Consider the following 57,671-nt stretch of genomic DNA (forward strand, 5'->3'; position numbering starts at 1 on the left):
GGTTTACAGTATGTTAGCAAATCACTGACAACAGCAGCTAACACGGAACAGCTGCACCAACTCAACGCCTATTTCAGCGCCTGTGCGCACCTGATCCCTGCATTAATAGTAATCAGCGGAAACCCCATGTCATACGCAAGCCGTCTACAATCCAACCACAACGTTCTCGTTGAGTAATGCACAGCTAAAGTGTACATTTTAGATGTACATATCAGGAGAAACACGATGCGAATCTACACTTCTACTCAAGCCAGAGCCAACATTTCAGAAGTATTAGACGCTGCAACCCACGGCGAACCGGTCGAAATTACTCGTCGGGATGGAAGTTCCGCGGTGGTGATCAGCAAAGCGGAATTCGAAGCATACCAAAATGCCAAGTTGGACGCTGAGTTTGATCTCATTATGCAGCGCCACGGCCACACTATCGAAGCGCTGACTGACCGATGAACTGGGTTAGCGCACAAGAAGTGATCGCCTTTCATGATCGGATATTGCGACGTTTACCCGGCGTAACGGGAATGCCCGATCCGGGTCGAGCAGAAGCGATAATCTACCGAGTGCAGAACCGCACGCATTATGAAGGGATCACGGACATCTTCGAGCTGGCCGCCACTTACTGGGTGGCTGTTGCACGTGGCCATATTTTTAATGATGGCAATAAACGCACCGCATTTTTCGTCACGATGACGTTTTTATACCGTAACGGCGTGCTAGTTCGCGATAACGACAATACGTTGGAAAATCTGACGGTAGAGGCCGCAACGGGTGCAAAAAACGTTGACGAACTGGCACAGCAATTGAGAACACGGGTGCAACCTTTAGGCTGATTCCTGTAAACAGCACAGCTACAACAAAATAGGACTGTATTCCTATAATCCCATCAAAAATGGGAATATAGTCCCATCATCGCAGCGCAAATCGCTCCACCAAATCACCAGTACAATCTCAGGAACATCTTCACCCGCAACAATACAGGGAAAAACAACCGACATGCGTTATCTCGTCCTCCCCTTCATCCTTCTTGCCCTGACCGGCTGCCAGGCAATCACCACTTTCGATAAATACGCCACGATGCGCCTTTACGAAGTTTATGAAGCTGAGAACCTTTCTGCCTGCGACTACAAGCCTAAATTCCGCGACTGTACTGTGGGTAAGCGATCTTTTGACGTCAAGATATCCGATGATAAGAGCAAAATCGCATTAGTGGTCAGAAAGCGTTATGCCTATTTTGGCTTCACGCGTGATGATTTTGCCCTGCAGACACAGCCGCTGCGTGATTTCCTGATTTGGGCGCAAGATCCGGCCGCGAAGGATAAACAGATCACTCAGTTACGCAAAGCTGGAAACGTTGGCGGCAGCCTGTACGACAACAGCGAAGTGCAATATCAGTTCGATTATCTGCATACGCGTGCCGATGTTCAGCTACTCGTCGTTAAGCCCCATGAAAACGCCGACTCGTACGGCCTGACCGTGGATGAAGTGAAAAACCTGCTATCGGTGATGGATGAATGGTATGCCGGTACGTTTTCTGGAAAACAGCTAACGTAAGTTCGGTGAGACGGCCAGACAGCGTCACTGTCTGGCCAGGCATTAAAAATGCTGCATCCTGGAAGAAAATTGGCCGCAGTTTTTCAGCATCAAATCTTTGACCGGTCGGCGGTCGTAGTAGCCCTTCTCGGTTTTGAATACTTCGTAGACTTCGATGCGTCGTGGCGAATAAGCATCAACAAATTTACCAGTAACATAATAGTAATTCCCGACCACAGGTTTAAACGTGACGGTACTAAATCCACCATTGGCAGCAATCATTCTGACCGCAATATTGTGTTGCGCGCTGACCCAAAATTCACGAATCATCGTTGGCGTTTCTGGGATTTCAGGGAAGCCGAGTTCTTTATTATTGAGCTTAGTTTGGAACCCAAATGCATTATTGGTATAGCCATTTTCTGGTGCATCAATATTAATACATCTGTCGGTCGTCGGATAAACGCGAACATAATCGAGGTTGCGGTTATCGAACGTCATACCCACGCGTTCAGCACCCTGATAATCCTCCAGTTTATGACTATAAGTCGCAACCGAACATCCACTGACGAATACCACACTTATTCCTATCAGAAGCATTTTCCCAAACATAACCATCCCTTACCTTTATAAAATCAGAACATCCTGATTATTTTACGCCGCTTTTTATTCGAAAATTTACGTTGTATTACTTCACCTTAAAGCATTACCTCACCTTAAACACTAATGATAAACGAGGCAACGTGGCAATTTCTCTCTATTACACCGCACGACGTAAAAAATCCCTGAGCCCAAAAGAGATATCTGCCGTGAAGGAGATTGTCCAACGCCATTCCGTTAATGAACACATTGAGAAATATCTGACGACCGGCGACGGCATAAACTGGGAATCATTTAATTTCACCCTCAACGCGAAAATCGGTAACGTTTTCAGAAAAGGCATCGTGTTCTCAGGTTCGACCAAACTCCCCGATAGCAATGAAGAAGCCACCTGGATTGGCGTACAACACTGGTGCCAGTGTTTATCCGAAATCCGCGCTGCCCTGACACACTGTGAATGGCACGTCGCGGTCGACGATCACAGCATACCGTGGGACGCCGAGGCAAAGGCTTACGACCCAACGCGCTGAGCCAGCGAACATGCTGAAGAGAGAAGCGCATATGGACGATAACGACATCCACGATGCTGTCGAAAGGAGCGCATACGGGCTGTCGATGGGCGCGATATGGCAACATATTGCGGTTGAGTGTCGGGTCAATCCCAGAACCTACGCACAGCGTCAGGCGCTGTTTTTTACGTTGCTGGAGCGGCTCATCGCGGAAGGCAGAATCAGGCTTGCCAGTCAGGGAGACTATCTGCAAGGCGATCCGAAGCATCAGGTCGACCCACTCCGCCATGCCTTTCCACCTGAAATGTCCGATGATGAATTGGATGATGTCGACGAATTTGGCCTGTGGTTCTTCGCCAAAGCGCCCGCAGGCGTCGTGTGGATCACGCCGGAGGGGCAAGAGATTTGGACGTAAGAGGAATCAGCCAAACCAGCGCCAATTCCTCTCACTCATGACCGGATATCATGACTCGCAGCGAACTTACTCCGTGGTCTTACGTTCAGCCTCCTGACCCTCTAGCTCCTCACTCTCGTCCGGCTTCGCCACACTCGGATGCTGGCGACCTTCCTCGATAAAATCTTCGTCGATGCCTTCAATATTCTCCTGATTATCGCGACCAGAGAGAATGTTCCAACAGGCGATGAACAGCGCAGCAATCAGCGGACCAATCACAAAACCATTAATACCGTAGATTTCCATACCGCCCAGCGTGGCGATCAGAATCAGGTAATCCGGCATTTTGGTGTCTTTCCCCACCAGCAGCGGACGCAGGATGTTATCCACCAGCCCAATCACCAGCACGAAGAACGCGACAATGAAGATGGCCTGCCAAAGCATGTCCGTCGCGAACAGGAAGATGGCCGCAGGCACCCAGATAATTGCCGAACCCACCGCGGGGATCAGCGACAGGAACGCCATCAGCGAGCCCCACAGCAGGCTGCCTTCTATCCCTGCGATGGAGAACGCAATACCACCCAATGTCCCCTGCACAATCGCCACCACCACGGTGCCTTTCACCGTCGCCCGCGATACGGCGGCAAACTTCACCAGCAGGTGATGTTTAACATGAGTGGAAAGCGGCAGCGATTCCAGAATCAGGTTGACCAGATAAGCACCATCCTTCAGGAGGAAGAAAAGCAGGTAGAGCATCACCCCGAAACCGATGAAGAAGGTGAATGTCCCTTTGCCGATCAGCAGCACGCTTCCCGCCAGATATTGCCCACCTTTCAGCACAACCTGAGAAAGCTCTTGCTGTATTTTGGCGGCGTTATCCAGATTGTGTTCCGCGAGGAAATGTCGCGCCCACCTCGGCAGATGCTGAATCAGCTCCGCCAGCACCACCGGGAATTGCGTATTGCTGTCCTGCAATCGGGTGTAAACCCCGTTAATTTCAACCACCAGCGAGGAAACAATGATCCCCAACGGAATGAAGACGAGCAGGAAGATGATCAGGACTGTGAGCAATGAAGCAACACCGTTGCGATCGTTTAATTTTTGCCGAATTTTGCTTTTCAGCGGATGGAAGATAATGGCCAGCACCGCCGCCCATAATATGGCGGAATAATACGGTGCCAGGATGTCAAAAAACGCCAGCGTGACGATAAATAAGATAAGGATGAAGAATCCCTTCGTAAGCCCTTTAATATTCACAACGATTTCCCCTTCGTTCAATCTGCTCTCGAAATATAGAACGAAGTGGGGCGTTTGCAATACCGGAAAAAGCGCATAGTGCTGAGGAAATGGCTAGGCGAGCGCCTCATGAGTGGCAATAAAGTCGTTTTTTAACTGGCTATACACGGCGGCATCGTTGTCACACGCCAGTGCAGCGGCACGTTTTATTGCCGCGTACTCGGCACATACGGCTGGGTTTGCCCGCAGATAATCACGGAAAGCCAGGTGCCGCTGGATAGTCTCGTCACCCACCACAAAAGCGTGAAGATGGTGCGTGCGCGCATCGCGGCCTTTGGTGTAGTAACGACGTCCTGCTATCCCGTTTTCGCCACGAGGACAGTAGCCCAGATCGACCATGACATGATCGAACCTGTCCAAAGCGGATAACGAAACTACTTCCAGCAGCATATCAATCACCGGCTTAGCGGGGAGCCCCGGCACGGCCGTGCTGCCGATGTGATGTATATTCGCCGCCACTTCACCGAGCGCCTGCATGAGTTCCCTCGCCGCCGTTGCATAATTCGTTGCCCACTGTGGATCGTAATCCACCACGGTAATTGTCCGTCCACCCATTCACTGATCCCCCAACACGGTCTTATCGCGTAAAGGGTATCAACGTTCAGGGGACGATTCAAAAGCCATCAGAAAGCGCGGCAAGGAGACGGTAAATGCCTCTCGCCGCATCATCCGTGCTTACAGGCCATCCAACCGCCGCTGGGTCGCCTGCACCAGTGAGTCCGTGGTGATGTCGGCAATGGATTTGGCACCCGTGAGCGTCATCGCCACACGCATCTCTTTTTCGATCAGGTTCAGCAGGTTAACCACGCCCGCTTCGCCCGCCGCCGCTAGCGCGTAGACAAACGCGCGCCCGAGCATCACGCCGTCCGCGCCCAGCGCAATCATGCGCACCACGTCCAGCCCGGTACGAATGCCGGAATCTGCCAGAATAGTGATATCGCCTTTCACCGCATCGGCGATAGCAGGCAGCGCATGTGCCGTTGATAGCACGCCGTCCAGTTGTCGCCCGCCGTGATTGGAGACCACAATGCCGTCCGCGCCGAACCGGACCGCCTCTTTGGCATCTTCCGGGTCGAGGATGCCTTTGATGATCATCGGCCCTTTCCACATCTCGCGGATCCACGCCAAGTCCTGCCACGAAATAGAAGGATCGAAATTCGCCGCCAGCCAGCCAATGTAGTCTTCCAGCGTCGTGGGTTTGCCACGATAGGCGGAGACATTCCCCAAATCGTGTGGCTTACCGTTCAGGCCAACATCCCACGCCCATTGTGGATGAGTAACGGCCTGTAAAAGACGACGCGCCGCCGCATTCGGTCCGCTCATACCAGAGTGTGCATCGCGATATCGCGCACCCGGCGTCGGCATATCCACGGTAAACACCAACGTCTTCACCCCTGCCGCCTGGGCACGCTCCAGCGCATTACGCATAAAACCACGATCTTTCAACACATAGAGCTGGAACCACATCGGACGATTGATGGCAGGTGCCACTTCCTCAATCGGGCAGACTGAAACCGTGGATAAGGTAAACGGTATCCCTTTGTGTGCCGCCGCACGGGCAGCCTGGACTTCGCCACGTCGGGCGTACATCCCAGTCAGGCCAACGGGAGCCAGCACCACCGGCATTGCCAGTTTTTCGCCGAACAACTGCGTTTCCAGACTCAGGTCGGACATATTTTTCAGGATGCGCTGACGCAGTGCGATATCCGCCAGATCGGCGGTATTACGCCTGAGCGTGTGCTCGCCATAGGCACCGCCGTCAATATAGTGAAAAAGGAACGGCGGAAGCTTACGCTGCGCCGCCGCCCGGTAGTCCGTTGAAGCAGAGATGATCATCGTCCTTTCCCATCCTTCTTCTTGTTTGTGCCATTCTTGCGGTCAATAGAATGACCGCGCATGAAATGACCTTTCTAGTGAAGCCACTTTTAGTGAAATTGTCTGTTAGTGAAACTGATTTTAGTGAAATTGAAGGTACGCGACGTGCGTTTGCAGGTATTCCTGCAAGCCGTGCTTGCCGTCCGCGCCACCCACACCGGATTTACGCCAGCCCGCATGGAAGCCCTGCATCGCCTCGAAGTTTTCACGGTTGATGTAGGTTTCGCCGAATTTCAGCCCTTTCAACGCCTTCATCGCGGTGTTGATATTTTGAGTATAGATCGACGACGTCAGACCATATTCGCTGTCGTTCGCCATCCTAATCGCCTCTTCCAACGTGTCGAAGGTCGCGACAGGCAGCACTGGGCCAAACACCTCTTCGTGCATGATCGGCATGTCCTGTTTGACATCCACCAACAGCGTAGGCGGATAGAAATAGCCCGTACCGCTTTCACGCTGGCCGCCGAGCAGCACTTTCGCGCCCTGCGATACCGCTTTCGCCACTTTGTCTTCCACACGCTGTAACGCCGCTGCACTGATCAGCGGCCCCATATCCAACGCTTTTTTCTCCGCCGTATTGCCGAAAGTCACCTGCTCCATCGCGGCTTTAATACGCGCGATAAACTCATCGTAAATGCCTTTCTGCACGTAAACGCGCTCGGCGCAGTTACACACCTGCCCGCTGTTGATGACGCGGGAACTGACAATCGCTTTCACCGCCAGATCGAGATCTGCATCGTCCATTACGATAGCTGGGGCTTTGCCGCCCAGTTCCAGCGATACCTTCGTCACGTTCTGCGCCGCCGCCGTCATGGTCGCAATGCCCGCCGCCACGCTGCCGGTAAGGCTGACCATGCCAACTTTCGGGTTAGCAGCCAGCTCTTGCCCGACCGTCGGGCCGTAGCCGGTAACAAAATTGATGACGCCTTTCGGCAAACCGATTTTGTGAATGATTTCAGCGAAAATAACCGCATTATTCGGTGTGATCTCGCTCGGTTTGATGACAATGGTATTGCCGGTAATCAACGCCGGCGCCGCTTTGCGTGCAATCAGGAAGAAGGGGAAGTTCCACGGCAGAATACCGGTCGTGACGCCAATCGCTTTACGAAAAACGAAGATGTTTTCATTCGGACGGTCGCTCTGAATGATCTCACCTTCGTAACGGCGCGCCCACTCTGCCATGTAGTCGAGATAGTCAGCGGTGAACAGCACTTCCGTCTGCGCCAGACCGTGCGTTTTACCGCCTTCCGCAATGATGGTGTCGGTCAGTTCGGCTTCGCGCTCGCGGATACCGTCGGCAATCTTGTGCAGCCAAACGCCGCGTTCAACCGCAGGCAGCGCTTCCCAGCCCGGCTGTGCGGCTTCTGCCGCATCAATCGCTCTCTTCGCATCGTCAGCGGAGCCTTCCGGAATCTGTGAAATAACCTGCTCTGTGGCCGGGTTCACCACATCAATCCACTTCCCGCTTCTGTTTTCAACAAACTCACCGTTGATGTACATACGTTTCTGGGTGATGCTCATGTCAGGCGTCTCCAAAGTAGGATAAGGGAATACAACGCATAAACGAGTTGTTAACGAAACACGTTTTTTTTGTGAAGTTTTGCCATGCTGCGCGTTCTGCGCGGCATTTACCTTTTCATGACTGCCATCTCAGTCTGGCACATGGCAAAAAAGTCATGCTGAGCACGCCTGACGTAACACTTTTGCAAAGTATCGGAAACGGTGGGGGAATAACGAGAGTGTGATGCAAGTGAGGTGGTGACAGACGCCAGCCGACAGCGTCTGTCTTTTGAGCAGGGGAATTTTACGGTTCGTCGGTTTTCGCGATTTCTTCTTTTACCTTCCACTTGCCGCCCACCAGCTCACGGGTGGTGGCGACCATCGCCTGCTTCTCTTCGGAGTAGGCTTCCGTGGTTTCGACAATCAGGACAGGCTTATTATTCGCTATCTGATAGGTAGACCATTGGTGCCAGCAGCAGCCGCTTTTGGTAAACGTCGTGATGGTCTTACTCTTCTCATCAATCTCGAACAGGCCGAGGTTGGAACTGGCTAACTCGGTCAGCGGCGCGTTCTGGGTAAACTGCTGCTTTTCCACATCAAACAGGTACACATCGTAAGACGGCCCGCCGTAAGCGCCGTTGTTACCATTACGCAGCATGATATCCGCGTGGTGATCGAAGTTAGCGTCATCAATCACCAGCCCGCTGTTGTTCTCACCGTAGACTTCAACCAGATTCGCTGTCACTTCGCCCTTATTGTTCAGCTCGATGAACATATTTTCCATCGTGATACGCTGGAACAGGTCACCACGCCCTTTCTTAAAAATATCCAGCGTGCCGGGGCCTTCGCAGGTTGAGTAAGAAGGGTCGAGCGTGCACGTCGCCACGCTGAGAACGAAGTCCCACTGGTCTGATGCCTGGGTAATCAGGGAGATATTTTCACTGCCGGACAGCGCCTGAATACGGGAAACCATCTCATTTCCCAGACAAACATCATCCTTACAGCGATCACGTTCGGCCAGCCACGCGCGCTGCGCCTGAAGCGCCTGCGCTTTGTCCTCTTTTTTCGCGTACCCCTGATAGGCCTTATTTAATACCGTATCAAGCTGCTGTAAACGGCTGCTGGCACAAATCATTTTCTCGGTGTCTGCGCTGGCCTTGCTGCAATCTATTGCCCAGACGGACGAGGTACAAAAGAGCAGCAGGGACGAAGCGGCCAGAGATAAATAACGCATGAAGTATCGCTCCTTGAAAAACAGATGAAACCTAACTGATTGATAAAATGGATAACGGGCTAGTTCTTGCTGCCATTTCCCATCTTTTTAAGAAACCGCTGCTGCTCAGCCAAAATCGCTTTCAACGTAATGCATTGATAATCAATGCCATAACGCGGGGCGACGTCCGCAATAATTTTGGATAGCGCAGGATAGTGCCGATGATTCCAGTTGGGGAAAATATGGTGGGTCAGGTGCATATTGAGCTGCCCTAGCCAATAACCAAGCCAAGCGGGACGAGTAGACCAATCCACCGTGGTGGAAAAGACGTGCTGATAGCGACCATGCCGAAATAACCCATCTTCCGGTGCCTGATAGAACGTGCCTTTTGCCCAGTGCGACCCCAGAATCAGGACGACAAAAATCAGCGATGACAGCATTTGGCTCAGCAAATAAACCAGCAATAGCGCACCGACGCTCACAGGTGTTGGTGACAACAGCCAATAGGGGATCGCCAGCGCCAGCAGGGCATGCAGCGCTTTTGATAACAGGAAAATACCCCAGCCTTTACCGCCCTGAAGCGTCATATTGCGCGTCACCTGCGTTTTCCCCGCCCGATCGAGCCAGTCAAAAAACCAGATGATGCAGGGGAAGGTCAGCGACGCCACCATCGGCCAGTAGTAACGCTGGGCGCGCATAAAAAAGCGAAACCGATGATAGGGCGATTGCCGTAAAACGCCGTTCTCTTCGATATCCAAATCGTAGTGCTGCACGTTGACGTGCGCATGATGAAAAATCACATGCCGCACCCGCCAGCAGTCGGAATCCATGCCGAGCGGAATGCTGACGACGATATTGAGCAGGCGATTCGCCCACGGCCGCCGGAAAAAAACGTTGTGCGAGGCGTCATGCACCACGTTCACTGCCAGAAACATGGCGGTAAAAATAAAGCCAAAGTAGCAACTCGCAAAACCCCACAGCGTCGTCTGCCGGAGGCTGAAACCATAAAACGTCAGACACAGCGCCACCAGCAACAGCATCTTGCCGATAAACCCGGCATTGGCGAAACGGTGGTCACCCGTTTCTGCCAGATAGTCATTCGCGGCCTTCATCAACGCCCGATGCAACGCCAGATCGCGACTTTGTTCATAGCGGAGCGGCTTTAGCGGTGCGAGCGTCATTCTTCCTCCGCTCCCGCTTTCACGACACGTTGCGCAGTCCGCCGATCGTTACCCTCGCCCATCAATTTTAAAAACCGGCGCTGACTGGCCAGTAGCTCACGATAGGTAATACAGCGATAGTTCATGCCATGCTCGGCGGCCACGCGCCGTAAGATATCGGCTAACGCAGGATAATGACGATGATGCCATCCCGGAAAAAGATGATGCGTCAGATGTAAGTGCAGCCCTCCCGTCCAGCGCTCAAGCCAGCGCGGCGTCGGCAACCAGTCACAGGCGGTTGCAAAGTTGTGCTGATACCAGCCCTGAGGCATCGTCTCCGTATCGGTAACGGCATAGAACTCAGCCTCCGCCCAGTGCGTGCCCAGCAGCAAAAATACCACCAGCAACGAGGCCAACATCTGCCCCAACAAATAGCTTAACAGCACGATGCCTGGGCTAATGCCGTGTGCCGCTCCTACCATAATGGGAATCACCAATAACAGCAGGACATGGCCGACTTTACTGCCGATAAAAATCATCCATCCGCGGTAGCCTAACTGTACTGAACGGGCATTGACGGGCGTTTTACCCAAGCGATCGGCCCAGTCAAAAATCCAGGCGATATAGGGGAGCGAGAACGCGGCCACCAGCGGCCAGTAAAGATGCTGATAACGCATGTAGGGACGGTGGCGCTGAAAAGGCGTTTGGCGGAACACCCCATTCTCTTCCGTATCCAGATCGTAATGTTCCACATTCGGATAGATGTGGTGGAAGTCCACATGACGCAAGCGCCAGTAGTCAGGATCGATGCCTAACGGCAACGTGACGATGCGCCCGACTATGCGGTTGAGCGTTCGATTACGGAAAAACGTATTATGAGAGGCGTCATGATTCACGATGATATTCAATAACATCGACAGCATGATGAAAGAAAAATAGCTCAGGAAGAACGCCCATGCCGTCTGCTGCATCAAGCTCAGAGCATAACAGGCGAGGCAGCCTAAAAAGAGTAATCCGGCCTTAATGAACTGCCCGCTATCGGCAAAACGATGATCGTGATTAGCGCGGAGATAGGCCGACGTTTCCCGCTGTAATGCCCGATGGAAAGCCTGTTCGCCCTTGGCAGGATACGGTTTAGCGGGAAGCACACTAGACATTTTCAGGCTCCTCAATCAGAGGGCGTTGGCCCCAGCCGACCGCCATCGCCAGCCCGTGCAGCGCCAGCATCAGCATCGCAATCTTCCAGTAAAGCGCTTCCCAACCCAGATAGACAAGAAACACGGCAGGGAATAGCAGTACCACCGCTAGCCAAACATAAATACCCCAGCGTCTTCCTTCGGAAATCCCGCCCAGTGCAACCGCACCCGCCACCAGCAGCAGGAAGAGCGCCGCCTGCGACAGATCGGCGGCGTCATAGCCGTAGCCATACAGGTAGACGTAGCCCACCACCAGCGCAAACAGCAGCATTGCCCCGGCAATCAACGCCATCGGCGTACAGTGAAACGTCGCCTGACGCGTACGACGCACCGACAGTTTCAGATACGACAGAAAAGGCAGGTTACTGGCCCAAAATGGGTTGTTCGATGGCGTTTCTCTGCCTGCACCGTAGCGGAAAGGCGTGTCGGGCAGTTGCGGACAAAAGCTACCAAACAGTTTGTCCCAAAAAATGAAGGTACCGCCGAAGTTCTTATCGGCGTACGCACGGTCGTTCACGTGATGTACGCGATGGTGTGCTGGCGTCACCAGCACCTTTTCCAGCCAGCCCAGTTTGGGCGTCATCGCATTATGGTTAAAGAGCTGAACGCTGTAATGCAGGATGGAAACGGTGACGAACACATACAGCGGAACGCCGAGCAGCGCCAGAATCAGGAAGAACGGAATCGAGGTCAGCGAGGAATACCAGGAGTTACGCACGCCCAGCGACAGATTAAAATGTTCACCCTGATGGTGAACCACATGCACCGCCCACAGTACGCCGAAAGTATGGTGCAGGCGATGTAGCCAATAGAAACCGAAATCCCAGGCGAGCAGTGCAAATAGCCACATCAGCACCGGCGGCCAGGTTTCCACCCAGCCAAAACTGAAATGCACCGCGACATAGCCATAGCAAAAAATTTCCACGCTGCGAAAGAGCCACAGCATGATGTGCCCTGAATTCAGGTTGAATACCACGTCATGCCAGTTCACTTTCTCGCGCTGCATCCACTGTAAAACCAGCGCTTCGCCAATCACCACAACCAGCATGAAGACAATGGGTAATGCTAAATCGATCATAATGTCATTCCTGCTGGCGCTTATCGTTAGGCAGCGGAGTCGCTGGGGAAATAGCCTTCACCGCCTCCCGGCTGCGCAGAAAAATCCACCCGGCGATCCCCGCCAGTATCGCGCCTGTCACCAGATCGATGAACAGATGGCGGCGCAGTTGCAGGATAGAAAGGGCAATCGCCGCACCCCACAGCAGGTACAAGCCCGTTTTCACCTTCTGCTGGCTATCGCTCATCGCCCACACTGCCAGCACCGTTAGTGCAATATGCAGCGACGGCAGACAGTTTTGCGGTGAGTCGATACGCTGCAAAAGCTGTAGCACACGCGTGGAGAGATCGTCCCCGACGACCTGCGGGTACACCATCGTGGTCGGAAAAATCAGGTACACCGCGCCCGCGATCAGCGCGGTAAGCTGTGTTGCCCGGCGTAGCCCCGCCAGACGCGTAATCGGGCAGGATAAATAAGACAGCGGCACGATGATGAAAAACGAGAGATACAGCCAGATCGCCGAAGCGCTAAAAGGAATCCACTCATCAACGAACGACGTCGGCAGCACCGTTCCCTGCCCCTGAAACTGCGCGCTCAGTTGATACACCACCCCGACCGTTCCCCAGCCGAAGAGCAGCGCTTTCAGTCGCAATAGCATCGCTTTTTGCGGAAATAGCCTCATGCACTCTCCTTCAGACGGGTAATCCGTCTGCGCTTTTGCGTAAACTCCGGCGCAATCTCACCGGCGCTTAACTGCCACCGTAGCCGCGACGTATCAACCCCCTGTAACGCAAACTGCTGCGACAGGCTGTCCCGACAGGCTTCCAGCTCCGGCAGGCTGCACGCGGCGGATAAATGCAGCGTCGCATCGCCCTGCTGCACCAGCCGGTAGTCGGCATGCAGCGGCAGCGCATTGGCGATAATCCGGCTACAGAGATCCGCGAACACGGTCTGAGATTCGCCGCTGCTGTTCGGCAGCCGCAGGCTGTCATCGCTGCGCCCTTCAATGCGGGCAATCGCCATCGTCACTCGGCCACACGCGCAGGGCGTTTTTTGCCTCACCAACACATCATCCAGCCGATAGCGCACAATCGGCTGCGTGCTGCGGGTGAAATCGGTAATGATGGGCGTAAAGCGCTCGTCATCCAGCCACTGCGGTTCGATGTGAATAAACTCTTCGTTGAGATGCAGCGTGCCGTGCTCGCAGGTCGATGCCAGAAAGCCTTCTGTCGCCTGATACACTTCCCCCACCTGCCCGAAAACCTGCTGGAGCAATTGCTTATCCTGCGGTTCCAGCACCTCGGCCACGGAAATCACCTTTTTGACCGACAGGTGCAACTCACCGCGCTGTACCGCCAGCGCCAGCTCGCGCAGCACCTGCGCGGGAGCGACGATAATAGACGGCGACCACGCTTCCAGTCGCGAAACATGCTCGGAAAACGGCGCAAAGAGATCGTAAAACGACAGGCTGAGCCAGCAGTTATCCACGCTGTGATACAGGTTGTTATCCGCCCGCAGGAACAGCGCCACCCGCTCACCGGCTCGTAAGCCGTCCGGCAGCATTTTCGCCAGCATGCCTCCCGCCCACACCTGCTGTTCGCGTGGGCTGACGACAAATAACCCACGCTGCCCAGAGGTGCCGGACGACAGCCCGACGCTGAATCCACTCACATTCGGCGTGAAGTCGCGATCTTCCTCACTGCGGCGCGCGCAGGCGAGCAGTTCATCCCGCTTAAGCCCGGCGGTGTTCATCCGATCGAATTCGGCCATCATCACGGCTTTATCCATCATCGGCCAGGATGTCATGGGAAGCTGGCAGTAAGGCTGAAAATAGGGGCTACGTGCCAGCACCCGCCGTGCGAAACGAGAAAGTTGGCGCTGCTGATGGCGTTCAAGCGCCTGACGGGTAGCAAAGGTGAGGCGTCTGGCGCGGAAATAATGCCAGATCGTCATCAGCGGAATCATAGATCGCCCTCGTGACACAGCCGAATCTCGACTTGCCCGTTCAGGTGCAACTGGTGCAGTTGATCCAGCGTGTGGTAATAGGCTTTTGGATCGTCCATCACCAGATTCGCCAAGCGCGACGGCCCACGACCTTCGCGATAACTGTGCGGCGACCAGGCAGCATCGCTTGCCAGCAGCACCCAGCCGTTTTCCGTCAGCACAAACGCGCCGAGGTGTCCGGCGGCATGGCCGGGCAGCGGCACCAGCACGATCTCTTTATCGCTACCCGGCAGTGCATGGCCTTGCGTAAACGGTGCCAGCTCCGCAGGCAGGTCGGTAAGCGGGAAGTTTTCGACAAACTGAAGCGCCTGCTCAAAATGTTCAGGGATCAGCGCGGGCACAAACGCCCGTTTCAGGGCCGCAAAACCGCGCAAATTCCGCGTCTGTTGCCATCCCAGCGCCGAACAGATAAACGGCAAGTCAGGGAAATCACGCAGCCCTGCAATATGGTCGCCGTGAAAATGGGAAATAATCAGGCCATCAATGTCCGCAGGTTGAATCCCCTGCCCGTGTAGCTGGTGAATCAACGCGTCTTTCGTCTCGAAATGCACAGGTGTCATTCTGCGGTACAGCTGAAACAGGCCGGATCGCGTGGCATCGGTAAAATGCTGGGCATAGCCGGTGTCCCACAGCCAGCGCTTACCCTGACTTTCCAGCATCCAGACGCGTGCCGGAAAACGGCACACCTTCCACCCTGCGCCACGCAGCGCCATGCAGCCGGGATGCAGACAGTACCCGACTTCAAACGTTGAAATATTAGCCATGTCGGTCAGTACCCCGCTGTGCAAGGTGCGCGTTGAACCAGTTCCCCGTTAGCTCGATGCCCTGCTGAAGGGAGAAACGCGGCTGATACCCCAGCTCCTGCTTAGCTTTCTCCGCGCTGAGCGTCATATCGAAATTCACCGCGCCCGCACTGTAGCGCGTCAGCAGCGGCTCCTTCCGGCTAAACCACGAGAACAGCTCCATGCCACCCGCCACCGCGTGCAGCAGCGGATACGGCACCGCCTTGACGCGATAATTCATCCCCAGTTGCCCGGTTAGCAGTTGCTCAAGCATATCTGCAAGGCGGGCAGGTTCATGATTGGTGATGTTATACGCCGAGCCAGACACTAACCCCGTGCGCTGGCTGGCAAGCGCCATCGCTTCCACCACGTTGCCGACAAACGTCAGATCCAGCAGCGCTTCGCCACCGCGCGGGAGCCGCAGCACGCCGCCACCCACCGCGATCTGTTCCAGCACTCGCGGCAGAATCACGCGGTCGTGCGAGCCAAACAGGCCACGCGGACGCAGAATCACGTAGGTGGTTTGCGGGTAGCGCGACGTCAGCGCCTGAAGCCGTTCTTCCGCCAAAAATTTGGTCTGCGCATAATGATTGGCAAAACGCGCCGCGCGGTAACTTTCATCGATATTCAGGTGGTGCTGATAGTCGAAATAAATCGCGGGCGTGGAGATATGTACAAAGCGCGGGATACCCAACTGCCCAGCGGCGTCGGCCAACCGTGCCGTCACCTCAGTATTATTCTGATAAAAATCATTATATTGGCCCCACGGCGATGATTTCGCCGCGCAGTGCCAGACCACGTCGCAGCCCGCCATCAGCGTTCGAAACTGGTCTACCGAGGTTTCCACCAAATCGATACCGAAAAACTGCGCGCCGAGTGCTTCAAGCTGCTGCCCCACCGAGCGATCGCGCCCGCAGGCCAGCACCTGATGCCCTGTCTGAAGCAGCCACTCCACCGCGTTACGCCCCAGTCCGCTGGTCGCGCCCGTGACGAAGACTCTCATGGGATCAGTACCATGCCGCCCAGCGTCAACCCGGCGGCCGTACCGACCAGCATCGCGGGTTCACCCTCAGGCAGACGCTGCGTCACGATGGCATGATGCAGCGCCGTCGGAATCGAGGCCGCGACCTGATTACCGTGATAGCGGTAAATATCAATCAGCCTTTCGGTCGGGATCGCCAGCCGCTTACGCATGTGTTCCAGCGACAGGTGGCTGGCCTGATGCGGAACTACCGCCGCCATCTGCTCAAGCGTGAAACCGCTGGCCTCCAGCAGCCGTTGCAGATAGTCCTCAATCAGGGCGGAAGCCTGCCTGAATAGCCGTTTTCCCTGCATATGGAACAGGAAATCATGCAGTTCCATCCCCGCACGCGGGTTACGCAAGGTACCACCAGCGCGGATCTGGCATAGTTCATTGCCCTTCGGGTAGGTTTCCAGCAGACAGGCCGCAATACCGCTGCGCCCATCGCCGCGTTCGACAATCGCACACGCGGCACCATCACCAAAAATCAGCGACGACTCTTCGTCATCCCAATCAATACCGCGCGAAGCCAGTTCGGTAGAGACGATGGCAATGCGTCGATAAGCGCCGATATTTAACAGCCCAGCCGCCACCTGAAGCGCGGAAATAAAGCTGACGCAGCTGCTGTTAATATCGAAACTGGCCGTCCCTTTTGGCAAGGACGATGCCTTTAATAAGTGACTGGCGCTATAAGGCAGCGCCTGAATCGGAATCGCGGAAGCAAACAGCAGCAGATCGATGGACGCTGGCGGAATAACACCCCGCGCCAGCGCGTCATTTAACGCCGCCACACCGAGTTCCGCCTGGCTGGCATGATTATCCGCATGGTGGCGATAAATAATGCCTGAACGGCTTTCGACATAACCGGCGGGCTTATTGAGCCGCGCATCTAACTCAGCCGAGGTCACCCGCTGCGCAGGAAGCGCGCTGCCGGTAGAAATAATCTTGAGTGGAACCAATCCCTGAGTGATTGCATGACTTTGCGTCTTCAACTTCAATCCTTTCCAGATTCATTATCGTTTTAGTTGTACCTTCAGTGCCATATACCCTAAATAATTCGAGTTGCGTGAAGGCGGCAACCGCGTGAATCCCCAGGAGCTTACACAAGTAAGTGACTGGGGTGAGTAAGGGCGGCCAACGCACAAGCAGCTCGAAGTATGACGGGTATCACGTACGGTATTTATTCATTCTGACGCTAAGAATAACGAAATCACCGCGAATTGAAATCTTAAGCTGTGCGGATCGCACTATTCCATCCCGGCACTTTTTCGCTATTCTCTGTGCATTCGCGATGCTTAATTCAGCCAGAAGTTATACTTATGTCATTGTTTATCAAATCGGTTATTGGCGCGCTGATCGTATTGCTCATCAGCGTACTGGCGAAAAGTCGAAACTATTATATTGCCGGGCTGGTGCCGCTATTTCCCACGTTCGCGCTGATCGCCCATTATATCGTTGGCACCGAACGTGGACTGGAAGCGCTGCGCGCCACCATCCTGTTTGGCATCTGGTCCGTTATTCCTTATCTGGTTTATCTCATCTCGCTTTATTACTTTACCGCGTGGATGAAATTGCCACAGGCGCTGCTCGCGGCAGTCGTGTGTTGGAGTGTATCAGCGGCACTGCTGGTCAAAATCTGGACGTGGTATCAGGGGAATTAAGATTAATGAATGGGAAAAATGTCCGATGTATTCTGAATGACTCTTGCGGTAAAAAAACCCGGTATATCCGGGTTAAATATGTTGGCATTGTTATCGTCTCAGGCTCATAGCACTCGAGATTAACGGCATACTTGCGCCATATCGATAGTGTAGTTACAGCCCGGATTGGCTTTTTCCTGCCAGTGATGTTTATCCATTTTTGCAGTACATCCTGCATCTTCTAATAATGCCTGACGGCCATCTGCGCTACACACCAATATCAGTGAGTGCCCTTCTACAGACGTTGCCTTCATTTTATAGCCTTTAAAAGGAACCAGAAGCGCAGGATCATGAGCCGTTGCCGCAACCAGAAGCGTGTTATCCGTGGCGGAATCAGGATTGCCATAACGAGTTTCAGCTTCAACGGATGCGCTTAATTTTGTTAGAGCAGATGACAGCGGATACATCGTTTCTTGTTGATTCGCCGAGCTAAAAGAGCTGCATCCAGCTAGAAATAAGGCGCTCATCAATGCGATATATTTCATGCAACCTCCTTCCAATAAACTAATTTATCCGTGTTCACATCTCGGCCCGTATCAAGATTCCAATGGCCAAAGAATGACAATGCGTCTAAATCAGACTTTTCAACTGATTCAGCAACTAAACGCCATGCCTCTACGACATGAATTACCGCGAGGTCAAAAACATCATCGTAGTTTTTTCTCCCTCCTGGCGTTGCGATATTTGTCAGGAACCGTTGATCCAATTTCGCGAGATCTGGATAGGTTAGGCCAAGATTTACAGCAACATGACGCGCCAGCGGTATCAATCTGTTTCCTTCTTCAGCAATCTCACCGACCATAAACAAAAACCGTGAATTCCATTTATTAATATCGGGTTTATTGCCAGAAAACGCCTGAGCGTAAGTTTGCTGCAAAGCAGATTCCCATAGCCTCTTTATCGTTTCGTCGAGCTGTCCATCCTGAGAACATCTTTGCATACCAGACTTAAGATGTTCAGAAAGCCCTACTTCACCCAAACCCAGTCGAGGAAAAATATGAGCATCCTGATTCATCTCACAGATACGGTGTTCACGCTTATTCTGGGCATAGGGACCAACAATATCTTCCACAACGGGGTGAATCGTCATGTCAGTCACCACGTGGGCGACATAGCCCAGTAGCCACGCTAGCGCCTTTTCTTTCTCCGCCCCCTGTAACGCCATAACGCCTTTAGCAAGAGACTGAACCACATCTCCCGTCTTTTCATAGTGCATCTTATCGGCCCATTCTGCGGCACCAGAATCGGCAATAGCCAAATAAGGGTAATCGGGACTAACGGAACCTAATTCACAGAAACCAAGATATTTTTTTACTGCGAGGATACCGCTCTTAGGTACTCTCGCTTCTTCCAACCGTCCCATTTCACTCGCAACATTAACAACGGCGAGATGTGCATATGCTCCAGCCATGAAGTTCACCTTTAGCGTGGTAGAACGCGATTATTAATAAGTCACTCACTAAAAAATGAGGGAAATAAGCACTGTATTTTTGAACACAGACGACCTGAAAAATGAATCATGAAAGCTCAATAAAAACTGTGGTAATTATTTGATAGGTAATATTATTTCAAGACGTAGATCGCGTAACCATATTACCAGTAGAAATAAGTGCTTCTATTCTGTTTGGCAAAATCTGTGAACAATGCCAGATATAAAGATGACACCAGCATCAAACATACCTGGTGACTTCTCTGGGCGTGGTATCAGGGGAATTAAGAGTTGGCAGAAGGGATGGCCCCTTCTGCCATAGGCAGGTGAGATTAGGCGAAGGCGAAACCTTCATCTTCCCATCCCGTGATTCCCCCTATCATAATTTTTACCGGGCGACCCAGTTGTGCCAGCTTTAATGCCGCCTGATCTGCACCATTGCAGTGTGGTCCCGCGCAATAGACGACAAACCGAGTGTCATCGGGCCACTCGGCCATACGCTCAGGTGTGATTTCACGGTGCGGCAGATGAATCGCTCCCGGTATATGACGCGCGCTAAAGTGCTTCGTCGACCCCACCACATGCAATAACACGAAGTCCTGCTGAGTGTCAGAGAGCGAGCCCGCCACATCCGCACAGTCTGTTTCCACAGACAGACGCCCTGAAAAATGGGATTGGGCGATATCAGAAGCAGCAAAGGGATAGTCAGTCACGTAACTCATCGATTTTTCTCACTGATTGGAATGAGACTCGACTATAAAACGGATACATAAAGGCTGGCAGATGGCATTATTGCCATATATCGTCAATATCATGACAAGTTATTGAGGTGAGGAAATCGATGTTCAATCCGCTTGTTGTCGTACTCGCTTATGATGGCTTGTGTACCTTCGAGTTTGGTATTGCTGTTGAAATCTTCGGCCTTCCACGCCCTGAAATGGGGGAAGACTGGTATCAGTTTGCTGTCGCAGGCTTAGACAGTGGCGCGATGCGGGCAACGGGTGGCATCCACGTGGTTGCTGATGGTGGCCTTGAGCTATTAACACAGGCGGGGACGATTATCATTCCCGGCTGGAAAGGCAGTGATGTGCCCGTCCCCGCCCATCTGGTCGATGCATTACGCCAAGCACATCAGCAGGGTGCCAGACTGCTCTCTATCTGCTCTGGCGTTTTTGTCCTCGCGGCGACAGGCCTGCTTTCCGGGCGACGCGCCACGACACATTGGCGCTACAGCGACACGTTAAAAATGCAATATCCTGATATCAACATCGAGCCAGACGTTCTTTATATTGATGAAGGAACCATGCTTACGTCAGCCGGGAGTGCTGCGGGTATCGATCTTGGGCTGCATCTCATCCGTCGGGATTACGGCAGCAAAGCGGCCAATCAAGTGGCTCGCCGCTTGGTAGTCGCACCGCATCGGGATGGTGGGCAAGCACAGTATATTGAAAAAGCGGTACCAGTAGACTACGAGCGCTCCCGACTCGGGCCGCTTATCGATCATGTCCGAGCCAACCTCGCGGAAGAGTATTCCGTTACGAAACTGGCAGCAATTTCCTGTATGAGCCCACGCACGTTCCTTCGCCGTTTTTCTGCCGCTACAGGTACGACACCTGCACGCTGGCTACTGGCCGAACGGCTGAATACCGCACGCGATTTACTGGAAAACACGCGCTTATCGATCGAGAAAATCGCCGAAACGGTAGGATTTGGTACCGCAGCCTCGTTACGCCATCATTTTCGCCAGCAGCTCGATCTCACGCCCTCAACCTATCGGTTGCGTTTCGGGCAGAGAGCCGATGATATCCCAGAGAATCTTGCCGCTAAGAGAGGATAAGTTCATGACAAAAACGACGTACCCCGGCACAGTTCATCGCCCCATTCTCTCCGCACAGGAAGCCGAACGCTTCACGCTCCCGCACTATTTCACGCTACGTGGACACGATGATCAGACAGAAGCTGACATCTGGCAGCCCGCACCGATTGAGGTCGACCCGGCGACGCCCTGGGTTGTCGGGCCACACGTGGGGGTGGATGGCGCGACGCACGCGCATGTTCAACAGGCGGTGAACGCCGCGCTGCGGGCGCAACAGGGTCGGGCGCGGATTGAGATTAAACTGCTGCCAGGCACCTATACCGGCACGGTTTATATCCCTGCCGATGCCCCACCGCTCACACTATGTGGGGCAGGAGAAAAACCGGATGACGTAGTGATTCAACTCGCGCTGGATTCGATGTTCTCACCAGCAACCTACCGGAAAACGGTAAATTCGCACGGCGAATATCAGCCCGGTGACCCCGCCTGGTACATGTACGATCTCTGTGCATCAAAGCAGAACACGACAATTGATACCATTTGTGCCGCCGTGGTCTGGTCACAGAGCGACAATTTCCAGATGAAGAACCTGACGGTGGTGAATACCTTGCTGGATTCCGTGGATAATCGCGCACATCAGGCCGTGGCGCTACGCACCGACGGCGACAAGGTTCAGCTTGAAAAGGTCCGCCTCATCGGTCGTCAGGATACGTTTTTCGTCAATACCAGCAACCTCCAGAATGAGTACGTCACGAACCGCTACAGTCGGGCCTACATTACAGACAGCTACATTGAGGGCGATGTCGATTACGTATTTGGGCGCGCGACCGCGGTATTCGAGCGCGTCCACTTTCATACGGTTTCCAGCCGTGGGGCGAAAGATATTCACGTCTTCGCACCTGACAGCATGCCGTGGGCGCAATACGGCTTTCTGGCAGTGACGTGTCGTTTCACGGGAGACGAAGGCTTCAGCGGAGGAAAAAAGGCCAAACTAGGGCGCGCCTGGGATCAGGGAGCAAGGCAGACGGGATATCAGTCGGGCCAGACGGCAAACGGCCAGTTAGTGATTCGCGACAGTACAATTGACGCCAGCTATGATAGAGAGCAGCCATGGGGAGCTGCGGCAACTACCGCACGGCCCTTTGCGGGTAACGCGGATTCAGCCCGCAATCTCGACGATGTGCATTTCAATCGGCTGTGGGAATACCACAATATCGACGAGGCGTGAGGTACAACGAAAGGGATAACAATATAAAGGCGAGTGTTATTCGAGAAAGCGTCGCACTGATGGAAGTAATTAACCTGAACTGCTGGCGGCCTGTAAACAATACAGGCCATAGAACAGTAAAAGAATTTTATTATATTACTGATAAATCTCGCTTAATTCGCATTCCCTGATGTTAGCCAGTCATCACGCTTATCCAGAGCGTTATTTATTTTTTTTGCTTCACGCCCTTAGCATTGTCGTTCGATTGTATGTTTTTTCACTCCCCCATAACAATTAGACTTAGGTACAGGTGTAGGTATATACTTTTCCGTTACAAGGATGTTGATTCTTCAGACTGAGGTCATGAGATGTCGCCATTATTCTCCAGTAGCGAAATAATAAGCAGGGTAATCAAAGGTCATTTTAATGAAAACCTGGATCACTACGATGGCATCAAATTCTCATTCATGGTTCTGAATAAGAAAAACCCCTCTGAGATGATCATCATCTCCAGTTATCCCGATGAATGGGTTAATCTCTACAAAGAAAATAAATACCAGCACATTGACCCCGTTGTTCTTGCTTCATTTAATAAAATATCGCCTTTCTCTTGGGAGAAAAGTCTGGTTATTAACACACGGCTACAGCTTGCCAAGATATTCGATCTCTCTAAGAAATATAATATTATCAACGGATATACTTTTGTCCTTCACGATCATGGCGACAATCTGGCTATGCTATCGATTATCGTGGACAGCTCATATCCAGATGATATTGATACATTCATTGAAGAGAAAAAAGACACCTTTCAGATGCTATTAATTGATGCATATGAAAAAATCATCTCCCTTTGCAGAGAGATGATTGAAAATAAAAAACCATTAAATAATAAAGAAATATTCTCTCAGCGAGAAAATGAAATCCTTTACTGGGCCAGTATGGGTAAAACCTATCTGGAAGTTGCTATTATTCTCGGCATCAAAACCAGCACGGTAAAATTTCATATCGGCAACGTTGTGAAAAAACTTGGTGTCCTGAATGCCAAGCATGCCATCAGACTCGGCGTTGAATTACAGCTCATCAAGCCTGTGCAATAGCGGCAGGTACCCGTAGAGGCCATTGCTTCAATTCATTGCTCATAAATGTCCCGCTGCGGTTAATACGACGAACCAATGCATCCTGATTCTCATCATCAACGGGAAGAAAAACCAAATAGACTCTTTCTTCCTTTTCTGACAAACCTTGTTCGACCACGCGAATTCCCCAGCCAGATCGTTTTAATATCGTCAGCATAGGGTGACTCACTATCGTATATATTCCATCATAGCCTTTGTCCTTTGAGTAATTAATCATTGAAAGAAACAACATCGAACTAATTGGGTATTCATTGCCGAGAATATCTTTCGCTCGTGATTTATCGACAAAGAACCGACTAGATTCCAGGTAATTCCCTTCAGGGATATTTATCTCCTTGAAGTAAGGAAAAAATGTCCCAGTAATCATGTTAGGGTATTTTGTTTCAATAAATCTCAAACTACAGATAACGGTGTTGTCTTTGATGCCAAAAAGATAAGTCGTGTTATTATTATCATACTGATCAAATTCCATTCCATCAGTACATTGCACGGCCCAATTCAGTCGATCTTTAAACGTCTCTTTTCTGAGGGTAAATAGCTCTTCTGATTTCGTTTCTGACAACAAGGTGTGATTTACATCAAATATCTCTAACATTTTTCCTCCATTGAAAAGTTAATACATAACCTCAAAAAACGATACGCCATCCCACAGACCCTTCGCCTTCAGATTATTATCTTGGCTGGTTATTTATAGGTATTCTGTCGTTTTCCACGGCGGTTGTACAGATGCAACCTGCATTGTCAGCAAGAGTTCATACACAAAAAGACAGCGCAAAAAATCCAATATAAACATATGATAAACAGATAAAAAAAATCCGGAAGCGCGAGACGATTCCGGATTTTTATATTATTAATCTGGGCGTTATTTCTCTGTTTTATCCTGAAGTTGCCCTACCTGCGGCAGACCGGTGCTGGCAGAGGAAGAGAGCAAGCCCGTTTCAGCATAATTAAACAGTTTTTCACGCGTGTCGGTGATATCCAGATTGCGCATGGTCAGCTGGCCGATACGGTCATCTGGCGAGAAGACCGAGTCGCCTTTCTCCATGGTCAGACGTTCTGGCTTATAGGTCAGATTGTCAGACACGGTATTCATGATGGAGTAATCATTACCACGACGCAGCTCCAGCGTCACTTCGCCGGTGATAGCGCTGGCGATCCAACGCTGAGAAGAATCACGCAGCATCAGTGCCTGAGAATCGAACCAGCGCCCCTGATACAGGAAACGACCCAGCTGACGGCCATTGGCGTGGTATTGCTCAATGGTGTCTTCGTTGTGGATACCGGTAACCAGACGCTCATAGGCAATGTGCAGCAGTGCCATGCCCGGCGCTTCATAGATGCCGCGGCTTTTCGCTTCAATAATACGGTTTTCGATCTGATCGCTCATGCCCAGGCCGTGACGACCGCCGATGCGGTTCGCTTCCAGCATCAGTTCAACGTCATCGGCAAAGGTCTTGCCGTTCAACGCAACCGGGTGACCGCGTTCAAAACGGATGGTCACTTCTTCTGCTGGCACTTTGACGTTCTCGTCCCAGAACTTCACGCCCATAATCGGGTTAACGATTTTGACGCTGGAATTCAGGAATTCCAGATCCTTCGCTTCGTGCGTCGCACCCAGAATGTTGGAATCGGTGGAATAGGCTTTCTCGGCCGACATTTTATAGCCGAACCCTGCCTGTGACATAAACTCGGACATCTCCTGACGGCCGCCCAGCTCATCAATGAAATCGGTATCCAGCCACGGCTTGTAAATCTTCAGTTCAGCATTGGTCAGCAGGCCGTAACGATAGAAACGCTCAATATCGTTGCCTTTATAGGTGCTGCCGTCACCCCAGATGTTCACACCGTCTTCTTTCATTGCAGCAACCAGCATCGTACCGGTAACTGCACGGCCCAGCGGCGTGGTGTTGAAATAGGTCACGCCCGCCGTCGTGTTGTGGAATGCGCCACACTGAATCGCAGCGATACCTTCAGCAACCAGTTGCTTACGGCAATCGATCAGGCGAGCATTTTCTGCGCCGTATTCCATAGCCCGACGTGGGATTTCCTCGTAGTCATCCTCGTCTGGCTGCCCCAGGTTCGCGGTATACGCATAAGGAACCGCACCTTTTTGACGCATCCAAAGCAGTGCAGCGCTGGTATCCAGACCACCCGAGAACGCAATACCAATACGCTGACCAACCGGAAGATGCTTGAGAATCGTTGTCATATATATATCCCTGCTCGAAAGATCTCTGGAGATAAGCTGAGTCGCCCACACCATTATGTTACGCCATACACTCATGAGCGCTCGGGCCCTGTGCACATCCTGCATTAAACGGGCCGGTCGATGACCAACATCGACACACTCACAAATGCATATTTATGCAAAATAAGTGAGTGATAATTTAAACATCTTTTTGGCGGGACAGGAAGAGAAGAGTCATACTTTCATGCAAAAAAATTCGTGGCCAATTCACGACCAAGTTAGCAAGTATAGCGCTATCTTCTCTTCAAGCTAAGCAGCAAAAATTGTTTACGAGACCCACTCGACATTAATAAAACATCGTTTCATTTTGTCGACATTTCTTTGCTATTCTCTTGCGGTTAACACCTTCCCTTGCATATTGCTGGAGATGCTATGTCTAAGAAAGTCGCCGTTCTGCTGGCTCCTGGGTTTGAAGAAGCAGAAGCGATTATGGTGATTGATGTACTGCACCGTATGAAGATAGAAGTCACCATGCTGTCATGCTATGACAGACTGGAGCTGCACAGTTATCACAATATTCGCATGTTTGCCGATGCGCTGCTGGAAAGAAATCAGGACACGCTGTTTGATGCCGTAGTCATTCCTGGTGGCCCACAGGGAACGGTAAATCTGGCCGCAAACCCGATGGTCGTCGAGTTTATCCGTCGCCACGACGACGCGGGAAAACTGATTTGCCCACTGTGCTCCGCAGCCGCCCGCGTGCTGGGTGGTAACAAACTGCTGAAAGGCCGCCGCTACGTTTGCTCCGGGAATTTATGGCAGGACGTGACCGATGGCGTTTATGTTGACGAGAAAGTCGTGGAAGACGGCAATCTGATCAGCGGCAAAGGGCTGGGAGTCACATTCGACTTTGCCTTTACCCTCGCCAGCCGTCTGACCGGTGACAAAGAAAACGCCAACTTCCAGGTTGAGCACATCGATTACGATTACTGGCGCGTGCCAGCGTAACCGTTCACCAACCTAATGATAAGGCGCGCACCCTCGCGCCTTCCTGCGTGACCTTCTTTTATGGATAGCCTTAATAACCTTCCCCATAACGCTCGCGGTACTCTTTCGGCGTGATGTCATACCCTTTCTTAAAGACGGCATAAAAATAGGGCAGCGAAGGGTAGCCGCACATCAACGAGATCTCACCAATCGAGAGCGAGGTCGATATCAGCAAGTTACGCGCCCGATCCAACTTCTCCTCATGAATCATGCCGTGAATGGTCTGGCCGACTTCGTCTTTGAAGCGTTTTTCCAGATTCGAGCGGGAAATCCCTACCGCATCCAGCACCTGCTCAACCTTAATCCCTTTGCAAGCGTGATAGCGGATAAAGTGCATCGCCTGAATAACGGCAGGATCGTGCACAGAGCGATAATCCGTTGAGCGACGTCCAACCACCCGAACCGGCGGCACTAAAATACGTTGCAGCGGCACATCGGCCTGATTCAACAGCAGTTGGTGCAGCAGTTTCGCTGCGCGATACCCCATTTGGCGCGTACCCTGCGCCACTGACGAGAGCGCAACGCGTGAAAGGTAGCGAATCAGATCTTCGTTATCGATCCCGATGACGCACAGCTTTTCCGGTACGGCAATATTCAGGTGTTCGCAGACCTGCAACAGATGGCGCGCGCGGGAATCCGTCACCGCAATAATCCCCGTCTGCGGTGGTAACCCCTGCACCCAATCAGCCAGCCGATTTTGCGCGTATTGCCAGTTATCCGGCGAGGTTTCCATTCCCTGATACACCACGCCCTGATACTTTTCTGCCGCAACCAACTGCCGGAAAGCGTGCTCCCGTTCCTGCGCCCAGCCCTTCCCACCCGATGCTGGCAGGCCATAAAAAGCAAAGCGGTTCAGCCCTTTCTCTTTGAGGTGCATAAACGCGCTTTCCACCAGTGCATAATTATCTGTCGCAATATAATGCACGGGCGGATAATCCTCGGGCTGATGGTAGGAACCGCCCACCCCCACCAGCGGAACATTCACATCCTGTAGCAGCCGTTTAATCTCACCATCGTCAAAATCGGCAATCACGCCGTCGCCCAGCCACTCTTTGATGTTATCAATGCGGCAGCGGAAATCCTCTTCAATGAAGATGTCCCAGTCACACTGGGAAGCCTGTAAATACTCGCCAACGCCTTCAACCACCTGACGGTCATACACTTTATTGGCGTTGAACAGCAGCGTGATGCGATAGCGTTTTTCAAACATGGCAGTTGGCGCTCATTAATCGCAAGTTCCTTGAATAAAGTCTTCTTCCTTGAATAGCACAGCGCCCCAAGAGGCCAAAATAATTTGCTGATTATTGCGAGCCGCCCCGTATTTCCTTCGCAGACTCGACGTCACATCATACGCGCCGCTTTGTTGCGGTATCCATCCACACTGCCAACAGCAGGATTCCGCCTTTTACGACGTATTGCCAGAACGTCGGCACATCGAGCATGCTCATCCCGTTATCCAGCGACGCCATGATAAATGCTCCCATCACCGCACCCGCGACGCTACCAATGCCGCCCGCCAGACTGGTGCCGCCAATCACACAGGCGGCAATCGCATCCAGCTCAGCAATGTTCCCGGCGGATGGCGACCCCGCCCCCAGTCGTGAACTGAGAATCAGCCCGGCAACTGCGACCATCAGGCCGTTGATCGCGAACACCGCCATTTTGGTGCGCTCGACATTCACGCCCGATAGGCGGGCAGCATCGATATTCCCGCCCACCGCATAAATGCGGCGGCCAAATGCGGTTCGCGTCGCCAGAAAAATGCCCCCCAACATCAACAGCGTCAGCACCAGAACCGGCGTTGGCACACCGCGATAGTCATTCAGCAGATAAATCGCGCCCAGCACCACCAGTGCCGTAAATGTCTGACGGCCAATATCGCCTGCGGGCGGATTTACCAGTAACCCTAATCGGGCGCGGCTACTGCGTCGACGCCACTGCCAGGCAATAAACACCATTAGTCCGATGGCACCGAACATAAAACCCATGCCGGAAGGCAGATAGCTTTGCCCAATCTGCGACATCGCCTCGCTGGTCGGGGAAACCGTGGTCCCGTTGGTGATGCCGATCAGAATGCCGCGAAAAGCCAGCATCCCCGCCAGCGTCACGATAAAAGAAGGGACTTTCCGGTAGGCGACCCACCAGCCATTCCACGCGCCCAGCAATAATCCCAGCGCGAGCGTCACAACGATGGTCAACGGCAAGGGCCAGCCAAACCAAACATCAAAAATCGCCGCCGCACCGCCCAATAGCCCCATCATCGAACCGACCGACAGATCGATTTCGGCGGAGATAATGACAAACACCATACCGACCGCCAGAATGCCGGTGATCGCCGTTTGCCTCAGCAGGTTAGAAAGATTACGCGCGCTGAGGTACGCCCCGTCGGTCATGTAGGTGAAAAAGAGCATGATGGCGATGATGGCGGCAATCATCACGTAGACCTGAAGATTGATGCTTTTCAACCGTTGCAGCATCGAAGCAGAGCCCGCGATATGTTGTTGTTCAGACTGCGATGTTTTCAGCACGATGTTCACTCCTCAATGCAGCTTCCATAACCTGTTCCTGGGTTAAATCACGATTGACCAAATCCGCTTTGATCCGCCCCTGATGCATCACCAAAACCCGATCGCTCAACCCCAGTACTTCGGGCAATTCAGAAGAAATGACAATGACGGCAATGTGCTGTTTTACCAGCGCATTAATGAGCTTATAAATTTCGTATTTAGCACCGATGTCGATGCCGCGTGTGGGTTCATCGAGAATCAGAATGCGGGGATTCAACAGCAGACATTTCGCCAGCACCGCTTTTTGCTGGTTGCCGCCGCTTAACCGGGCAATCGCCAGCTCTGGGCTGGAGGTTTTCACTTTCAGGTTCGCTAGCGACTGCCGGATGATGTCCTGCTCACGGGCATCATCCAGCATGGAAAACGACCCTGTGAATTGGTCGAGTGCCGCCAGCGTCATGTTCTGCGCCACACTCATCACCGGGACGATGCCGTCCTTCTTACGATCCTCCGGCACCATCGCAATGCCTTGTGCCATCGCCTGTTGGCAATTGCTGATGGTCACTGGCTTACCGTCAATAAAGAGGTCGCCCTGCCAATGACCGTGATAGGCACCAAACAGGCACTGCACCGTCTCCGTACGCCCTGATCCAACCAGCCCGGCAATGCCGAGAATTTCGCCTCGGTGTAGAGCAAATGAGACATCATCCACCCGACGAATATGGCGATTCACAGGGTGCCAGGCGGTCAGGTGTTCTACGCGCAGCACTTCTTCACCAATGACATGTGGTTCATTGGGATAAAGCTCCGTCAGTTCACGCCCCACCATCATGGCAATAATCTGGTCCTCGCTCAGCTCGGCAGCCGGACGCGTACCAATCGGCTTCCCGTCGCGAATCACACAAATCACATCGGAAATGGCTTTAACTTCGTTAAGCTTGTGCGAGATATAGATGCAGGCGATACCGTGATCGCGCAGATCCTGAATGATCTCCAGCAGGATTGCGGTCTCCCGCTCGGTCAATGAGGCCGTTGGCTCATCCAGCACCAGCAGACGCACCTGCTTGTTCAGCGCTTTGGCGATTTCCACCAGCTGCTGCTGACCTAATCCAAGCTCACCCACTTTGGTATTCGGGTCGACAGCCAGTTTGACCTGCTCCAGCATGCGCTGGCAGCGGAGATACATATTGTCGTAATCCATCACGCCAAAACGCGTCCACTCGTTGCCCAAAAAGAGGTTCTCCAGCACCGTCATCTCTTTCACTAGCGCCAGTTCCTGATGAATGATCGCGATGCCCTTTTGCTCCGTATCGCGAATATGGTTGGCGCGTAGCTCATCACCAGAGAACACGATCTGCCCGTCATAGCTGCCATACGGGTAAATACCACACAGCACCTTCATTAAGGTGGATTTCCCTGAGCCATTCTCGCCACACAGCGACAAGACCTGACCCGCGTCCAGCATCAGGCTAACGTTGTCTACGGCTTTCACCGCGCCAAACACCTTGGTGATGTTTTTCATTTCCAACAGATGCGGCATCATTGGCCTCCGTGATTCAGGTGTCTCAGGCCTCGCCTGCGACAGTGGCGAGCCACAACGCTATGTCGTGGCCCGTAAATTTCTTTCCTACATCCTGAAATCTATTGGCGGTGGAGTGCGTTAATACACATCCGCTTTTTTGTGGAAGCCATCGGCAATGACGGTGGAATCGATGTTGGATTTATCGACGGGAATCGGAGTCAGTAAGAAGGAAGGAATGTCTTTCAACCCATTATTTAATTTAGCGTTGGATTCCGGGGCTTTATCAGAACCGAGCGCCACGGCGATATCTGCGGCGTCTTTCGCCAGCTTGCTGATCGGCTTATAGACCGTCATGGTTTGCGTGCCTGCCACAATGCGTTTGATTGCTGCCAGATCGGCATCCTGACCAGAGATAGCCACTTTCCCTGCCAATCCCTGTGCGGCAAGCGCCTGAATCGCCCCGCCCGCCGTAGCATCGTTCGATGCCACAACCGCATCAATCTTATTACTGTTCGCCGTTAGCGCATTTTCCATAATTTTCAGCGCATTCTCTGGTAGCCAGGCATCAACCCACTGATCGCCGACCACTTTTATTTTCCCACTCTCGATCAACGGCGTGAGCACTTTCATTTGCCCCTGACGAAACAGCTTCGCATTATTATCGACCGGTGAGCCTCCCATTAAGAAATAGTTCCCGCCAGGCACCTTATCGACGAGATATTTCGCCTGTAGTTCTCCAACCTTCTCATTATCAAATGAAATATAAAAATCCACGTCCGCATTATTAATCATGCGGTCGTAAGCAAGCACTTTTATTCCCTCACGTTTTGCTTCCGCAATAACATTACCAAGTACCTGACCGTTATAAGGAATAATCACTAATACATCGACACCGCGATTAATCATGTTTTCTATTTGAGAAATTTGCGTCGCTTCATTGCCGTTTGCTGATTGAACAAAAACATCAGCACCCTGCTTTTTGGCTTGCTCAACAAAAAGATCGCGATCTTTCTGCCAGCGTTCGAGACGCAAGTCATCAATCGCCATACCTATTTTAACGTCCTTCGCGAATCCGGGCTGACAAGCTAAAGTGAATACGGCACAAGCTGAGAGTAAAAAATGGTTAACTTTCATCATAGCGTACCTTTTTTATTTAAGATGCAAGGCCTAAGGCTCCAATCGCCAGCAAAGTATTGTCGCTAAACATCCCTCCATCAATTACAGATTTTTATCCTCCAATTATGTTTTTTGGTTTAATTTCCGTTTTTTGATACGGGTCATATTTTATTGTCGAGTCACATTTTCATTTTGTTACCTATTGCGAAGCGTATTCAGAGTAAAAGCACCTTATTTTTGCGACGCAGCGCACATTTAATAATTCTCTGAATTTCAGTGTGAAATAACGTAATTGAGGAAACCTTCATCCACTCCGAAAATTAATCCCATTCCCGTCTCTTCCGTCTGGGTGGTTTCTAAGGAGTTAACGATGCAAGCCTATTTTGAACAGATCGAAAAAGTCCGTTATGAAGGTAGCCAAAGCAACAATTTCTTCGCCTTTCGTCACTACAACCCCGATCAGGAAATACTCGGTAAACGTATGGCGGACCACTTGCGTTTTGCCGTCGCGTATTGGCACACGTTCTGCTGGAACGGCGCGGATATGTTCGGCGTCGGCTCTTTTGCCAGACCGTGGCAGCAGTCAGGCGACGCGCTGGAGCTGGCGAAGCGCAAGGCGGATATCGCATTCGAATTCTTTCAAAAGCTCAGCGTGCCTTACTACTGCTTTCATGACGTCGATGTTGCGCCGGAAGGGAACTCACTGAAAGAGTATCTGCATAACTTTGCGGTCATTACCGATTTACTGGCGGAAAAACAACAGGATAGCGGTGTGAAGCTGCTGTGGGGCACCGCCAACTGCTTCACCCATCCCCGCTACGGCGCAGGCGCGGCGACCAACCCTGACCCAGACGTCTTTGCCTGGGCCGCCACGCAGGTGTTCACCGCCATGAACGCGACCCAAAAACTGGGTGGTGAAAACTATGTGCTGTGGGGCGGGCGTGAGGGATATGAAACCCTGCTCAATACCGACCTGCGTCAGGAACGTGAACAGATCGGTCGCTTCATGCAGATGGTCGTCGAGCATAAACACAAAATCGGCTTTCGGGGCACACTGCTCATCGAACCGAAGCCGCAGGAACCAACCAAACATCAATACGATTATGATGTCGCCACCGTTTATGGCTTCCTGAAGCAGTTTGGGCTGGAAAAAGAGATTAAAGTCAACGTGGAAGCCAACCACGCTACGCTGGCAGGCCATTCCTTCCATCATGAAATCGCCACCGCTGTCGCGCTGGGCATTTTCGGATCTGTCGATGCGAACCGTGGCGATCCGCAGCTCGGCTGGGACACCGATCAGTTCCCTAACAGCGTGGAAGAGAACGCGCTGATCATGTACGAAATTCTCAAAGCGGGTGGCTTCACAACGGGTGGCCTGAACTTTGATGCCAAAGTCCGCCGCCAGAGTACCGATCGCTATGACCTTTTCCATGCGCATATCGGCGCGATGGATACGATGGCACTCGCGCTCAAGGCTGCCGCCAGAATGGTTGAAGATGATAAGCTCAATCAACTAGTCGCTAAACGCTATACGGGCTGGAACGGGGAACTGGGTCAGCAAATCCTGCAAGGTAAGGCCTCGCTGGAATCGCTCGCCCGCTATGCGGAAAGCCATCAACTGGCACCGCAGCACCAGAGTGGCCAGCAGGAATTGCTAGAAAATCTGGTCAACCGCCACCTATACCCTAAATAATTCGAGTTTCAGGAAGGCGGCAAGAGAGGGAATCCCGATGAGCTTACTCAGGTAAGTGATTCGGGTGACTGAACGCAGCCAACGCACATGCAACTTGAAGTATGACGGGTAATTTGGCTAAAACGGGACGCTCACTACGCCACACCTCCTGCGACAGACTAACCCCTGTCGCAGGAGCTTATCAGGAGCCACTATGTATATCGGTATTGATCTGGGTACTTCCGGTGTGAAAGCCATCCTGCTGGATGAAGCAGGCAAGGTGGTTGCCAGCCATAGCGCCGCGCTGAGCATTTCCCGTCCGCATCCGCTCTGGTCGGAGCAAGCACCTGAAGACTGGTGGCAGGCAACCGATCAGGCATTACACGGGTTGGCTGCAGCACATAGCCTTCGTGCCGTGAAAGCGTTGGGGTTGACCGGGCAAATGCACGGGGCGACCTTGCTGGATGCACGCCAGAATGTGCTGCGCCCCGCGATTCTCTGGAATGACGGACGCAGCGCAGCCCAATGCCGAACGCTGGAACAACAGGTACCAACATCGCGTCAGATTACCGGTAACCTGATGATGCCGGGCTTTACCGCGCCCAAGCTAAAATGGATGCAAGAAAACGAAAGCGAGATCTTCCGCCAAATCGATAAAGTTCTGCTGCCGAAGGACTATCTCCGCTGGCGTCTGACAGGGGAATTTGCCAGCGATATGTCCGATGCGGCAGGAACGCTTTGGCTAGACGTTGCCAAACGAGACTGGAGCGATACCCTACTGGAAGCCTGTTCGTTGAGCCGCAAGCATATGCCCACGCTGTATGAAGGCAGCCAGATTACCGGCTATCTGCGAGCTGACATCGCCAGCCGCTGGGGCATGGATCCCGTCCCCGTTATTGCTGGCGGTGGGGATAACGCAGCAGGCGCGATTGGCGTCGGGCTGTATCAAACGGGTCAAGCGATGCTGTCTCTCGGCACATCCGGCGTTTACTTCGCCGTCAGCGATGGCTTTCTCAGCAATCCGCAGCATGCCGTCCACAGTTTCTGCCACGCGCTGCCGAATACCTGGCACCTGATGTCCGTGATGTTAAGCGCCGCATCCTGCCTCGACTGGGTCGCCCGTCTGACGCACGCGGAGAGCGTTCCCGCGCTGCTACAGAAAATCGCCTCGACACCAGCCGATGACACGATAACGCCAGTGTGGTTCTTGCCTTATCTTTCCGGCGAACGCACGCCGCACAACAATCCCGATGCCAAAGGCGCATTCTGGGGGCTCACCCACCAACACGGACGCCGGGAACTGGCAAAAGCGGTATTGGAAGGTGTGGGATTCGCGCTTGCCGACGGCATGGATGCACTGCATATGACGGGGCTCAAGCCCGATAGTATTACGCTGATTGGCGGCGGCGCACGTAGCGCCTACTGGCGGAAAATGCTGGCGGATATCAGCGGTCAAACACTGGAATACTGCACGGGAGGGGATGTCGGCCCTGCGCTGGGTGCCGCACGTCTGGCGCAAATCGCCATGCATCCGCATACGCCACTGGCAGAACTCCTGCCGCCGCTACCGCTGGAACAGATTCATCACCCCGATCCCCAGCGTCACGCCGACTATGCCGAGCGGAGGCGTACATTTACGGCACTCTACCAGCAGCTTAGTCCGCTGATGTAGCACCCGTTCGTCCGGTACGCCGGATGAATCGTCAACTCACCCAACGTCGCACATCGATTTTCTGTAGCGCCATCGAAAGCAGCAGGCTGGCCCCCAGCGCGATGGCGAAGACAGAGAAGATGTCGAGAACCGGGTGGGATGGCAGCATCACATCATGCGTACGCAGATAGTGAATGATCAACGCGTGGAAACCGTAAATCGCCAGCGAGTGGCGCGAAATGGTGGCGAAGCCCGGTAAAATCCGCTGGCTACCGTAGTGCTTAAACACCACCAGAAGACTAACCGCAGCCAGAAACACCAGCGGGCCACAGTAGATATAAAATGTCTGGGTGAACGTATCGTTCAGTAGTGTGTGGTGCTTCGTTCCCATTGCAATCAACGCGACACACGCAATGAAGAAGGGGATGGCGGCTAGCACGACTTTCTTTGGTACTTCCAGCATGCCCAGCGCACGCCCCAGCGCGGCGTACAGCACATAGTAAAACGTATCGCCGTAAATATAGAGATTCACGGGCAGTAATTTAAATCCTTCAAATTCCACTCGTCCCGTATTGGGGTTAGCGACAACGGCCAGCAAGATAATCAAGACGGCTAAATATTTACCCGATACCGGCTTGATAGTAATAAGTGGAGAGAGTAGATAAATCACGATAATCGCGTAGAAAAACCATAAGTGATAAAAGATCGGTTTTTGCAGCGCATGATGCAATGAATTCAGGCCATTAATCGGCGTGAGCGTCGCAATATAGATCAGCGCGACCGTACTGTAGAAAAGCAGACATAAACCGATACGCAGAAAATGTTTTTTCCCCGCACTACGCTCACCAAAAAATAAGTAGCCTGAGATCATGAAAAACAGCGGAACGCAGACGCGCGAGGCAGAATTCAGAATATTCGCCACATCCCAGTGCCCGTCGCCCGGCGTGCCACCCGCCGTAATATAGTACGTTGTGCTATGAATCAGAACGACCATCATGCAGGCCAACGCCCGCAGGTTATCAATCCAGCCGATCTTATCCGTCATACACAACCTCTTGAAAGCAAAGCGCTATTCAAAACAGCGTAGCCGTTGTTAAGCGCTGGCACAATCGATTATTAACAACCAGCAACTATCAATGATCAGCTATCAACAATCGGGTAAATCTGAGTGATAAGGACGGATTCCTACGGGAACCCACATGAATTTAAACGATACGCGCTCACCCCGATGGCAAGCGCGCAGGGATCTTACAAAGTAAGGTGCTAGAACAGCCCCATCGGCTTATCAGAGTAGCTCACCAACAGGCATTTAGTTTGCTGATAATGTTCCAGCATCATTTTATGGTTTTCACGCCCGATACCAGACTGCTTATAACCCCCAAATGCCGCATGCGCCGGATAGGCATGATAACAGTTGGTCCAAACGCGCCCGGCCTGAATACCGCGCCCCATCCGGTAAGCGATATTACCGTTACGGCTCCACACGCCAGCCCCCAGACCGTATTCCGTATCGTTGGCGATCTCCAGTGCGTCATCCATCGTTTTGAAGGTCGTGACCGCCAGCACCGGTCCAAAAATTTCCTCCTGGAAGACGCGCATACTGTTTTTACCGAACAAGATCGTCGGCTCCAGATAGTATCCTTCCGCCAGCCCACTCGGCATTGCCTTGCGCTGACCGCCCGTGAGCACACGTGCGCCCTCTTTCTTACCGATATCAATATAGTTAAGGATGGTGTCAAGCTGACCTGCGGATACCTGCGCGCCCATCATGGTTTTGCTATCCAGCGGGTTACCGATGCGGATAGCCTCAACGCGCTTGATTGCCCGCTCCATAAAGCGATCGTAGATAGATTCCTGCACCAGCGCGCGGCTCGGACAGGTACAGACCTCGCCCTGATTGAAGGCAAACAGCGTGAAGCCTTCAAGCACTTTGTCAAAGAAGCTGTCTTCCTTGTCCATCACATCGGCAAAGAAGATGTTCGGCGATTTACCGCCCAGCTCCAGCGTTACCGGCGTCACGTTCTGCGCCGCATAGCTCATGATCTGCTGGCCTACCTCGGTCGACCCGGTGAATGCCACTTTCGCAACGCGTTTCGACGTCGCCAGATATTCACCAATTTCGCTGCCCGACCCATTAACGACATTAATAACGCCTGGCGGCAGCAGATCCTGAATCAGTTCCATCAAAATCAACACCGACATCGGCGTCAGTTTGGCGGGTTTCAGCACAATACAGTTACCGGCAGCCAGCGCGGGCGCCATCTTCCAACAGGCCATTAGCAGCGGGAAATTCCAGGGAATAATTTGCCCGACAACGCCGAGAGGCTCATGAAAATGATAAGCCACGGTATCGCCGTCAATTTCGCTAATCCCCCCTTCCTGCGCGCGAATACAGGCCGCGAAATAGCGGAAGTGGTCAATCGCCAGCGGCACATCCGCCCCGCTGGTTTCGCGTATCGGTTTACCATTATCCCAGGTTTCCATCTGCGCCAGTAGCTCAAGATTCTGCTCCATCCGGTCGGCGATTCGGTTAAGCACCAACGCGCGATCCTGAACCGACAGGCCACCCCATTCCGCTTTTGCCTTGTGAGCGGCATCCAGCGCGTGGTCAATATCTCGCGTTGACGAACTGGCCACTTCACACAGCGCTTGACCCGTTACTGGCGTCAAATTGACAAAATACTGACCAGCATCAGGTGGAACCCAGGCTCCGCCGATAAAATTGTCATAGCGTTTTTTCAGATTGAGAGAGCCGTATTCGCCAGACGCGGATCGGCCTTCGAGATTATCGTGCGCCATTTCAGTCTCCTTTTCATTTCCGGGTGAGCGGCCATGCCGCAGTGAAAAAAGAGGCAAACAGTAAACAGTTAAATTAAGCCTATACGGGGTATGGGGTTAGCGACAGGATTCGGCCAGAGAAGAAGGCAACTCTTCGAGTTGACGCACAGTTTCTTACGAGAAAAAGTCGCATCCCTTCAGGCGCGGTGAAATAATACTTTTAATTTCCAGGGTTACTAACATGCAGGTATTTCAGGTGGAAGGGGTTCATTTACCAGCGGATGCCGCCCTTGAAGGCGCAACGCAACATTCAGTCTATCATCCCGATTCGCTGCTGCGGCCACAGTCTGACTGGCTGGCGGAAGAGGTGCCCGTTGCGTTGGTGTATAACGGCATATCGCATGTCGTTATGATGGCCTCACCGAAGGAACTGGAAGAGTTCGCTCTCGGGTTTTCCTTATCTGAAGGCATTATTCAATCACCGGCTGATATCTACGGCATTGATGTACAGGCTGCCTGTAATGGCATCGAAGTACAAATTGAGCTTTCGAGCCGACGCTTCGCGGGGCTAAAAGAACGCCGCCGGGCGATGGATGGTCGCACAGGCTGCGGCGTATGTGGCGTAGAGCAGCTCGCGGAAATCGGCAAACCGCTCGCCCCTCTACCCTTCACACAGACATTTTCCCTTAGCAAACTTGAAAACGCGCTGGTGCGGCTGCGCGATGTGCAGAAGATCGGCCAAGTGACGGGCTGTACTCACGCCGCAAGCTGGGTCGCGCCAGACGGCACGCTGTCCGGGGGAAGCGAAGACGTCGGCCGCCATGTCGCGCTGGATAAACTGCTGGGTACCCGAGCGAAACAGGGGTGGCAGCAAGGCGCAGCGCTGGTTTCCAGCCGAGCCAGCTATGAGATGGTCCAAAAATCCGCCATGTGCGGCGTGGAAATCCTGTTTGCTGTCTCAGCGGCGACCTCGCTGGCTGTGGAGGTCGCACAGCGCTGCAACCTGACGCTGGTCGGTTTTTGTCGGCCGGGGCATGCGACTATCTACACACATCCGCAGCGTCTGAGCGCGTAAGAAACACCGCTAGAGTCACGGCGTTTTGCAGGCGATGGGCATAGATTAATTTGTTTTTACATAGTGCAATAATGACATAAGCGTTTGTTATCATGAAGTAAAGCAATCTGATTCATACCACCCATTCGAGAATAATCATTTTCAATATCATTTAATTAACTATAATGAAGGTATTGCTTACGCGGCACTAACAACACAGCGCCGTAACATTTTTTTTACCATGGAGATGCTAAACATGAGTTATTCACTGCCATCGCTGCCTTATGCTTATGACGCACTGGAACCGCATTTCGACAAAGAAACAATGGAAATTCACCATTCCAAACACCATCAGGCTTATGTCAATAATGCTAACGCCGCGCTGGAATCTCTGCCTGAACTGGCTAAATTGTCTGCTGAAGAGCTGATCGCTCAACTGGATAAAGTTCCTGCGGAGAAAAGAACGGCACTGCGTAACAACGCGGGTGGTCACGTTAACCACAGCCTGTTCTGGAAAGGCCTGAAAGTCGGCACGACGCTGACTGGCGATCTGAAAGCCGCCATCGAGCGTGATTTCGGTAGCGTTGATGCGTTTAAAGAGAAATTTGAGCAAGCAGCAGCAACCCGCTTTGGTTCTGGCTGGGCGTGGCTGGTACTGAAAGACGACGGCAAACTGGCCGTAGTGTCTACTGCAAACCAAGACAGCCCGCTGATGGGTGAAGCTGTTTCTGGTGCGTCTGGCTACCCAATCGTCGGTCTGGACGTATGGGAACACGCTTACTACCTGAAATATCAGAACCTTCGTCCAGCTTATGCTAAAGCGTTCTGGAACGTGTTGAACTGGGACGAAGCCGCTGCCCGTTTCGCTAGCGCAAAAAAATAAAACCGCTGAGTGCCTGATACCATCAGGCCTCTTCTGCGTTTGAATATAAACTGGAATAACAGTCTGTTATTCCAGTTTTTTATTATCCCTCTCTGGACGACGAGCCGCATGTACGCTGGCTATCCTCGCTCATTGGCTCATAAAGTTTCAGAGTAAAGTGCCGATATCTATTGCGGGTTTTTATCATGTTGTTTTGCAGGGATAAGCTCGGTAAGCGGTAATCCGGGATGCTAACACCGCTAATCAAGTGTGCATCAGGATAGTGAATTCGACTCAATACGATATAGTGGTGGGATGTGATGGCTATGAATTTCGATAATCTAAAAGTCGGTAAAAAATTAGGATTGGGTTTTTTCCTGATTCTGCTGATGACCATGGTGATTGCCGGCGCGGGCATTATGCATATTGGCTCGCTGAAAGACAGTATTAATAAAGTTAACTTAAGCAACGATATTAATGATGAAATTAACCAAGCTAAATATTACCGTGCATTATACGGCACCACCTATAATCCTGATGATATAAAAAAGAACGTTGAGCACATTGCCAATGTGAGTAAACTCGCTGAAAAAGCAAAAGAATTTCACTGGCCAGAGAGTGATGCCAAGAAAATAGCCAGCATCCCGGCATTAATTACCAGCTATCAGGAAAAACAAAGTAATTATATTAATGCAGTGGGAAAAAAGGATGCCGTCAGAAAAAGTTGGAATATCTCGACAACAGAAAAACCGCTAGAACAGCTCAACGATCAATTAAAGACGGACAACAACAGCACTACTCTTCAATTATTACTTTCTGACCTGAACCAAAAACTGATTGCCGTCCGCTACCACGTTCGTGGGTTATTACTGTCTACCAATAAAGAATCCGAAGAAAAGCTGACGGATGCCATCAACGCAGCACAAACATCATTGACCTTCCTGTATCAAAGCCTGTCTGCCGAACAGCGTGAAACGCTGTCTCCCGTTCTGGCAATAATGAACAATTATGAAGAACAGGTTCTGGCCTATATGCCGGCCTATGAGGAGGAAATGGCGCAGGCTGGGCAAATGCAGGTTGTCGCCGGACAGTTAAACGACGTAGTTAAATCCCTGCTCAGCGATCAGTTGGCGGCATCGCAGGAAGACATTCGCAATGCCACGCTGCAAATGAGTATCGCCGCGCTGATTACGCTACTGCTTGGTCTGCTGATTTCCTGGTTCATTTCACGCCAAATCACCACACCGCTTGGCAACACATTGAATATGGCTGAGAAAATCGCGACAGGCGATCTCACCATGTCCATCAACACGACGCGTAAGGATGAGCTGGGTCAGTTGATGAGTGCGATGTCGAAAATGAATGACAACCTGCACAATATGATCGATGACATTCGCGTCGGCGTCAGCCAGATTTCTAACGCGTCCAGCGAGATCGTCGCGGGTAACACCGACCTGTCATCACGTACCGAACAGCAGGCCGCTGCCGTTGAGCAAACCGCCGCCAGCATGGAGCAACTCACTGCGACGGTTAAGCAAAACGCGGATAACGCACACCACGCGAACAAGCTGGCAATCAGCGCATCTCAAACCGCAAAACAAGGCGGTGAGCAAGTGAATAACGTGGTGCAAACCATGACGGCGATTGAGAACAGTTCTAAGCGTATCGCGGAAATCACGTCCGTCATCAACAGCATCGCCTTCCAGACCAACATTCTGGCATTGAACGCCGCGGTGGAAGCTGCCCGCGCTGGTGAACAAGGCCGCGGCTTTGCCGTGGTTGCCAGCGAAGTCCGTAGCCTTGCCCAGCGCAGTTCTCAGGCCGCGAAGGAAATCGAAGGCCTGATCTCTGAATCGGTTACTCAGGTATCACGCGGAGCGACGCTGGTTGGCAACGCCGGTAAAACGATGAATGATATCGTCACCTCTATCACGCAGGTGCATGATATCATGGGTGAAATTGCCACCGCATCGGATGAGCAAAGCCGCGGAATCAGCCAGGTTAGCCAGGCGATTGTTGAGATGGACAGCACCACGCAGCAGAACGCCGCACTGGTTGAACAATCCTCTGCCGCTGCCGACTCACTGGAAGAACAGGCAAGACTGCTGAAGCAGGCGGTTTCCGTCTTCCGTCTGGCAAACGCACAGCATGATGACACCCCAGCGGGTATCGCGTTTGCCGACCAAACGCATCGTCTGCACGCACCGCGCTAATATCAACAACCGTACCAAAAACGACAAAGCCCCTGTTAAACAGGGGCTTCATCAACGAATCCATCACCAGCATCGGTCTGCGCAGAGAAGAAACCTCAGAACGGTTTCGACGCGAAGCCTGTCATCTCTTTTAAACCCATCTCGCGCCCCAGTGCCGTCATCGGGTGCACCACCACCAAACCGCGAACGCTTTTCTTCAACGTCCCCATATCAGCTTGCTCTTTTTTAGTAATCGCACGTTTGAAAGGCAGATTCGCCAGTTTCTGTGCTTCTTTGCTGAGCTTCTGTTCTCTCACGTTACGCAGGCGCTCGATTTCAGCCGTTAGCTTCTCGCAGGCCTCCAGATTGAGGGCGATTGCTTCAGCATCACCTTGTTCCAGCAGCGTGGTCTGCTTACGCGTCAGCTTATCCAGTTGGTCGCTAAGGCGCTTGATCTCTGCTTTTTCCTGCTCTTTCATAAAAGATAACCTATATAACGGGAGAATAATGCGGGGCACAGCATACACTATACGCTAAATAATTCGAGTTGCGTGAAGGCGGGAACCGCATGACATGACGCAGTGACGTAATATAGCGGAATGGGATTAAAACGCCTTTTTCAGACTGATTTGCGCAATCAATGTGGTCAGGGATAGCACCAGCGTGGAGCGCACCATCTGCTGATAACGCTGCTGTTGCATACTCACCAAAAGCGGTTCGGCGGCGTCTGCCCCCGGCGGCAAAGCGGGTTCTGTAGGCAACGCCGCAACGCAGTGCAGCTCGCCGATAGGCCCCAGAATTTCATCATCGGTAAAACGGTAATGTCGATCGTCGTGTGCTAGCTCTTCGCCCAGCGCCATTAACAGTTCCGCATCTTCGTACTCTTTACGGCTGATCATTCCCAGGCCATAAATCAGTTTCAGGCGCACGGAAAGGTCGCCCAGCGGGCCCGTTCCCGTCATCAGGGGTTCAACGGCATATTTCACCGCATAGTCATCTTTACGGAACACCTGCAACATCAGGATACTGACCGCTTCAGCTAACAGCTCGACGGCGCAGAGCATAAAGTCGCGCACGGTCTTCCCTGAGTTCAGCGCTTCCAGAACCCGGTTTTCAAACGCCTGTGTTTCTTCCATCGTCACTTCTCGACCCTTTTACCCCGCCCACAGCATCCCCCATCTCGGCAGCATGCTTACCGGCAGGTGTGGCGACATCCTATCCCCGACGTCGCCCGTATACCTTACACCGTGTCGAAAAGACCACACCTGCCTGATGACGAGACACGCCGATTACTGCATGGCGTTATACACATTCACTGCTTGCGCGACAACCTCGCTGTCAGCATCCAGACCAGAAATCTGCACCAGCGCCGCCTGCGGCCCCTGAGTACGGATTAACTCGGCCAGTTCCAGCGCCTGCGGATCCTGTTCACTGCGATAATGCATCGCGGCAGCAATGCCGGTAATCAGGTTGTCATGCGGAAAATGGTATTCCAGCGTACCGAGCAGCGGCTTGATCAAACGGTCGCCTGTACTCAGCTTGCGCAGCGGCTGACGGCCAACGCGCTCTACGTCATCGTGCAGATGCGGGTTTTCAAAGCGGCTGAGAATCTTGTTGATATAGGCCGCGTGTTTCTCCGCATCAAAACCGTAGCGTTTGATGAGCACCGCGCCGCTCTCTTCCATTGCACCTTTGACCACGGCTCTGACTTTCGGGTCGAGAATCGCATCGCGGATCGTCTGATGACGCGCCTGCTGGCCGAGGTAGGCCGTAATCGCATGGCCAGTATTCAGCGTAAAGAGCTTACGCTCGACAAATGCCATCAGGTTGTCGGTCAGTTCCATGCCGGGAATCGCTGGCGGCTCACCGCAGAACTGGGTTTTATCGACAATCCATTCGCTGAAGGTTTCTACCGTCACCGCCAGCACATCGTCACTGCCGGCTTCGGAAGGAGGAACGATGCGATCCACGGCGGAATCCACGAATCCCACATGCTCAACCACCCATTCCTGATGGCCTTCCGGCAGCAGTTTCAACACATGCTGTTTTAACTGGCTGGTGCCACGCACCATATTTTCACAGGCAATAATGTTCAACGGCCGGGTATTGCCGTCGTTATGACGCTTAACCAGCCCCTGAGCGATAGTTCCGGCGATTTTTTCCAGAATCTGCGGCCCCACAGCGGTCGTCACCAGATCGGCCACGGCAATCAGCGCGACGGCATCCTGACTACCGCTGTGAACGGCGCTCACGTTGCTCACGGTATCAACCTGCGTGTTATCGCCGACAATCCGCACCGTATAGCTTGTACGGCTGTTCAGGGCATCCAACAGCGGCTGATTGACATCAGCGAATGTCAGTTCGACGTTGGCATCGGCCAACAATTTCCCAATAAACCCACGGCCAATATTACCCGCACCAAAGTGTAATGCTTTCATGAGACATAACCTTAAAAAAACATAAAAAGAGGCCGCCCGCAGGCGGCCCTAGCCATATTAATTAGGCACTCTTTTTACCGGAGAGTAAGTCGAGTACTTCCTGAACATCTTGGGTCTGTGCCAGACGTTCAATGACGGCATCATCATCCAGCGCGTTGGTCAGACTGGTGATGACCTGAATATGTTCGTTGTTGCGCGCGGCAATACCGATAACCAGACGCGCAACCTCATCTTCTTCATCGCCAAAGCGAACGCCTTCAGGATATTGGCAGAAAACCACACCCGTTTTCAGCACGCGATCTTTCGCTTCAATCGTACCGTGCGGCACGGCAATCGATTCGCCCAAATAGGTGGAGGTCAGCTTTTCACGTTCCAGCATCGCTTCAACATACGCAGGCTCGACATAGCCGCCTTTCACCAGTTGCTCACCGGCGAAACGGATTGCCTGCTCTTTGTCTGTCGCACGCTGATTCAGGAACACATTACCTGCACCCAGTTGGAACAGGTTAGTCTGTGTGTCGGCGACAGCAGGTGCTGGCGTCGCGACAGCTTCAGACTTCACGGCACCCTGTGCTGCGGTAAGACGCGCCACCAGATCGCTATACAGACCGCTATCAAGGAAGTTGGTCAGCGAAATGTGCTGTGCCTGCGGCGCATGACGCATCGCACGTTCGGTCAGATCGCGGTGCGTAATCACCAGATCGACATCGTCCGGCAGACTATTGATCGCGCTGTTAGTCACCGAAATGTTGGCCAGCCCGGCATCCTGAACTTTCTTGCGCAGCACACCAGCACCCATCGCGCTGGAACCCATACCGGCGTCACACGCTACGATGATTTTACGCACGGTGCTCATATCGCCGCTGATACCCGCGTTAGTCGCCGTACCTTTAGAAGAGGCTTTCATTTCCTGCATGCGGCGCGTTGCGTCACTCAGGTCTTCTTCTTTTTGCTTGGTGCTTTTCAGCAGAATCGCCGACACGATGAAGGACACGGCGAAAGCCGCTGCAATAGCTGCGAGGTTAGCGAAGTAAGCGCCTTTTGGCGTCATCGCCAGCACCGCCAGAATGGAGCCTGGAGACGCAGGAGAAACCAAACCGCCGCCCAGCACGCTCAGCGTAAACACGCCGGTCATCCCGCCCAGAATCACCGCAATAATCAGACGCGGATTCATCAGCACATAAGGGAAGTAGATTTCGTGAATCCCGCCCAGGAAGTGGATAATCGCCGCACCCGGTGCTGATTCTTTCGCGTTACCACGACCGAAGAACATGTACGCCATCAGCACGCCCATACCCGGGCCTGGGTTCGCTTCGATCAGGAAGAAAATAGATTTTCCCGTTTCCGTCGCCTGCTGAATGCCCAGCGGTGAGAAGATACCGTGGTTAATGGCGTTGTTCAGGAACAGAATTTTCGCCGGTTCAACGAAGATAGACGTAAACGGCAGCAGGTTGTTCTGCACCATCAGGTTAACGCCGGAAGCCAGCACCTGAGAGAAGACTTCAACCAGCGGACCAATTGCCAAAAACGACAGGATTGCCAACAACATACCGATGATACCGGCAGAGAAGTTGTTGACCAGCATTTCAAAGCCGCTCTTGATTTTACCGTCGACCATGCGGTCAAAACGCTTGATCGTCCAGCCGCCCAACGGGCCCACAATCATGGCGCCGAGGAACATCGGGATATCGGTCCCGACGATCACACCCATCGTCGTAATCGCACCCACCACACCACCACGCTCACCGAATACCAGACGTCCGCCGGTATAACCAATCAGCAATGGCAGTAAATAGGTAATCATCGGACCGACGAGCTTCGCCAATGTTGCATTGGGGAACCAGCCAGTAGGGATAAACAGCGCGGTAATAATACCCCAGGCGATAAATGCGCCAATGTTGGGCATCACCATATTACTGAGGAAGCGACCAAAGTTTTGCACCTTGATCTTAATATCTGGTGAAAGCATAAAAACACACCCCTATTGAAACGCGCTGACAATAAGAGCGCGTGGTAATTATCGTGAGACGGCGTGGCAATAAAAACACCGATTACCACAAGAAGGCTTCCGTCATTATTACTGTATGCAGCGCGGACTCTAACACGCTGTTTTCATACCGCAACTCCATGGCGGTAACGTGACAAAAATCACACAACCCCCCTACATCAACGATACAAATAGGTGATTTACTTCACAAAAAACCGTTAAAAATGAAAAACTAAACAGATTTTTAGACAAACACCGCGCCTTATATGTGATTTGAATCACATTTTACAGGTCTGTATTTGTTTTATTTATGTGATGTTAATCACAATTTATTTTCACCCTCTCACCAGCCACACGCATCTTATCCAGAATGCCTCTCTGCCATATCGCATCGTTAAAGCGTCAGGGCACGACGCAGTTAGGGATAGTTCACGCCAGTTATTCCTCTAAGCGCATTCATTAAATTCTGCTGCTGTAGAGGTAACGCTGCCACCATGCTGTTATATTGCGCCACCTGTTGCGGCGTACGGAATTGCACAGACGCGCCATTAAACACCGCCTGATCGCCCTGAGCCTGAAGGAAATCGCCGATCTGGATCAGGCTCTGTGCGAAGGCAATCGCATTCGGAATGGCGGGTAGCAGCGCATTGGTGGGCTGTATTACCGTACGTGCATACAACCGCTCATAGGGTATTTGCACTTCTTCGGGCTGTTTTAGCAGCCGATGGGCGTTGTCCGCCTGCACTTTCGCCGCCTGCACATGCTGGCTCAACAGGTTCATTGCCCCGATGGATTGGCGAAGATCATCACGCTGCGTCAGATAGTCTTTAGGAACACGAATACGGGAAATTTGCCCCAGCATCGGTGTTAAACTGCCAGACATCGCCTGATTAAACTGCTGAGAAAAGGTGGTTAAGATCTCGTAATCGTTAGTGAAATTGCCAAAATTCTTCTTCTGCTCTTCCGTCAACGTCGGCAATTTCCCATCCTGCTGCGACTGCACGCTTTGCAGAAACGCAACGAATGCCTTCCGCTGATCGGCTTCGCTGTCACCACAGGCAGCCAGCTGCAATGCCGCCAGAATAACCAGAACTGGCAGCAGCCAGCGTGAACGGTACGTCATCAGCCTTCTCATTCCCTACTCCTGTTATGCTTACTGCCCCGCCAGTCCTGCTTTACTCAGACAAAAACACGCTGACGACGGATTTTCCATGACAAGTTTTTCTACGACATAAGCATAGTCGAATCAGGCTGGCTGTGCAGAAAAAGGCCAGGTCTGACAACGAATACCGATTGTTTAAGCATCGAGATACACGGGGCGACCATAGGATTTTACCAACGGAGTCGTCAGTCGGTACGGATCGAAATCGCGGGGTGAAGCGGGACGTTTTGCGGCGCGGAAAAAAATAACCCCCGAACGGACAAACCGACTCGGGGGTGGGGATGACGTAACGCGATTGTCGTTATTGCAGGACGGAAATATCCGCAACCTGCAAGAACAGCTCACGCAGTTGGCTCAGCAGCGTCAGGCGGTTCACTCGAACCTGCTCATCTTCCGCCATGACCATCACCTGATCGAAAAACGCATCGACAGGCTCACGCAGTGAGGCCAGCTCAACCAGCGCTTCCTGATAACGACCTTCAGCGAATAGCGGCGTCAGTTTGTCGCGCAGCACAACAAGGTGCGTTGCCAGCGTAATTTCCGCCGCGTCTTTCAGTACGGCAGCGTTGACGCTCTCGTTCAGCGTATCGGTAGACTTCGCCAGAATGTTGGAAACGCGTTTGTTAGCCGCTGCCAGCGCCGCGGCGGCATCCAGCGAACGGAAGTGGCTGACGGCTTTCACGCGGGCATCGAAATCAGCCGGACGGGTAGGACGACGCGCCAATACTGCCTGAATGGTATCCACGCTGTGGCCTTCTTCCTGATACCAGGCACGGAAACGACCGAGCATAAACTCAATCACGTCATCCACAACCTTGGCATTAGACAGCTTATCGCCATACAAACGCACCGCTTCTTCGGTCAGCGTCTGCAAATCCAGCGGCAGACGTTTTTCGACGATGATGCGCAGCACACCGAGGGCGGCACGACGCAGTGCAAACGGGTCTTTGTCGCCTTTAGGATGTTGGCCGATGCCAAAAATCCCTGCCAGCGAATCCATTTTGTCGGCAATCGCCAGCGCACAGGCCACCGCAGAAGACGGCAGTTCGTCACCCGCAAAGCGCGGCTGATACTGCTCATTCAACGCCACAGCAACATCTTCCGCTTCGCCATCATGACGCGCATAGTGCATCCCCATCACGCCCTGCGTGTCGGTGAATTCGAACACCATGTTGGTCATCAGGTCACACTTGGACAGCAGACCCGCTCGCGTCGCGTGATTCACATCAGCGCCAATCTGACCAGCAACCCAGCCAGCCAGTGCCTGAATACGGTCAGTTTTGTCGCGCAATGAACCTAACTGCTGCTGGAACAAGACGGTTTCCAGACGCGGCAGGTGATCTTCCAAACGCTTCTTACGGTCGGTATTGAAGAAGAATTCGGCGTCAGCCAGACGCGGGCGCACCACTTTTTCGTTACCGGAAATAATCTGCTGTGGATCTTTGGATTCGATATTGGCAACAAAGATGAAGTTTGGCAGCAGATTGCCGCTGTTGTCGTAAACCGGGAAATACTTCTGGTCACCTTTCATGGTGTAAACCAGCGCTTCGGACGGCACAGCGAGGAATTTTTCTTCAAATTTCGCGGTCAGCACCACTGGCCATTCCACCAGCGAGGTGACTTCTTCCAGCAGGCTGTCGCTCAGATCGGCGTTGCCGCCAATCTTGCGTGCGGCTTCTTCTGCATCGGCTTTGATTTTCGCTTTACGCGCATCGTAGTCGGCGACGACTTTACCGCGCTCCAGCAGAATCTGCGGATACTGTTCGGCGTTATCGATCGTAAATTCAGCTTCCCCCATAAAGCGGTGGCCGCGAAGAGTACGAGCGGAATCGATACCCAATACCTGACCAGGGATCAGTTCTTCACCCAGCAGCATGGTTACCGTGTGCACCGGACGCACAAACTGCGTTTCTTTGTCGCTCCAGCGCATCAATTTTGGAATCGGCAGCTTCGACAATGCAGTGCTTACCATGCCAGCCAGCAGTGTCTGCGCCTGTTCGCCTTTCGCGTGGGCGCGATACAGCAGCCACTCGCCTTTGTCGGTCGTCAAACGTTCAGCTTGCTCAACGGTAATACCACAGCCACGTGCCCAGCCTTCTGCCGCTTTGGTCGGTTTGCCTTCAGCATCAAACGCTTGTGAAATCGCCGGACCACGTTTTTCTACTTCGCGATCGGGCTGAGAAGCGCTTAAGCGTGCCACTTTCAGCGCCAGACGGCGCGGCGCGGCAAACCAGCTTACGTCACCGTGTGCCAGATTGGCGGCATCCAGCTCCGCCGTGAAATTCGCGGCAAAAGATTCTGCCAGATTACGGAGAGCCTTCGGCGGCAGCTCTTCCGTGCCAATTTCCACCAGAAAAGTCTTGTCAGTCATCGCTGCCTCTTAGCTCTCTTTCTTATTACACATCGGGAAACCCAACGCCTCACGCGAGGCATAGTAGGCTTCCGCAACCGCTTTGGTCAGGGTACGAATACGCAGAATGTAGCGCTGGCGTTCGGTAACCGAGATCGCTTTACGCGCATCCAGCAGGTTAAAGCTGTGCGCCGCTTTCAGAATGCGTTCGTAAGCCGGTAAAGGCAGCGGTTTTTCCAGCGCCAGCAGGTGCTGCGCTTCTTTCTCATATTGCTCGAAGCAGCTGAACAGGAAATCGACATCAGCGTGTTCAAAGTTGTAGGTCGATTGCTCGACTTCGTTTTGATGGAACACGTCGCCGTAGGTGGTTTTCCCTAACGGGCCATCGCTCCAGACCAGATCGTAAACGCTATCAACGCCCTGAATGTACATCGCCAGACGTTCCAGACCGTAGGTGATCTCGCCCGTCACCGGTTTACATTCCAAACCGCCAACCTGCTGGAAGTAGGTAAACTGCGTGACTTCCATACCGTTCAACCAGACTTCCCAGCCCAGGCCCCATGCGCCCAGCGTTGGGTTTTCCCAGTTGTCTTCCACGAAGCGGATATCGTGAATGGTCGGATCCATACCCAGCTCTTTCAGAGAACCGAGGTACAGCTCCTGAATATTGTCCGGTGATGGCTTAATGACGACCTGAAACTGGTAATAGTGCTGTAAGCGGTTCGGGTTTTCACCGTAGCGCCCATCGGTCGGACGACGAGAAGGCTGCACATAGGCGGCAGCCATCGGCTCCGGTCCCAGCGCCCGCAGGCAGGTCATAGGGTGTGAAGTGCCTGCGCCGACTTCCATGTCCAATGGTTGAACAATGGTGCAGCCCTGGCGAGCCCAATAATCCTGTAACGTCAGGATTAGGCCCTGGAAGGTCTTGGTATCAAACTTTTGCATGTTGGATTCGCGCGCGATACAAGTGGATTTATAAGGAATGCGCCAGTATACCCTCTGACCGCAAGATATACAGCCAGAATGCGGCAACAAGTGCAAATCCCCCGTCATCATCTTTCAAATTTCAGGATCAGCCTGAAAAAACGGTCTGCAACATCTTCAGGCTCAGCAGCAACAGCAGCGCGGCAAAGGCCTTCTTCAGCGTCGCCACGGGCAGACGGTGCGCCAGACGAGCCCCAACGGGCGCGGTGAAGAAGCTGACGGCAGAAATCAGGAGAACGGCAGGCAGAGAGACATAGCCGACGCTGTAATCAGGTAATCCAGTCGTCGACCAACCGTTGATCATGTAGCCCAGCGCGCCGGACAGGGCAATGGGTAGCCCAACCGCCGCCGATGTGCCAATCGCCTGCTGAATACGGACGTTACACCACGTCAGGAACGGCACGGTGAGCGACCCGCCGCCGATAGCCACCAGCGCCGAAATGCTGCCAATCACCAGTCCGGCCAGCGACACGCCTACCGTACCGGGCAACTGGCGCTGCGGCTTTGGCTTGATATTCATCACCATTTGCAGCGAAACGTAGGCCATAAAGCAGGAGAAAAAGATCGCCAGCGCCCGCGTCGGTAACAGCGTCGCCAGCCAGGTGGCCGCGAATGTTCCAATCAGGATGGCAGGCGTGATCCGCATCACCACAGGCCAAAGCACCGCCTGATGTTGATGATGGGTACGCAGGCTGGAAATTGCCGTGACGACGATGGCCGCCATTGACGTTCCCAACGCCAGATGCACCAAATGCGTATTCTCCACGCCCTGTGCAGCAAACAGCGCCGTTAGCACGGGCACCATAATACCGCCACCGCCAATACCCAATAACCCCGCCATAAAACCAACTACCGCGCCTAATGCCAGATAGGCTGCTACCCACTCTACCGCCATTCCCTGTACCCCTGTCTCTGTCTATGCTTTTCTTATGATCGATTGAACAGCTTTGAACTAATAAACAGCCCTGAGCTAATGAACAGCCTTGAGCGAATATAGCCCTGAGCGAATGAACAGCCCTAAGCTGTTGGCGAAACATTATTCATGATTCCGCGACGACTTTCTGCCCCATCCGCAAATGACCTTTCATATCTGCGAGCACGCCCGCAAAACACTGGTTGCATATACAGCAACATAAGTGCCATGATCGAATCCTACTTGCGACAGACGCCTTACAATGAACGGCTCACCATAATCAGGAGAAAGGTATGCAACGCTGCGGCTGGGTGACACAAGACACCTTATATCAGGATTACCACGATAACGAGTGGGGGAAACCCTGCACCGACAGCCAGAAGCTGTTTGAGTTACTGTGTCTGGAGGGCCAGCAGGCAGGTCTTTCCTGGATTACCGTCCTGAAAAAACGCGAACACTATCGCCGTTGCTTCCACCAGTTCAACCCTGAGCAAGTGGCGCAGATGACGCAAGATGACGTGGATCGGCTGGTGCAGGACAGCAGCATTATTCGCCATCGCGGAAAAATCGAGGCGATTATCACCAATGCAAAAGTGTGGGTGGCGATGGAAAGTCAGGGGGAGAGTTTCTCGCACTTCATTTGGTCTTTCGTCGAACACCAACCGCGTCTCAATCACCCCGCTTCGCTCGCCGAGGTGCCAGCTAAAACCGACGTTTCAGATGCCATGTCCAAAGCCCTGAAGAAACGTGGCTTCAAATTTATCGGCTCAACCATCTGTTACGCCTTCATGCAGGCAGGTGGATTGGTCAACGACCATGTCACCGACTGCTTTTGTCATCAGGAAAGCATCTCATGATTCGACCTTACCGCGACCCCGATCTCGAACCGCTGATGCAGCTTTGGCTAAAGAGCACCACTCTGGCGCATCCGTTTATTCGTGAAGGTTACTGGCAAGAAAGTGCCAGCGCGGTACGTGAGATCTATATTCCCCAGTCGCAAAGCTGGGTTTATGAGGAGCAGGGGAGCCTCATCGGCTTTATCAGCGTGCTGGAAGCACGGTTCATCGGCGCGCTATTTGTGGAACACGCCTATTATGGCAAGCAGATTGGTACAGCGCTGATCCAGCATGTTCAGGCACAGTACCCCTTACTCAGTCTGGAAGTGTATCAGCAGAATACGCGCGCCTGCCGGTTCTACCATAAGCAGGGATTTGTCATCGTTGAGGAAAACGTCAATCAGGATACACAGGCCACCGCACTCATCATGCAATGGGCGAACGAGGGAGCAGCCAATATCACTCCCTCCGGTTCAATCGATCATTTCTGAGTCATCGACTCAACGGGATATCAGAACGTTGTCCAGTTATCGTTCCCGTTGTCCCGCGACGCGAGCGTCGGCAGGCGAGGCGCTGCCTTGTTGCCCGAATTCCCGTTTCCGGTACTCGCCCCTTGCAGTCTTGGCAGACCGGCAACATCCGAATCAGATATGCGGAAAACTGACATCAGTTTTGCCAGCTTCGAGGCCTGTTCCTGCAACGAATTCGCCGCGGCTGAGGATTCGCTCACCATAGAGGCATTCTGCTGGATAGTGGTATCCATTTCGGCCACCGCGCTGCCGATTTGTGCAATACCGCGGCTCTGCTCATCCGATGCGGAGGAAATTTCCCCCATGATGTCATTTACGCGGCTCACAGAAGCCACAATGTCATCCATCGTCGTTCCTGCCTGAGAAACCAGGTCAGTTCCGGTATTTACGCGAGCAACCGATTCTGAAATCAGACCTTCGATCTCTTTTGCAGCCTGTGAACTGCGCTGGGCAAGGCTACGAACTTCACTGGCAACTACGGCAAATCCCCGCCCTTGTTCACCCGCTCGGGCCGCTTCCACCGCGGCGTTCAATGCCAGAATATTCGTTTGGAATGCGATGCTATTAATCACCGTCGTGATATCAGCGATCTTCTTCGAACTTCCCGAAATATCGCTCATAGTATTAATCACGCGGTTAATAATATCCCCGCCGCGGTTGGCATTGGTTGAGGCTTCTCCGGCAATCTGGCTGGCATGTCGGGCATTATCGGCGTTGTTCTTCACGGTGGCCGTTAGCTCTTCCATGCTGGCTGCGGTTTCTACTATCGCCGCCGATTGCTGCTCGGTACGCGATGACAAATCATTATTGCCCGATGCGATGTCAGAAGAAGCGCTCTCAACGCTGTACACACTCTGACGAATATCGGTCATTAAATGACGTAATTTCTCCGTCATCACCATCATGGCTGTCGTTAATTGCCCCAGCTCATCATGCCGTTCCACCGTGACATTCGCTGAAAGATCGCCACCCGCAATCCTTTCCGCCAGTTTCAGGTTGGTGATAATAGGTCGGGTAATTTGTCGAGTAACAGACCAGGCGATCAATAACCCGAATACGATGGCAATCGCCCCTAAAATCAACGTTTGCAGCACGGAGCTATTGATAATGTCATCATTCTTCGCGCCGAGCTTTTGCAGAATACTGCCGATATCGCTCGTCATTCTGTCTCCGGTTGCCCGGAATTTAACATCTGTGGTTTTTAACTGCCCCAGTCGCGCGTAGTACTGCTCTGCCGTTTGATGATAATTTTCAAATGCTTGCCAAAATGAATCCACTACGCGACGGCGATCGCCGCTGACCGACGATGCCAGCGCATCGTAGGATGCCTTAGATTCGGCATAGACCTGCTTCTGCGCGTTAAACGCCACTTCACTATTCTCTCTTTGTAAGGTGTAGGTGCTGTTGACCAGTTTCAGGAACAGCAGTGAGAGGGCGTCCTTCTGCATAGACAACGCATTTTCATCCGCGCCGACAGAGAGATTGGTCATAAATGCCGTTAACGCATCGGAGGCATTCATCTGGCTGATTTTCTTTGCCGTCTCGACCACCGCGTTTGCGGCAGTTTTCATGGTATTCAGATCGGTATCATAATCTACGAAATCTTGATCAAGCTTATTAAAATCAGATAGATATTCTGTGTCCCACGTAAGTGCTTTCGCTTTTTCTTTTTGCTGGCTTGCCTGACTAATGTAGGTATTGAGATTCTTGATATTGTCATCCGCAAAGGTGAATGAATATTTTACCCTCGCCATTTTTGACTGATCGAGATAGTGATTCATTTCATTCAACATTGTCGTTTTAACATACAGATCGTGGATGATAAAAAATCGTACAGCGCCAACGCCAGACGCGATCATGACCAACAACAGGACAATCCCGAAACCGCCATACAGCTTATGAGAAACCTTGAGATTACTCATAATCCTGGTAAAAAAATGCATTTCCGCCCCCATTAAAAAACCCTGTCTAAAACATCCCCGTAGATAGGATTATCGGTTTTTCACAGTAATGCTTTACCCGAAAATGAGTGATATCAATCACAAAGGAAATATATTAATCAAATGATAGTAAGGAGACCTCGCGCCGTTCATGAGGCATTCCACATGCGGCGGTGGCGCGTCTATATGCGATCGTTCATCATCCCAATCGTGCAAATCCCCCATTAATCACGGTTAACCTTGGGCAGATGCGGGGGCGGTATCGCTTGCAGTCTCTCGCCAGCTACGCGATTATTCGATGAGCTATTTCTACGTTAACTTCCTTAATCTGCTGGAGTTTGTGATGAAACCTAGCGTTATCCTGTATAAAAAAATTGCTGACGACCTGCGTGCTCGTTTAGACCAACACTTCACCGTTACTGAACTTGACGCCTTTCCCTCCCTCGACCACCCCGCTCTGGCAACGGCCGAAGGCATCATTGGTTCCGGTGGTAAAGTCGATAAAGACTTCCTGCAACACGCGCCGCGTTTACGTGCGGCCTCCACCATTTCAGTTGGTTACGATACTTTTAACGTCGACGCGCTGAATGAAAAAGGGGTGATACTCATGCACACTCCGACCGTGCTGACAGAAACGGTGGCGGATACGGTTCTGGCACTGATGCTCGCCAGCGCGCGCCGGGTCGTGGAAGTGGCCGAGCGGGTCAAGGCGGGCGAATGGAAAGAAGGGGTCGGCAGCGACTGGTTTGGCACCGACGTTCACCATAAAACCATCGGTATTCTGGGGATGGGCCGCATTGGTCTGGCCGTCGCGCAACGCGCCCACTTTGGTTTCAGCATGCCGGTTCTGTACAACGCACGCCGCCATCACGCCGAAGCCGAGCAGCGTTTTAATGCCCGCCATTGCGATCTCGATACGCTATTAGCAGAGTCTGATTTCCTCTGTATCACGCTGCCGCTCACGGCGGAAACTCATCATCTGATTGGCCGCGAGCAGTTGGCAAAAATGAAGCCCAGCTCCATTTTGATTAATATCGGTCGTGGTGCCGTTGTGGATGAAGATGCGCTAACGGAAGCCCTGGTGAAAGGAACGATTCAGGGCGCGGGTCTGGATGTGTTTGTCAAAGAACCGCTGCCCGTCGATTCTCCACTGCTGGATTTACCTAACGTGGTGGCGCTGCCGCATATTGGTTCTGCTACGCACGAAACCCGTTACGGCATGGCCGCCTGCGCCGTTGACAACCTGATTGCCGCCCTGAGCGGTCAGGTAAAAGAAAACTGCGTGAATCCACAGGTTTTGAAATAGCCTTAAGTCGTATATGAGATAAGCGTTTGCTTGCAAATGCCCTTCACGCTCCAGTCACGATGTTTGCTTCGTTTCTGGAGACGTGTGGGTCGGAACTTATGTAGAAAACCGCTTTTTTAAATCTTACACACGCCCTGATAATGCATTGCCTGACCAATACGCGAGATAAGCGTATGGCCGAGGCTATTATCCCAATTGAAGCTGTTTTGCAGAACAACCACGGCAATTCGATTCTGACGATCTAACCCGATATAACTTGAATAACCGCCAATATATCCCACCTGATAGGTAATATGCTGTGAGCCGACCTCATCAGTAATCCAGGCAATATTGGCCGCCTGTTTGGTACGATTGTAATACGTCTTCATTGAATCATTTATGGCTTCGTCCAGTGCGTAATAGCCCGTCGGATAAACATGTGCTCGGGCAAATTTCAACAGATCATTGGCACTGGTGTACAAACTGGCAGCGCCTACCATATTGGAAGAAAAGTGCCAGTCAGGTATCGGCTTACCGCGCATAATAAATTTGGGCTGATCGCCAGCGTGACCAATTGCTCGGTAGGGAAAGCGAGTTAATTTTTGTGGGGTAAAACTGGTGTTTTCTAGTCTGAGAGGTTCGATGATAGTTTCATTAACCAACCGATCAATGGATTCCCCCGTTTTTAGCTGTAGGATATACCCCAGAATGGCGTAGCCAAGATTCGAATAAGTCGGCTCTGGATGTGTTTGTCAAAGAACCGCTGCCCGTCGATTCTCCACTGCTGGATTTACCTAACGTGGTGGCGCTGCCGCATATTGGTTCTGCTACGCACGAAACCCGTTACGGCATGGCCGCCTGCGCCGTTGACAACCTGATTGCCGCCCTGAGCGGTCAGGTAAAAGAAAACTGCGTGAATCCACAGGTTTTGAAATAGCCTTAAGTCGTATATGACATAAGCGTTTGCTTGCAAATGCCCTTCACGCTCCAGTCACGATGTTTGCTTCGTTTCTGGAGACGTGTGGGTCGGAACTTATGTAGAAAACCGCTTTTTTAAATCTTACATACGCCCTGATAATGCATTGCCTGACCAATACGCGAGATAAGCGTATGGCCGAGGCTATTATCCCAATTGAAGCTGTTTTGCAGAACAACCACGGCAATTCGATTCTGGCGATCTAACCCGATATAACTTGAATAACCGCCAATATATCCCACCTGATAGGTAATATGCTGTG

55 protein-coding genes and 1 pseudogene (2 of these 56 cut by a window edge) are annotated in these 57,671 nt (G+C 52.4%); 20 read left to right on the forward strand and 36 right to left on the reverse strand.

Going from position 1 to position 57,671, the window contains the following annotated elements; genetic code table 11:
* The 4 genes from H4F65_RS12775 to H4F65_RS12790 form a co-directional block, all read left to right on the forward strand.
* Window positions 1-177 carry the 3' portion of a hypothetical protein gene (locus H4F65_RS12775; protein WP_010284265.1) on the forward strand. Its footprint begins 147 nt before the window's first position, so 177 of the gene's 324 nt are visible here — the last part of the coding sequence; its start codon lies off the left edge, out of view; the stop codon is at window positions 175-177.
* 48 nt (window positions 178-225) lie between these two features.
* Window positions 226-447 carry a type II toxin-antitoxin system Phd/YefM family antitoxin gene (locus H4F65_RS12780; RefSeq protein ID WP_010284263.1) on the forward strand — a complete coding sequence of 74 codons (222 nt, stop codon included), beginning with the start codon at window positions 226-228 and terminating at the stop codon, window positions 445-447.
* Window positions 444-827, forward strand: a complete 384-nt coding sequence (locus H4F65_RS12785) for a type II toxin-antitoxin system death-on-curing family toxin (RefSeq protein ID WP_010284261.1) — start codon at window positions 444-446, stop codon at window positions 825-827. Before H4F65_RS12780 ends, H4F65_RS12785 begins: the two co-directional genes overlap by 4 nt.
* A 163-nt stretch (window positions 828-990) precedes the next feature.
* Complete coding sequence (locus tag H4F65_RS12790; RefSeq protein ID WP_010284259.1) at window positions 991-1,548, forward strand: hypothetical protein; 558 nt, start codon at window positions 991-993, stop codon at window positions 1,546-1,548.
* Window positions 1,549-1,590: 42 nt separating this feature from the next.
* On the opposite strand, the gene H4F65_RS12795 is transcribed toward H4F65_RS12790, so the two are convergent.
* Window positions 1,591-2,136: a hypothetical protein gene (locus H4F65_RS12795; protein ID WP_100068802.1), complete on the reverse strand. Its 546-nt coding sequence runs from the start codon at window positions 2,134-2,136 to the stop codon at window positions 1,591-1,593.
* Window positions 2,137-2,267: 131 nt separating this feature from the next.
* On the opposite strand from H4F65_RS12795, the gene H4F65_RS12800 reads away from it, so the two are divergent.
* Both H4F65_RS12800 and H4F65_RS12805 read left to right on the forward strand, forming a co-directional pair.
* Entirely contained in the window at window positions 2,268-2,654 is a 387-nt protein-coding gene (locus H4F65_RS12800; protein WP_172644798.1) for a hypothetical protein, read from the forward strand.
* A gap of 31 nt (window positions 2,655-2,685) precedes the next feature.
* Window positions 2,686-3,048 carry a DUF596 domain-containing protein gene (locus tag H4F65_RS12805; protein WP_052051621.1) on the forward strand — a complete coding sequence of 121 codons (363 nt, stop codon included), beginning with the start codon at window positions 2,686-2,688 and terminating at the stop codon, window positions 3,046-3,048.
* 66 nt (window positions 3,049-3,114) lie between these two features.
* On the opposite strand, the gene H4F65_RS12810 is transcribed toward H4F65_RS12805, so the two are convergent.
* The 13 genes from H4F65_RS12810 to H4F65_RS12870 all read right to left on the reverse strand — a co-directional run bounded on the left by H4F65_RS12810 (window position 3,115) and on the right by H4F65_RS12870 (window position 17,123).
* Window positions 3,115-4,284, reverse strand: coding sequence for an AI-2E family transporter (locus tag H4F65_RS12810; protein WP_010284250.1), 1,170 nt, complete (start codon window positions 4,282-4,284; stop codon window positions 3,115-3,117).
* A gap of 93 nt (window positions 4,285-4,377) precedes the next feature.
* A complete protein-coding gene (locus H4F65_RS12815) occupies window positions 4,378-4,878 on the reverse strand; it encodes a GrpB family protein (RefSeq protein ID WP_010284247.1) in 501 nt (166 codons plus the stop codon).
* Window positions 4,879-4,998: 120 nt separating this feature from the next.
* The gene (lldD, locus tag H4F65_RS12820) at window positions 4,999-6,159 is read right to left on the reverse strand and encodes an FMN-dependent L-lactate dehydrogenase LldD (RefSeq protein WP_010284245.1); all 1,161 of its coding nucleotides are present in this window, start codon (window positions 6,157-6,159) and stop codon (window positions 4,999-5,001) included.
* 120 nt (window positions 6,160-6,279) lie between these two features.
* Window positions 6,280-7,719, reverse strand: a complete 1,440-nt coding sequence (aldA, locus tag H4F65_RS12825; RefSeq protein ID WP_010284242.1) for an aldehyde dehydrogenase — start codon at window positions 7,717-7,719, stop codon at window positions 6,280-6,282.
* 283 nt (window positions 7,720-8,002) lie between these two features.
* Window positions 8,003-8,932, reverse strand: a complete 930-nt coding sequence (locus H4F65_RS12830; protein ID WP_010284238.1) for a lysozyme inhibitor LprI family protein — start codon at window positions 8,930-8,932, stop codon at window positions 8,003-8,005.
* Window positions 8,933-8,991: 59 nt separating this feature from the next.
* A complete protein-coding gene (locus H4F65_RS12835) occupies window positions 8,992-10,092 on the reverse strand; it encodes an acyl-CoA desaturase (RefSeq protein WP_010284237.1) in 1,101 nt (366 codons plus the stop codon).
* Window positions 10,089-11,228 carry a fatty acid desaturase family protein gene (locus tag H4F65_RS12840; protein ID WP_010284236.1) on the reverse strand — a complete coding sequence of 380 codons (1,140 nt, stop codon included), beginning with the start codon at window positions 11,226-11,228 and terminating at the stop codon, window positions 10,089-10,091. Before H4F65_RS12840 ends, H4F65_RS12835 begins: the two co-directional genes overlap by 4 nt.
* Window positions 11,221-12,345 (reverse strand): sterol desaturase family protein, encoded by a 1,125-nt coding sequence (locus tag H4F65_RS12845; protein WP_010284235.1) that lies wholly within the window; start codon window positions 12,343-12,345, stop codon window positions 11,221-11,223. The genes H4F65_RS12840 and H4F65_RS12845 overlap by 8 nt, the downstream gene beginning before the upstream one ends.
* A 4-nt stretch (window positions 12,346-12,349) precedes the next feature.
* Complete coding sequence (locus H4F65_RS12850) at window positions 12,350-13,006, reverse strand: phosphatase PAP2 family protein (protein WP_010284234.1); 657 nt, start codon at window positions 13,004-13,006, stop codon at window positions 12,350-12,352.
* Window positions 13,003-14,289 carry a F390 synthetase-related protein gene (locus H4F65_RS12855; protein WP_010284232.1) on the reverse strand — a complete coding sequence of 429 codons (1,287 nt, stop codon included), beginning with the start codon at window positions 14,287-14,289 and terminating at the stop codon, window positions 13,003-13,005. Before H4F65_RS12855 ends, H4F65_RS12850 begins: the two co-directional genes overlap by 4 nt.
* Window positions 14,286-15,092: an MBL fold metallo-hydrolase gene (locus H4F65_RS12860; RefSeq protein WP_010284230.1), complete on the reverse strand. Its 807-nt coding sequence runs from the start codon at window positions 15,090-15,092 to the stop codon at window positions 14,286-14,288. The genes H4F65_RS12855 and H4F65_RS12860 overlap by 4 nt, the downstream gene beginning before the upstream one ends.
* Window positions 15,085-16,113 (reverse strand): NAD-dependent epimerase/dehydratase family protein, encoded by a 1,029-nt coding sequence (locus H4F65_RS12865; protein ID WP_010284226.1) that lies wholly within the window; start codon window positions 16,111-16,113, stop codon window positions 15,085-15,087. Before H4F65_RS12865 ends, H4F65_RS12860 begins: the two co-directional genes overlap by 8 nt.
* The gene (locus H4F65_RS12870; protein ID WP_010284223.1) at window positions 16,110-17,123 is read right to left on the reverse strand and encodes a ketoacyl-ACP synthase III; all 1,014 of its coding nucleotides are present in this window, start codon (window positions 17,121-17,123) and stop codon (window positions 16,110-16,112) included. Before H4F65_RS12870 ends, H4F65_RS12865 begins: the two co-directional genes overlap by 4 nt.
* A gap of 327 nt (window positions 17,124-17,450) precedes the next feature.
* Between H4F65_RS12870 and H4F65_RS12875 the strand changes: the two genes are divergently transcribed.
* Complete coding sequence (locus tag H4F65_RS12875; RefSeq protein ID WP_010284221.1) at window positions 17,451-17,792, forward strand: GlpM family protein; 342 nt, start codon at window positions 17,451-17,453, stop codon at window positions 17,790-17,792.
* Between the two features lie 119 nt (window positions 17,793-17,911).
* On the opposite strand, the gene H4F65_RS12880 is transcribed toward H4F65_RS12875, so the two are convergent.
* From H4F65_RS12880 to H4F65_RS12890, 3 genes are all read right to left on the reverse strand, one after another.
* Entirely contained in the window at window positions 17,912-18,316 is a 405-nt protein-coding gene (locus H4F65_RS12880; protein ID WP_010284216.1) for a putative periplasmic lipoprotein, read from the reverse strand.
* Window positions 18,313-19,242 (reverse strand): zinc dependent phospholipase C family protein, encoded by a 930-nt coding sequence (locus tag H4F65_RS12885; protein WP_010284213.1) that lies wholly within the window; start codon window positions 19,240-19,242, stop codon window positions 18,313-18,315. Before H4F65_RS12885 ends, H4F65_RS12880 begins: the two co-directional genes overlap by 4 nt.
* Window positions 19,243-19,592: 350 nt before the next feature.
* Entirely contained in the window at window positions 19,593-19,982 is a 390-nt protein-coding gene (locus H4F65_RS12890; protein WP_010284211.1) for a rhodanese-like domain-containing protein, read from the reverse strand.
* Between the two features lie 119 nt (window positions 19,983-20,101).
* Here H4F65_RS12890 and ftrA point away from each other — a divergent pair, with 119 nt between their 5' ends.
* From ftrA to H4F65_RS12905, 3 genes are all read left to right on the forward strand, one after another.
* Window positions 20,102-21,097: a transcriptional regulator FtrA gene (ftrA, locus tag H4F65_RS12895; RefSeq protein WP_010284207.1), complete on the forward strand. Its 996-nt coding sequence runs from the start codon at window positions 20,102-20,104 to the stop codon at window positions 21,095-21,097.
* A 4-nt stretch (window positions 21,098-21,101) separates the two neighbouring features.
* The gene (pemB, locus tag H4F65_RS12900; protein WP_010284204.1) at window positions 21,102-22,304 is read left to right on the forward strand and encodes a pectinesterase PemB; all 1,203 of its coding nucleotides are present in this window, start codon (window positions 21,102-21,104) and stop codon (window positions 22,302-22,304) included.
* Window positions 22,305-22,651: 347 nt separating this feature from the next.
* The gene (locus H4F65_RS12905; protein WP_010284201.1) at window positions 22,652-23,380 is read left to right on the forward strand and encodes a helix-turn-helix transcriptional regulator; all 729 of its coding nucleotides are present in this window, start codon (window positions 22,652-22,654) and stop codon (window positions 23,378-23,380) included.
* Here the strand turns inward: H4F65_RS12905 and carI are convergent.
* Complete coding sequence (carI, locus tag H4F65_RS12910) at window positions 23,364-24,014, reverse strand: acyl-homoserine-lactone synthase CarI (RefSeq protein WP_010284200.1); 651 nt, start codon at window positions 24,012-24,014, stop codon at window positions 23,364-23,366. The genes H4F65_RS12905 and carI overlap by 17 nt on opposite strands.
* Before the next feature lie 267 nt (window positions 24,015-24,281).
* Window positions 24,282-25,628 (reverse strand): argininosuccinate synthase, encoded by a 1,347-nt coding sequence (gene argG / locus H4F65_RS12915; RefSeq protein WP_010284197.1) that lies wholly within the window; start codon window positions 25,626-25,628, stop codon window positions 24,282-24,284.
* A gap of 411 nt (window positions 25,629-26,039) precedes the next feature.
* Here argG and H4F65_RS12920 point away from each other — a divergent pair, with 411 nt between their 5' ends.
* Window positions 26,040-26,615: a DJ-1/PfpI family protein gene (locus H4F65_RS12920; RefSeq protein ID WP_010284196.1), complete on the forward strand. Its 576-nt coding sequence runs from the start codon at window positions 26,040-26,042 to the stop codon at window positions 26,613-26,615.
* 70 nt (window positions 26,616-26,685) lie between these two features.
* Here H4F65_RS12920 and xylR read toward each other — a convergent pair whose 3' ends face one another.
* The 4 genes from xylR to xylF form a co-directional block, all read right to left on the reverse strand.
* Window positions 26,686-27,864 (reverse strand): D-xylose utilization transcriptional activator XylR, encoded by a 1,179-nt coding sequence (xylR, locus tag H4F65_RS12925; protein ID WP_010284195.1) that lies wholly within the window; start codon window positions 27,862-27,864, stop codon window positions 26,686-26,688.
* A gap of 136 nt (window positions 27,865-28,000) precedes the next feature.
* Window positions 28,001-29,131 (reverse strand): xylose ABC transporter permease XylH, encoded by a 1,131-nt coding sequence (gene xylH / locus H4F65_RS12930; RefSeq protein ID WP_085996946.1) that lies wholly within the window; start codon window positions 29,129-29,131, stop codon window positions 28,001-28,003.
* Window positions 29,132-29,159: 28 nt separating this feature from the next.
* Window positions 29,160-30,701, reverse strand: coding sequence for a xylose ABC transporter ATP-binding protein (locus tag H4F65_RS12935; RefSeq protein WP_010284191.1), 1,542 nt, complete (start codon window positions 30,699-30,701; stop codon window positions 29,160-29,162).
* Between the two features lie 120 nt (window positions 30,702-30,821).
* On the reverse strand, window positions 30,822-31,817 hold the full coding sequence (gene xylF, locus H4F65_RS12940) for a D-xylose ABC transporter substrate-binding protein (protein WP_010284189.1): 996 nt from the start codon (window positions 31,815-31,817) through the stop codon (window positions 30,822-30,824).
* A 352-nt stretch (window positions 31,818-32,169) separates the two neighbouring features.
* Between xylF and xylA the strand changes: the two genes are divergently transcribed.
* On the forward strand, window positions 32,170-33,492 hold the full coding sequence (gene xylA, locus H4F65_RS12945) for a xylose isomerase (RefSeq protein WP_010284187.1): 1,323 nt from the start codon (window positions 32,170-32,172) through the stop codon (window positions 33,490-33,492).
* A gap of 193 nt (window positions 33,493-33,685) precedes the next feature.
* Entirely contained in the window at window positions 33,686-35,143 is a 1,458-nt protein-coding gene (xylB, locus tag H4F65_RS12950) for a xylulokinase (RefSeq protein WP_010284186.1), read from the forward strand.
* A 31-nt stretch (window positions 35,144-35,174) separates the two neighbouring features.
* Here xylB and H4F65_RS12955 read toward each other — a convergent pair whose 3' ends face one another.
* Together H4F65_RS12955 and exaC are read right to left on the reverse strand one after the other, a co-directional pair.
* Complete coding sequence (locus H4F65_RS12955; protein ID WP_010284185.1) at window positions 35,175-36,167, reverse strand: acyltransferase; 993 nt, start codon at window positions 36,165-36,167, stop codon at window positions 35,175-35,177.
* Between the two features lie 218 nt (window positions 36,168-36,385).
* A complete protein-coding gene (exaC, locus tag H4F65_RS12960) occupies window positions 36,386-37,921 on the reverse strand; it encodes an acetaldehyde dehydrogenase ExaC (protein WP_010284184.1) in 1,536 nt (511 codons plus the stop codon).
* 220 nt (window positions 37,922-38,141) lie between these two features.
* Here exaC and fdhD point away from each other — a divergent pair, with 220 nt between their 5' ends.
* The 3 genes from fdhD (at window position 38,142) to H4F65_RS12975 (ending at window position 42,029) form a co-directional block, all read left to right on the forward strand.
* The gene (fdhD, locus tag H4F65_RS12965; protein WP_010284183.1) at window positions 38,142-38,975 is read left to right on the forward strand and encodes a formate dehydrogenase accessory sulfurtransferase FdhD; all 834 of its coding nucleotides are present in this window, start codon (window positions 38,142-38,144) and stop codon (window positions 38,973-38,975) included.
* A gap of 235 nt (window positions 38,976-39,210) precedes the next feature.
* A complete protein-coding gene (gene sodA / locus H4F65_RS12970) occupies window positions 39,211-39,837 on the forward strand; it encodes a superoxide dismutase [Mn] (protein WP_010284182.1) in 627 nt (208 codons plus the stop codon).
* A 299-nt stretch (window positions 39,838-40,136) separates the two neighbouring features.
* Window positions 40,137-42,029, forward strand: coding sequence for a methyl-accepting chemotaxis protein (locus H4F65_RS12975; RefSeq protein WP_039320481.1), 1,893 nt, complete (start codon window positions 40,137-40,139; stop codon window positions 42,027-42,029).
* A 95-nt stretch (window positions 42,030-42,124) separates the two neighbouring features.
* Here H4F65_RS12975 and H4F65_RS12980 read toward each other — a convergent pair whose 3' ends face one another.
* From H4F65_RS12980 to H4F65_RS13015, 8 genes are all read right to left on the reverse strand, one after another.
* The gene (locus H4F65_RS12980; RefSeq protein ID WP_010286443.1) at window positions 42,125-42,487 is read right to left on the reverse strand and encodes a YibL family ribosome-associated protein; all 363 of its coding nucleotides are present in this window, start codon (window positions 42,485-42,487) and stop codon (window positions 42,125-42,127) included.
* A 126-nt stretch (window positions 42,488-42,613) separates the two neighbouring features.
* Window positions 42,614-43,144 carry an MltR family transcriptional regulator gene (locus H4F65_RS12985; protein WP_010286440.1) on the reverse strand — a complete coding sequence of 177 codons (531 nt, stop codon included), beginning with the start codon at window positions 43,142-43,144 and terminating at the stop codon, window positions 42,614-42,616.
* Window positions 43,145-43,297: 153 nt separating this feature from the next.
* Window positions 43,298-44,446: a mannitol-1-phosphate 5-dehydrogenase gene (locus H4F65_RS12990; protein WP_010286438.1), complete on the reverse strand. Its 1,149-nt coding sequence runs from the start codon at window positions 44,444-44,446 to the stop codon at window positions 43,298-43,300.
* Window positions 44,447-44,507: 61 nt separating this feature from the next.
* Window positions 44,508-46,415 (reverse strand): PTS mannitol transporter subunit IICBA, encoded by a 1,908-nt coding sequence (locus tag H4F65_RS12995; RefSeq protein WP_010286436.1) that lies wholly within the window; start codon window positions 46,413-46,415, stop codon window positions 44,508-44,510.
* Between the two features lie 436 nt (window positions 46,416-46,851).
* Window positions 46,852-47,568, reverse strand: a complete 717-nt coding sequence (locus H4F65_RS13000; RefSeq protein ID WP_039320485.1) for a DUF3053 domain-containing protein — start codon at window positions 47,566-47,568, stop codon at window positions 46,852-46,854.
* A gap of 328 nt (window positions 47,569-47,896) precedes the next feature.
* Complete coding sequence (gene glyS, locus H4F65_RS13005) at window positions 47,897-49,966, reverse strand: glycine--tRNA ligase subunit beta (protein ID WP_010286430.1); 2,070 nt, start codon at window positions 49,964-49,966, stop codon at window positions 47,897-47,899.
* Window positions 49,967-49,975: 9 nt separating this feature from the next.
* On the reverse strand, window positions 49,976-50,890 hold the full coding sequence (gene glyQ, locus H4F65_RS13010; protein WP_010286428.1) for a glycine--tRNA ligase subunit alpha: 915 nt from the start codon (window positions 50,888-50,890) through the stop codon (window positions 49,976-49,978).
* A 127-nt stretch (window positions 50,891-51,017) separates the two neighbouring features.
* A complete protein-coding gene (locus tag H4F65_RS13015; RefSeq protein WP_010286425.1) occupies window positions 51,018-51,824 on the reverse strand; it encodes a sulfite exporter TauE/SafE family protein in 807 nt (268 codons plus the stop codon).
* 311 nt (window positions 51,825-52,135) lie between these two features.
* Here H4F65_RS13015 and H4F65_RS13020 point away from each other — a divergent pair, with 311 nt between their 5' ends.
* Both H4F65_RS13020 and H4F65_RS13025 read left to right on the forward strand, forming a co-directional pair.
* A complete protein-coding gene (locus H4F65_RS13020) occupies window positions 52,136-52,699 on the forward strand; it encodes a DNA-3-methyladenine glycosylase I (RefSeq protein ID WP_010286423.1) in 564 nt (187 codons plus the stop codon).
* Window positions 52,696-53,169 carry an N-acetyltransferase gene (locus tag H4F65_RS13025; RefSeq protein ID WP_010286421.1) on the forward strand — a complete coding sequence of 158 codons (474 nt, stop codon included), beginning with the start codon at window positions 52,696-52,698 and terminating at the stop codon, window positions 53,167-53,169. Before H4F65_RS13020 ends, H4F65_RS13025 begins: the two co-directional genes overlap by 4 nt.
* A gap of 20 nt (window positions 53,170-53,189) precedes the next feature.
* On the opposite strand, the gene H4F65_RS13030 is transcribed toward H4F65_RS13025, so the two are convergent.
* Window positions 53,190-55,151 carry a methyl-accepting chemotaxis protein gene (locus H4F65_RS13030; protein WP_039320502.1) on the reverse strand — a complete coding sequence of 654 codons (1,962 nt, stop codon included), beginning with the start codon at window positions 55,149-55,151 and terminating at the stop codon, window positions 53,190-53,192.
* 340 nt (window positions 55,152-55,491) lie between these two features.
* On the opposite strand from H4F65_RS13030, the gene ghrB reads away from it, so the two are divergent.
* Window positions 55,492-56,454: a glyoxylate/hydroxypyruvate reductase GhrB gene (ghrB, locus tag H4F65_RS13035; protein ID WP_010286418.1), complete on the forward strand. Its 963-nt coding sequence runs from the start codon at window positions 55,492-55,494 to the stop codon at window positions 56,452-56,454.
* Between the two features lie 116 nt (window positions 56,455-56,570).
* Here ghrB and H4F65_RS13040 read toward each other — a convergent pair whose 3' ends face one another.
* Entirely contained in the window at window positions 56,571-57,143 is a 573-nt protein-coding gene (locus H4F65_RS13040; RefSeq protein WP_420850614.1) for a serine hydrolase domain-containing protein, read from the reverse strand.
* A gap of 23 nt (window positions 57,144-57,166) precedes the next feature.
* On the opposite strand from H4F65_RS13040, the pseudogene H4F65_RS13045 reads away from it, so the two are divergent.
* Window positions 57,167-57,370 (forward strand): annotated as a pseudogene (locus H4F65_RS13045) (NAD(P)-dependent oxidoreductase); the annotation flags it as partial.
* A 116-nt stretch (window positions 57,371-57,486) separates the two neighbouring features.
* On the opposite strand, the gene H4F65_RS13050 reads toward H4F65_RS13045, so the two are convergent.
* Window positions 57,487-57,671 carry the end of a serine hydrolase domain-containing protein gene (locus tag H4F65_RS13050; protein ID WP_048255958.1) on the reverse strand. It continues 1,018 nt past the right edge of the window, so 185 of the gene's 1,203 nt are visible here — the last part of the coding sequence; its start codon lies off the right edge, out of view — the gene reads right to left on this strand; the stop codon is at window positions 57,487-57,489.

This window comes from Pectobacterium brasiliense (genome assembly GCF_016950255.1).
GTDB lineage: Bacteria > Pseudomonadota > Gammaproteobacteria > Enterobacterales > Enterobacteriaceae > Pectobacterium > Pectobacterium brasiliense.

Coding starts and splice junctions, on each gene's coding strand:
- ghrB (WP_010286418.1), top strand. CDS start 55,492: ATGAAACCTAGCGTTATCCTGTATAAAAAAATTGCTGACGACCTGCGT.
- xylR (WP_010284195.1), bottom strand. CDS start 27,864: ATGTTTGAAAAACGCTATCGCATCACGCTGCTGTTCAACGCCAATAAA.
- sodA (WP_010284182.1), top strand. CDS start 39,211: ATGAGTTATTCACTGCCATCGCTGCCTTATGCTTATGACGCACTGGAA.
- xylH (WP_085996946.1), bottom strand. CDS start 29,131: ATGCTGCAACGGTTGAAAAGCATCAATCTTCAGGTCTACGTGATGATT.
- H4F65_RS13015 (WP_010286425.1), bottom strand. CDS start 51,824: ATGGCGGTAGAGTGGGTAGCAGCCTATCTGGCATTAGGCGCGGTAGTT.
- H4F65_RS12980 (WP_010286443.1), bottom strand. CDS start 42,487: ATGAAAGAGCAGGAAAAAGCAGAGATCAAGCGCCTTAGCGACCAACTG.
- xylA (WP_010284187.1), top strand. CDS start 32,170: ATGCAAGCCTATTTTGAACAGATCGAAAAAGTCCGTTATGAAGGTAGC.
- H4F65_RS13025 (WP_010286421.1), top strand. CDS start 52,696: ATGATTCGACCTTACCGCGACCCCGATCTCGAACCGCTGATGCAGCTT.
- H4F65_RS12845 (WP_010284235.1), bottom strand. CDS start 12,345: ATGATCGATTTAGCATTACCCATTGTCTTCATGCTGGTTGTGGTGATT.
- ftrA (WP_010284207.1), top strand. CDS start 20,102: ATGTTCAATCCGCTTGTTGTCGTACTCGCTTATGATGGCTTGTGTACC.
- H4F65_RS12830 (WP_010284238.1), bottom strand. CDS start 8,932: ATGCGTTATTTATCTCTGGCCGCTTCGTCCCTGCTGCTCTTTTGTACC.
- H4F65_RS12855 (WP_010284232.1), bottom strand. CDS start 14,289: ATGATTCCGCTGATGACGATCTGGCATTATTTCCGCGCCAGACGCCTC.
- carI (WP_010284200.1), bottom strand. CDS start 24,014: ATGTTAGAGATATTTGATGTAAATCACACCTTGTTGTCAGAAACGAAA.
- H4F65_RS13030 (WP_039320502.1), bottom strand. CDS start 55,151: ATGCATTTTTTTACCAGGATTATGAGTAATCTCAAGGTTTCTCATAAG.
- H4F65_RS12790 (WP_010284259.1), top strand. CDS start 991: ATGCGTTATCTCGTCCTCCCCTTCATCCTTCTTGCCCTGACCGGCTGC.
- fdhD (WP_010284183.1), top strand. CDS start 38,142: ATGCAGGTATTTCAGGTGGAAGGGGTTCATTTACCAGCGGATGCCGCC.
- H4F65_RS12890 (WP_010284211.1), bottom strand. CDS start 19,982: ATGAGTTACGTGACTGACTATCCCTTTGCTGCTTCTGATATCGCCCAA.
- H4F65_RS12780 (WP_010284263.1), top strand. CDS start 226: ATGCGAATCTACACTTCTACTCAAGCCAGAGCCAACATTTCAGAAGTA.
- H4F65_RS12985 (WP_010286440.1), bottom strand. CDS start 43,144: ATGGAAGAAACACAGGCGTTTGAAAACCGGGTTCTGGAAGCGCTGAAC.
- H4F65_RS12835 (WP_010284237.1), bottom strand. CDS start 10,092: ATGACGCTCGCACCGCTAAAGCCGCTCCGCTATGAACAAAGTCGCGAT.
- glyQ (WP_010286428.1), bottom strand. CDS start 50,890: ATGCAAAAGTTTGATACCAAGACCTTCCAGGGCCTAATCCTGACGTTA.
- H4F65_RS12995 (WP_010286436.1), bottom strand. CDS start 46,415: ATGCTTTCACCAGATATTAAGATCAAGGTGCAAAACTTTGGTCGCTTC.
- H4F65_RS12975 (WP_039320481.1), top strand. CDS start 40,137: ATGGCTATGAATTTCGATAATCTAAAAGTCGGTAAAAAATTAGGATTG.
- glyS (WP_010286430.1), bottom strand. CDS start 49,966: ATGACTGACAAGACTTTTCTGGTGGAAATTGGCACGGAAGAGCTGCCG.
- H4F65_RS12865 (WP_010284226.1), bottom strand. CDS start 16,113: ATGAGAGTCTTCGTCACGGGCGCGACCAGCGGACTGGGGCGTAACGCG.
- aldA (WP_010284242.1), bottom strand. CDS start 7,719: ATGAGCATCACCCAGAAACGTATGTACATCAACGGTGAGTTTGTTGAA.
- H4F65_RS12840 (WP_010284236.1), bottom strand. CDS start 11,228: ATGTCTAGTGTGCTTCCCGCTAAACCGTATCCTGCCAAGGGCGAACAG.
- H4F65_RS12885 (WP_010284213.1), bottom strand. CDS start 19,242: ATGGCTGGAGCATATGCACATCTCGCCGTTGTTAATGTTGCGAGTGAA.
- H4F65_RS12920 (WP_010284196.1), top strand. CDS start 26,040: ATGTCTAAGAAAGTCGCCGTTCTGCTGGCTCCTGGGTTTGAAGAAGCA.
- H4F65_RS12875 (WP_010284221.1), top strand. CDS start 17,451: ATGTCATTGTTTATCAAATCGGTTATTGGCGCGCTGATCGTATTGCTC.
- H4F65_RS12880 (WP_010284216.1), bottom strand. CDS start 18,316: ATGAAATATATCGCATTGATGAGCGCCTTATTTCTAGCTGGATGCAGC.
- H4F65_RS12955 (WP_010284185.1), bottom strand. CDS start 36,167: ATGACGGATAAGATCGGCTGGATTGATAACCTGCGGGCGTTGGCCTGC.
- xylF (WP_010284189.1), bottom strand. CDS start 31,817: ATGAAAGTTAACCATTTTTTACTCTCAGCTTGTGCCGTATTCACTTTA.
- H4F65_RS13000 (WP_039320485.1), bottom strand. CDS start 47,568: ATGAGAAGGCTGATGACGTACCGTTCACGCTGGCTGCTGCCAGTTCTG.
- H4F65_RS12815 (WP_010284247.1), bottom strand. CDS start 4,878: ATGGGTGGACGGACAATTACCGTGGTGGATTACGATCCACAGTGGGCA.
- pemB (WP_010284204.1), top strand. CDS start 21,102: ATGACAAAAACGACGTACCCCGGCACAGTTCATCGCCCCATTCTCTCC.
- H4F65_RS13020 (WP_010286423.1), top strand. CDS start 52,136: ATGCAACGCTGCGGCTGGGTGACACAAGACACCTTATATCAGGATTAC.
- H4F65_RS12905 (WP_010284201.1), top strand. CDS start 22,652: ATGTCGCCATTATTCTCCAGTAGCGAAATAATAAGCAGGGTAATCAAA.
- exaC (WP_010284184.1), bottom strand. CDS start 37,921: ATGGCGCACGATAATCTCGAAGGCCGATCCGCGTCTGGCGAATACGGC.
- lldD (WP_010284245.1), bottom strand. CDS start 6,159: ATGATCATCTCTGCTTCAACGGACTACCGGGCGGCGGCGCAGCGTAAG.
- H4F65_RS12850 (WP_010284234.1), bottom strand. CDS start 13,006: ATGAGGCTATTTCCGCAAAAAGCGATGCTATTGCGACTGAAAGCGCTG.
- H4F65_RS12805 (WP_052051621.1), top strand. CDS start 2,686: ATGGACGATAACGACATCCACGATGCTGTCGAAAGGAGCGCATACGGG.
- xylB (WP_010284186.1), top strand. CDS start 33,686: ATGTATATCGGTATTGATCTGGGTACTTCCGGTGTGAAAGCCATCCTG.
- H4F65_RS12795 (WP_100068802.1), bottom strand. CDS start 2,136: ATGTTTGGGAAAATGCTTCTGATAGGAATAAGTGTGGTATTCGTCAGT.
- H4F65_RS12935 (WP_010284191.1), bottom strand. CDS start 30,701: ATGCCGCATCTGTTGGAAATGAAAAACATCACCAAGGTGTTTGGCGCG.
- argG (WP_010284197.1), bottom strand. CDS start 25,628: ATGACAACGATTCTCAAGCATCTTCCGGTTGGTCAGCGTATTGGTATT.
- H4F65_RS12785 (WP_010284261.1), top strand. CDS start 444: ATGAACTGGGTTAGCGCACAAGAAGTGATCGCCTTTCATGATCGGATA.
- H4F65_RS12860 (WP_010284230.1), bottom strand. CDS start 15,092: ATGGCTAATATTTCAACGTTTGAAGTCGGGTACTGTCTGCATCCCGGC.
- H4F65_RS12990 (WP_010286438.1), bottom strand. CDS start 44,446: ATGAAAGCATTACACTTTGGTGCGGGTAATATTGGCCGTGGGTTTATT.